52 protein-coding genes (2 of these 52 cut by a window edge) are annotated in these 57,671 nt (G+C 62.8%); 27 read left to right on the top strand and 25 right to left on the bottom strand.

Going from position 1 to position 57,671, the window contains the following annotated elements:
• From JMY28_RS26570 to tssJ, 7 genes are all read left to right on the top strand, one after another.
• On the top strand, positions 1-1,248 hold the 3' portion of the coding sequence (locus tag JMY28_RS26570) for a hypothetical protein (RefSeq protein ID WP_201698874.1). Its footprint begins 1,179 nt before the window's first position; only the last 1,248 of its 2,427 coding nucleotides appear in the window; its start codon lies beyond the left edge, outside the window; its stop codon occupies positions 1,246-1,248.
• A gap of 11 nt (positions 1,249-1,259) precedes the next feature.
• On the top strand, positions 1,260-1,814 hold the full coding sequence (locus tag JMY28_RS26575) for an XAC2610-related protein (protein ID WP_201698875.1): 555 nt from the start codon (positions 1,260-1,262) through the stop codon (positions 1,812-1,814).
• 3 nt (positions 1,815-1,817) lie between these two features.
• A complete protein-coding gene (locus tag JMY28_RS26580; protein ID WP_201698876.1) occupies positions 1,818-2,078 on the top strand; it encodes a PAAR domain-containing protein in 261 nt (86 codons plus the stop codon).
• A complete protein-coding gene (locus tag JMY28_RS26585; protein ID WP_201698877.1) occupies positions 2,078-3,355 on the top strand; it encodes a hypothetical protein in 1,278 nt (425 codons plus the stop codon). The genes JMY28_RS26580 and JMY28_RS26585 overlap by 1 nt, the downstream gene beginning before the upstream one ends.
• A gap of 337 nt (positions 3,356-3,692) precedes the next feature.
• Positions 3,693-6,968, top strand: coding sequence for an ImcF-related family protein (locus JMY28_RS26590; protein ID WP_236597055.1), 3,276 nt, complete (start codon positions 3,693-3,695; stop codon positions 6,966-6,968).
• A gap of 2 nt (positions 6,969-6,970) precedes the next feature.
• On the top strand, positions 6,971-8,830 hold the full coding sequence (tssF, locus tag JMY28_RS26595) for a type VI secretion system baseplate subunit TssF (protein WP_201698879.1): 1,860 nt from the start codon (positions 6,971-6,973) through the stop codon (positions 8,828-8,830).
• Positions 8,830-9,348, top strand: a complete 519-nt coding sequence (gene tssJ, locus JMY28_RS26600) for a type VI secretion system lipoprotein TssJ (protein WP_201698880.1) — start codon at positions 8,830-8,832, stop codon at positions 9,346-9,348. Before tssF ends, tssJ begins: the two co-directional genes overlap by 1 nt.
• Positions 9,349-9,583: 235 nt before the next feature.
• On the opposite strand, the gene JMY28_RS26605 is transcribed toward tssJ, so the two are convergent.
• Entirely contained in the window at positions 9,584-10,525 is a 942-nt protein-coding gene (locus tag JMY28_RS26605; protein WP_201698881.1) for a LysR family transcriptional regulator, read from the bottom strand.
• Positions 10,526-10,655: 130 nt separating this feature from the next.
• Between JMY28_RS26605 and JMY28_RS26610 the strand changes: the two genes are divergently transcribed.
• From JMY28_RS26610 to JMY28_RS26635, 6 genes are all read left to right on the top strand, one after another.
• Positions 10,656-11,945, top strand: coding sequence for an MFS transporter (locus JMY28_RS26610; RefSeq protein ID WP_201698882.1), 1,290 nt, complete (start codon positions 10,656-10,658; stop codon positions 11,943-11,945).
• A gap of 74 nt (positions 11,946-12,019) precedes the next feature.
• The gene (locus JMY28_RS26615) at positions 12,020-13,522 is read left to right on the top strand and encodes a M81 family metallopeptidase (RefSeq protein ID WP_201698883.1); all 1,503 of its coding nucleotides are present in this window, start codon (positions 12,020-12,022) and stop codon (positions 13,520-13,522) included.
• A gap of 208 nt (positions 13,523-13,730) precedes the next feature.
• A complete protein-coding gene (locus tag JMY28_RS26620; protein ID WP_201698884.1) occupies positions 13,731-14,039 on the top strand; it encodes a DUF4148 domain-containing protein in 309 nt (102 codons plus the stop codon).
• 134 nt (positions 14,040-14,173) lie between these two features.
• On the top strand, positions 14,174-14,575 hold the full coding sequence (locus JMY28_RS26625) for a PPC domain-containing DNA-binding protein (RefSeq protein ID WP_201698885.1): 402 nt from the start codon (positions 14,174-14,176) through the stop codon (positions 14,573-14,575).
• A gap of 176 nt (positions 14,576-14,751) precedes the next feature.
• Positions 14,752-15,195 carry a hypothetical protein gene (locus JMY28_RS26630; protein ID WP_201698886.1) on the top strand — a complete coding sequence of 148 codons (444 nt, stop codon included), beginning with the start codon at positions 14,752-14,754 and terminating at the stop codon, positions 15,193-15,195.
• Positions 15,196-15,284: 89 nt separating this feature from the next.
• Complete coding sequence (locus tag JMY28_RS26635) at positions 15,285-17,399, top strand: phosphocholine-specific phospholipase C (protein ID WP_201698887.1); 2,115 nt, start codon at positions 15,285-15,287, stop codon at positions 17,397-17,399.
• An 81-nt stretch (positions 17,400-17,480) separates the two neighbouring features.
• Here JMY28_RS26635 and JMY28_RS26640 read toward each other — a convergent pair whose 3' ends face one another.
• Both JMY28_RS26640 and JMY28_RS26645 read right to left on the bottom strand, forming a co-directional pair.
• The gene (locus tag JMY28_RS26640; protein WP_201698888.1) at positions 17,481-17,750 is read right to left on the bottom strand and encodes a hypothetical protein; all 270 of its coding nucleotides are present in this window, start codon (positions 17,748-17,750) and stop codon (positions 17,481-17,483) included.
• Positions 17,751-17,800: 50 nt separating this feature from the next.
• On the bottom strand, positions 17,801-18,250 hold the full coding sequence (locus JMY28_RS26645) for a Spy/CpxP family protein refolding chaperone (RefSeq protein WP_201698889.1): 450 nt from the start codon (positions 18,248-18,250) through the stop codon (positions 17,801-17,803).
• Positions 18,251-18,430: 180 nt separating this feature from the next.
• On the opposite strand from JMY28_RS26645, the gene JMY28_RS26650 reads away from it, so the two are divergent.
• The gene (locus tag JMY28_RS26650) at positions 18,431-19,804 is read left to right on the top strand and encodes a phospholipase A (RefSeq protein WP_201698890.1); all 1,374 of its coding nucleotides are present in this window, start codon (positions 18,431-18,433) and stop codon (positions 19,802-19,804) included.
• Positions 19,805-19,847: 43 nt separating this feature from the next.
• Here the strand turns inward: JMY28_RS26650 and JMY28_RS26655 are convergent, their stop codons facing one another.
• Entirely contained in the window at positions 19,848-20,225 is a 378-nt protein-coding gene (locus tag JMY28_RS26655) for a VOC family protein (RefSeq protein ID WP_201698891.1), read from the bottom strand.
• Between the two features lie 154 nt (positions 20,226-20,379).
• Here JMY28_RS26655 and JMY28_RS26660 point away from each other — a divergent pair, with 154 nt between their 5' ends.
• Together JMY28_RS26660 and JMY28_RS26665 are read left to right on the top strand one after the other, a co-directional pair.
• On the top strand, positions 20,380-20,640 hold the full coding sequence (locus tag JMY28_RS26660; protein ID WP_201698892.1) for a DUF2934 domain-containing protein: 261 nt from the start codon (positions 20,380-20,382) through the stop codon (positions 20,638-20,640).
• A gap of 581 nt (positions 20,641-21,221) precedes the next feature.
• Positions 21,222-22,010 carry a COG4705 family protein gene (locus JMY28_RS26665; protein ID WP_201698893.1) on the top strand — a complete coding sequence of 263 codons (789 nt, stop codon included), beginning with the start codon at positions 21,222-21,224 and terminating at the stop codon, positions 22,008-22,010.
• A 23-nt stretch (positions 22,011-22,033) separates the two neighbouring features.
• Here JMY28_RS26665 and JMY28_RS26670 read toward each other — a convergent pair whose 3' ends face one another.
• The 4 genes from JMY28_RS26670 to JMY28_RS26685 all read right to left on the bottom strand — a co-directional run bounded on the left by JMY28_RS26670 (position 22,034) and on the right by JMY28_RS26685 (position 26,937).
• Positions 22,034-23,698 (bottom strand): tannase/feruloyl esterase family alpha/beta hydrolase, encoded by a 1,665-nt coding sequence (locus JMY28_RS26670; RefSeq protein ID WP_201698894.1) that lies wholly within the window; start codon positions 23,696-23,698, stop codon positions 22,034-22,036.
• Positions 23,695-24,810 carry an OpgC domain-containing protein gene (locus JMY28_RS26675; RefSeq protein WP_201698895.1) on the bottom strand — a complete coding sequence of 372 codons (1,116 nt, stop codon included), beginning with the start codon at positions 24,808-24,810 and terminating at the stop codon, positions 23,695-23,697. The genes JMY28_RS26670 and JMY28_RS26675 overlap by 4 nt, the downstream gene beginning before the upstream one ends.
• Positions 24,811-25,057: 247 nt before the next feature.
• Complete coding sequence (locus tag JMY28_RS26680) at positions 25,058-25,534, bottom strand: VOC family protein (RefSeq protein ID WP_201698896.1); 477 nt, start codon at positions 25,532-25,534, stop codon at positions 25,058-25,060.
• A 485-nt stretch (positions 25,535-26,019) separates the two neighbouring features.
• On the bottom strand, positions 26,020-26,937 hold the full coding sequence (locus JMY28_RS26685; protein WP_201698897.1) for an AraC family transcriptional regulator: 918 nt from the start codon (positions 26,935-26,937) through the stop codon (positions 26,020-26,022).
• Positions 26,938-27,125: 188 nt separating this feature from the next.
• On the opposite strand from JMY28_RS26685, the gene JMY28_RS26690 reads away from it, so the two are divergent.
• The 4 genes from JMY28_RS26690 to JMY28_RS26705 all read left to right on the top strand — a co-directional run bounded on the left by JMY28_RS26690 (position 27,126) and on the right by JMY28_RS26705 (position 31,249).
• Entirely contained in the window at positions 27,126-28,025 is a 900-nt protein-coding gene (locus JMY28_RS26690) for a DMT family transporter (protein ID WP_201698898.1), read from the top strand.
• A 767-nt stretch (positions 28,026-28,792) separates the two neighbouring features.
• On the top strand, positions 28,793-29,182 hold the full coding sequence (locus JMY28_RS26695; RefSeq protein WP_201698899.1) for a hypothetical protein: 390 nt from the start codon (positions 28,793-28,795) through the stop codon (positions 29,180-29,182).
• Between the two features lie 210 nt (positions 29,183-29,392).
• A complete protein-coding gene (locus tag JMY28_RS26700) occupies positions 29,393-29,896 on the top strand; it encodes a DUF2844 domain-containing protein (protein ID WP_201698900.1) in 504 nt (167 codons plus the stop codon).
• Positions 29,897-29,917: 21 nt separating this feature from the next.
• On the top strand, positions 29,918-31,249 hold the full coding sequence (locus JMY28_RS26705) for a DUF3443 family protein (RefSeq protein ID WP_201698901.1): 1,332 nt from the start codon (positions 29,918-29,920) through the stop codon (positions 31,247-31,249).
• Positions 31,250-31,325: 76 nt separating this feature from the next.
• Here JMY28_RS26705 and JMY28_RS26710 read toward each other — a convergent pair whose 3' ends face one another.
• The gene (locus JMY28_RS26710; RefSeq protein ID WP_201698902.1) at positions 31,326-32,198 is read right to left on the bottom strand and encodes a LysR family transcriptional regulator; all 873 of its coding nucleotides are present in this window, start codon (positions 32,196-32,198) and stop codon (positions 31,326-31,328) included.
• Positions 32,199-32,302: 104 nt separating this feature from the next.
• On the opposite strand from JMY28_RS26710, the gene JMY28_RS26715 reads away from it, so the two are divergent.
• A complete protein-coding gene (locus JMY28_RS26715) occupies positions 32,303-33,376 on the top strand; it encodes an alkene reductase (RefSeq protein ID WP_201698903.1) in 1,074 nt (357 codons plus the stop codon).
• A gap of 76 nt (positions 33,377-33,452) precedes the next feature.
• On the opposite strand, the gene JMY28_RS26720 is transcribed toward JMY28_RS26715, so the two are convergent.
• The 7 genes from JMY28_RS26720 to JMY28_RS26750 form a co-directional block, all read right to left on the bottom strand.
• Complete coding sequence (locus JMY28_RS26720; protein WP_201698904.1) at positions 33,453-34,628, bottom strand: aromatic ring-hydroxylating oxygenase subunit alpha; 1,176 nt, start codon at positions 34,626-34,628, stop codon at positions 33,453-33,455.
• A gap of 9 nt (positions 34,629-34,637) precedes the next feature.
• Complete coding sequence (locus JMY28_RS26725) at positions 34,638-35,411, bottom strand: siderophore ferric iron reductase (RefSeq protein WP_201698905.1); 774 nt, start codon at positions 35,409-35,411, stop codon at positions 34,638-34,640.
• Positions 35,412-35,413: 2 nt separating this feature from the next.
• A complete protein-coding gene (locus tag JMY28_RS26730) occupies positions 35,414-37,306 on the bottom strand; it encodes an IucA/IucC family protein (protein WP_407945542.1) in 1,893 nt (630 codons plus the stop codon).
• A gap of 21 nt (positions 37,307-37,327) precedes the next feature.
• Positions 37,328-37,927: a GNAT family N-acetyltransferase gene (locus JMY28_RS26735; protein ID WP_201698906.1), complete on the bottom strand. Its 600-nt coding sequence runs from the start codon at positions 37,925-37,927 to the stop codon at positions 37,328-37,330.
• Positions 37,917-39,140 carry an MFS transporter gene (locus JMY28_RS26740; protein ID WP_201698907.1) on the bottom strand — a complete coding sequence of 408 codons (1,224 nt, stop codon included), beginning with the start codon at positions 39,138-39,140 and terminating at the stop codon, positions 37,917-37,919. The genes JMY28_RS26735 and JMY28_RS26740 overlap by 11 nt, the downstream gene beginning before the upstream one ends.
• Positions 39,137-40,492 (bottom strand): lysine N(6)-hydroxylase/L-ornithine N(5)-oxygenase family protein, encoded by a 1,356-nt coding sequence (locus tag JMY28_RS26745; RefSeq protein WP_201698908.1) that lies wholly within the window; start codon positions 40,490-40,492, stop codon positions 39,137-39,139. The genes JMY28_RS26740 and JMY28_RS26745 overlap by 4 nt, the downstream gene beginning before the upstream one ends.
• Positions 40,493-40,988: 496 nt before the next feature.
• Positions 40,989-41,456, bottom strand: coding sequence for a YaiI/YqxD family protein (locus tag JMY28_RS26750; RefSeq protein ID WP_201698909.1), 468 nt, complete (start codon positions 41,454-41,456; stop codon positions 40,989-40,991).
• Positions 41,457-41,686: 230 nt separating this feature from the next.
• Here JMY28_RS26750 and JMY28_RS26755 point away from each other — a divergent pair, with 230 nt between their 5' ends.
• The gene (locus tag JMY28_RS26755; RefSeq protein ID WP_201698910.1) at positions 41,687-42,787 is read left to right on the top strand and encodes a GlxA family transcriptional regulator; all 1,101 of its coding nucleotides are present in this window, start codon (positions 41,687-41,689) and stop codon (positions 42,785-42,787) included.
• 50 nt (positions 42,788-42,837) lie between these two features.
• Here JMY28_RS26755 and fghA read toward each other — a convergent pair whose 3' ends face one another.
• From fghA to frmR, 4 genes are read right to left on the bottom strand one after another with little or no spacing between them, the layout of a single operon-like run.
• On the bottom strand, positions 42,838-43,668 hold the full coding sequence (gene fghA, locus JMY28_RS26760) for an S-formylglutathione hydrolase (protein WP_201698911.1): 831 nt from the start codon (positions 43,666-43,668) through the stop codon (positions 42,838-42,840).
• A gap of 6 nt (positions 43,669-43,674) precedes the next feature.
• Entirely contained in the window at positions 43,675-44,250 is a 576-nt protein-coding gene (gene gfa, locus JMY28_RS26765; protein ID WP_201698912.1) for an S-(hydroxymethyl)glutathione synthase, read from the bottom strand.
• Positions 44,251-44,272: 22 nt separating this feature from the next.
• Positions 44,273-45,382, bottom strand: a complete 1,110-nt coding sequence (locus JMY28_RS26770; RefSeq protein WP_201698913.1) for an S-(hydroxymethyl)glutathione dehydrogenase/class III alcohol dehydrogenase — start codon at positions 45,380-45,382, stop codon at positions 44,273-44,275.
• Positions 45,383-45,439: 57 nt separating this feature from the next.
• Complete coding sequence (gene frmR, locus JMY28_RS26775) at positions 45,440-45,712, bottom strand: formaldehyde-responsive transcriptional repressor FrmR (RefSeq protein ID WP_201698914.1); 273 nt, start codon at positions 45,710-45,712, stop codon at positions 45,440-45,442.
• A gap of 265 nt (positions 45,713-45,977) precedes the next feature.
• Here frmR and JMY28_RS26780 point away from each other — a divergent pair, with 265 nt between their 5' ends.
• The 3 genes from JMY28_RS26780 (at position 45,978) to JMY28_RS26790 (ending at position 48,354) form a co-directional block, all read left to right on the top strand.
• Positions 45,978-47,039 (top strand): patatin-like phospholipase family protein, encoded by a 1,062-nt coding sequence (locus JMY28_RS26780; protein WP_201698915.1) that lies wholly within the window; start codon positions 45,978-45,980, stop codon positions 47,037-47,039.
• A 28-nt stretch (positions 47,040-47,067) separates the two neighbouring features.
• A complete protein-coding gene (locus tag JMY28_RS26785; RefSeq protein WP_201698916.1) occupies positions 47,068-47,691 on the top strand; it encodes an HD domain-containing protein in 624 nt (207 codons plus the stop codon).
• 216 nt (positions 47,692-47,907) lie between these two features.
• Entirely contained in the window at positions 47,908-48,354 is a 447-nt protein-coding gene (locus JMY28_RS26790) for a hypothetical protein (protein WP_201698917.1), read from the top strand.
• A gap of 156 nt (positions 48,355-48,510) precedes the next feature.
• On the opposite strand, the gene JMY28_RS26795 is transcribed toward JMY28_RS26790, so the two are convergent.
• Entirely contained in the window at positions 48,511-50,829 is a 2,319-nt protein-coding gene (locus JMY28_RS26795; RefSeq protein ID WP_201698918.1) for a sigma 54-interacting transcriptional regulator, read from the bottom strand.
• Between the two features lie 154 nt (positions 50,830-50,983).
• The gene (locus tag JMY28_RS26800) at positions 50,984-52,027 is read right to left on the bottom strand and encodes an AraC family transcriptional regulator (protein ID WP_328809462.1); all 1,044 of its coding nucleotides are present in this window, start codon (positions 52,025-52,027) and stop codon (positions 50,984-50,986) included.
• 572 nt (positions 52,028-52,599) lie between these two features.
• Here JMY28_RS26800 and JMY28_RS26805 point away from each other — a divergent pair.
• On the top strand, positions 52,600-54,738 hold the full coding sequence (locus JMY28_RS26805; protein ID WP_236597060.1) for a beta-glucosidase family protein: 2,139 nt from the start codon (positions 52,600-52,602) through the stop codon (positions 54,736-54,738).
• 140 nt (positions 54,739-54,878) lie between these two features.
• Here JMY28_RS26805 and JMY28_RS26810 read toward each other — a convergent pair whose 3' ends face one another.
• From JMY28_RS26810 to JMY28_RS26820, 3 genes are read right to left on the bottom strand one after another with little or no spacing between them, the layout of a single operon-like run.
• Complete coding sequence (locus JMY28_RS26810; RefSeq protein WP_201698920.1) at positions 54,879-55,691, bottom strand: shikimate dehydrogenase family protein; 813 nt, start codon at positions 55,689-55,691, stop codon at positions 54,879-54,881.
• A 44-nt stretch (positions 55,692-55,735) separates the two neighbouring features.
• A complete protein-coding gene (locus tag JMY28_RS26815) occupies positions 55,736-56,110 on the bottom strand; it encodes a DUF2255 family protein (protein ID WP_201698921.1) in 375 nt (124 codons plus the stop codon).
• A 57-nt stretch (positions 56,111-56,167) separates the two neighbouring features.
• Entirely contained in the window at positions 56,168-56,995 is an 828-nt protein-coding gene (locus tag JMY28_RS26820) for a carboxymuconolactone decarboxylase family protein (protein ID WP_407945543.1), read from the bottom strand.
• 138 nt (positions 56,996-57,133) lie between these two features.
• On the opposite strand from JMY28_RS26820, the gene JMY28_RS26825 reads away from it, so the two are divergent.
• Positions 57,134-57,671, top strand: partial view of a LysR family transcriptional regulator gene (locus JMY28_RS26825; protein WP_201698922.1) — the 5' portion only. It continues 371 nt past the right edge of the window; the window shows 538 of its 909 coding nt (coding positions 1-538); the start codon lies at positions 57,134-57,136; its stop codon lies off the right edge, out of view.

A 57,671-nucleotide genomic window follows, 5' to 3' on the forward strand; every position in this document is an offset into this window, starting at 1 on the left:
GCGGTCACGAAGCTGTCTGACGCGGATTTCCCGTTCTTTACGGGTTGGCAAAAGGTCGATGAGGACAACACGCCGTTCAATCATGACGGGCTGTGCGGATACGACGAGCTTTGCCGCTTGACTGGCGTAGAGGACCCGCAAGCGACTTCGGGCATGGTGCAGCCGCTCGAATACGACAAGAACAACGACAACAATGCCAACCAGCAGCTTGCCGGCTACATTCAGAGCACCGAGGGCGTGGGCGAAAAGCTCAGGGGGCTGGTATGTCAGGCGCGCAGTGAATGGGACCCGTCCAACAACGGCGACCGCTACAAGGATCTGAACGATCCAGACGGCTTCTTCGGCAAGCAGAAGGATACCAACCCCAATGGGTACACCAACTTCATTGATTTCCTGAGCAAGTTCCAGTTTCTGGACAAGACGCCGCTCGCCGGAAGGAAGCTCCGGTTTTTCCATCCGCTTGCATTTATCCGGCATTTTAGGAGGTGTGGGTGGCTAAGTGCGTCTGAGCTTACGCAGTGTATTCCGCGAAAGATTATTGATCAGACAAAGAATGGAGCGCATCAAACAATATATCCAACTTCTACCCTTGACTGGGGTATTGCGCACGGGCGGGCTGAACGTTTCGAGCGCGAGATTAATATCGCTTTGCGGAAATATTTGATTTCTATTAGTGGGTTGCGCACTGCCTATTTTATGGGGAATGCGATTCAGGAAACTATTTATTTAAGCCGTACTTCTGAGCTTGGTGGGGCGTCAGCGACATATGCTCCGTGGTATGGTCGCGGTGTAATTCAGCTAACTTTCGAAGAAAATTACCAGAGATATGGTGATTTTCGTAAATGGAGCGGCCAGCCATCGGTGTATCGTGATTCGCTTGAGACAGATTTGTCGAGGGCTTGTGATTCGGCCGGATTTTATTGGATTAGTTGTGCCAAACCTATCGCCAAAGTTCATAATATAAATATTGAGGCCGACCGGTTGCCAATTTTCACTGAGACAACATTGACGAATGTATGCTCTAACTATGACTACCACACAAAGTCATGTAAGGCCGCTATTTCGAGTATGCCGTTTAGAGCATGTTCTCAATTTGAAAGGTCGGCGCGTGCGGTGAATACTGGTAACCCGAATAGTACCGGAACGCTAATGGGGTTAATTCCCCGAACAAACGTGTTTATTGCTTCTGTTGCCAAACTGACCGATATTTTGGTTGATTATCCGGGCGCATATTCACAAAAGAAATGATTTGGTGACCTATGAAAATCGGAAAATATGTTGTTGCGATGTTATTCCTGCTTTCAAGTGCTGTGGCATATTCGAAGGATTTGTCAAGCGTTGTTATATCTAATGGTCGCGCATATGTAACAACTCCTATGGGGAAAAAACAGGCGATACTCGCGAGCGGTGCCACTTCCCAATTCGATGCAAAATTTATCGATTTGACCTTCAATGGATACGCTGATCTATTGATACTTAGAGATAGAGGGGCCAACCAAGAATTCTACAACGTATATCTTTATTCGAAGGAAAAGGATGCTTATATCTACGATAAGCAACTTAGTGATGTTCCATGTTTGAAAGTTGATAATAAGAAAAAAGAATTAGTGGGGCAGTGTTTCCATGAAAGTGCCTGTGAAAATTGGGAGGAATATTATTCTGTCTCCCCGGAAGGCCGTATTTCACTTGTCGAGCGTAAGGGAACTTACTGTGATCCAATAAGTGGTCAAGGTTATTCTTATTCCGATCGCTTTCGAAATAGAAAGAAAATTTCGTCGAAAGTTGTTCCTGTTGGTAATCAATCGGGCAACTAGGATATGCAATCTCCTATCCGCAAAGGCGACGAACTCGAACACGGCGGCGAAGTCACAGGCGGCTCGCCGTGGATGAACTTCATGGGCAGGCCGCTTGCCCGCAAGGGCGACGCGGCTCACTGCGCGCAGCACGGTCCGACCGTCATCGACGAGGGTTACGACGGATTCCCCGACCGCGACGGTACGGCGGTCGCCATGCACCATCACCGCTGCGCCTGCGGTTGTCGCGTGATCTCGTCGCTCCAGAACGTCGATATCGCGTAATGCCGGTCGATCTTTCTCCCGCAGGACGCTCCCACGCGTATCCCCGGCGGATGCGTTTCTGGCCATGGGCAGCTACTTGGTTCGTCTGCAACGTGTTCGGCCCGGTAGTCGTCCTGCTTGTGTGGCCGAAGGACGAGCCTGCGAGTGGGGTCAAGTTCTGGAGCTGGATTGTCGGGGCACCGAACGGGCTATTCCTCGTCCTGCTCGGTTTTGCTCGCGCGGTCTACGAGACGCTATGGTATCGCGCGTACTGGTGCAACCATCATCGTGATCGCTGGCTCGCGGACAAAGTCCGGTTCGCTCAACGTCCACTAAAGTTAATCGGCGCGGGCTACTGCCTGCCGCTTGGCGGAAAAAATCTGACCGATGTGCTGGCGCGCAAAAGGTCGATCCTCAAGGTGCAGGCACCACGGCACGGCCCCGGCAAGGTTTTGTGCAACCGCTTTGAAGATAACGACCCACTACTTGCTATCACCTCTAGCGTGAGTGAAGAGGACGGTGAGCAGGATAACTTAGCAATGCTGACGAAGGTTCTTCCCGCTACTCAGATGATTCGTGTCGCAATTGAGCCGCTGGCCGGGAGTATTCAGGCACTGACCCGATACGAAAGGCCATATTGGCCTCAGGTGCGCGTATTGGCCGAGCCTCAGATGTCGGACCTGCGCGTGACCCAGGTTCGCGACGCGTTGCGTCTGGCGGCACTACCACCGCTAGAGATTCAGGTCGTTCCGGCAGTCGATGGGCTGCTGGTGGCCGACGCGTGGCTTGATGCGCACGAATCACGCCCGCTTCTTCTCGTCGCGGCAGCGTGGTACGACGATGGCATTGAGGAGGGTCTGGCGGAGGGTTGCGCCGCGGTGCTGCTTGACGCCGGTTATTTCCGGCTTCCGCCAGAGGTCAACCCTCAAGCTGTATTGCACCGGCCCGTCGCAAGCATTGCTGCCAAACCCGAGTACGGTTTCGCGAATGCCGCAGTTTGGGGCAGAACCGACGCTGCGGCGGTGACAGGCGCCTGGATCACCAGCCCGGTTGCTAATTGCGACAAGGCTCTGGATGCCGCCGGATTTGTGGGTGCAGCAAAAGACGCTGCACAGCGACGCCTCGATCTTCTTGTCGGCGACCTTCGTGCGGCGAACGGCCTGCTTGCGATTGCCGCTGCGGTTGAGTCTCGTGTTGCAGATGGGCCGCAGCTCGTTGTCGATGGCCTTCAATCAGCCATTCTCCATGTCATCCCCGAAGATCAAACGCCTTCAACGCATGACGATACCCAAAAATAACCTGCTGAACATGCAACCTCAAGGTGCCTCCGTCGAAGAAGCCCCGAGTCGGGTTGCAATCTGGGGCCTACCTCTCGCTGTCCTGGTTCTTGCCTTTGCCGCTGTCCTGCTGGTCTGGTTGCAGAGCGAACGTCTTGGCGTTCCAGATGGCACGCCTCGCATGCTGCTTTTAGTCGGCATTCCGGCATCAGGTTTCATTATCGTGATCATGCATCTGGTCGCGATATCGAGCGGTGCCTATGCGGGTGCGGCAAGACTGCTCCGGCATGAAACAGGCGGGAAGGGAGCAACCTCAACGACGACGAAGCCGCTGAAACGCGACGCACGGCTACAACGCATGGCCGAGGAGCTACGCGTTGCGCATGGCTGGTTCTGGCGCGACCGCCTGTGCTGGTTGATGGTGAGCGGCACGGACGAACGTATCGAGCAGGTCGCGCCCGGACTCAAACAGGCGGGCGTCCTGCACGTCGACGAGACCATCCTCGTCCACGCAGCACCGGACGGCATCGAACCGGCGAAGTGGCTCGGCCAGATCCGGAAATTACGCCGCGGCTATCCGGTCGACGGCCTGGTACACGTTACCCGCGCCGGGGATGCCGATACGGAGCTACCGCGTGCGCTCTCAACGCTTGGCACTGCGCTCGGTTGGGCCGCACCCGTTACGTTCCTGCATCCGGTCGAGGCGCACGGCAGTCCGTCGGAACGTTTCGACGCCGTCGGGGCCTTCATGCCCAACGAGACGCGCAGACAGGCGCAGAGCGCCACTGCGAAACTGCCGGCATTGCTCAACGAGGTCGAGTACAGGACGGCGGACGCAGGCGTACACCTCTGCACCCGGAATGACCTTCGGGTGACCTGGCTGATGGAAGTCTCGAAGTACATCGGCGACCATTGCGAACGCATCGGCGAGGGCATGCGGGCGCTGGTGGTATCGAACTGGCTGCGCGCGCCGCTGGCGGGCGTCATGTTCGCGCCGATCTTTCCGGGGCCGTCCGTCGTGCCGGTGCCGGTCGTCGACGGCGGCAGTACACCCGCCCAGCCCGTCGAAGCGCAGCCAGCACAGGGCATGACCGTTACGCGTGTCCAGCCCGCCGCCCTACTGCCGGTATGGCGGGAGATCGCGGCAGGCTCGCCCAACTATCGCGGTCGCCGCACCGGCTTTTACTGGCCCAATGCGCTGGCGGCACTTGGCATTGCCTTTGCGATTGCCTGGACGGTCGCGCTGATGGTATCGGGCCTCGGCAACCACGCGCTCGTTCGGGACGCCGAAACAACTGCCGCCGCTGCGCTGGCGGCCAAACCCGGCACCCCGCAGGCGATGCGTACGCAGCTCGCCCTCCAGCAGCAGATCGAAACGCTCGAATACCGTCAGCACCACGGCGCACCCTGGTTTCTGCGCGCGGGCCTCTCGCGCAATGACGAGTTGCTCGACGCGCTCTGGGAACCGTACACGACCGTCGCCCTACGTAATCTCCTCGAACCCGCCGTAGAGGCGCTGGAGGGGCAGCTCGGGCAGCTTTCGCAGGTCCGCGCCGACGAGCAGCAAAGCCACGACGCGCAGCAGCTTGCCTATGGCCGTCTCAAGGCGTACCTGATGCTCGCTACGCCCGCGCGTACTGACGCGCCGTTCCTCAAGTCGCAACTGCTGGCCGTATGGCCTGCGCCTGCCAATATGCGTCCGGGGGAATGGCTCGATACCTCGCAGCAGCTCGCGGGCTTCTGGTCCGACCACCTCAAGGCGCATCCCGAGTGGCGCATTAGCGCGTCGATGCCGCTCGTCACGCAGATGCGCTCGACGCTCGTCAACCAGATCGGCCTCGCGGCGAGCGACGACGTCCTCTATCAGCGCGTGCTTGACGAGGCACGCGGCAAGTATGCCGACGTATCGCTCGCGACACTGCTCGCCGGAGCCGACTCGCACGGCCTGTTTACGACCACGCAGACCGTACCGGGGATTTTCACGCGCGCGGCCTGGGAAGGCGTGATCGACAAGGCGATCGACGACGCCGCGAAGGACCAGCACGTCGAGGGAGACTGGGTACTGACCGGCGACCAGCCGACCGCACAGGTCAGCTCGACCGTCGTCGAAGGGGCGGTTGGCGCGGCACGCGCCGCGCTCGACGCGAAGCGCGAAACCGACGACCTTCGGGAACGGTTGCGCACGCGTTACTTTACGGACTATACGGCGGCCTGGGCGACCATGCTCAATAGCTTCCGATGGATTCCCGCGACGAGCTTCTCAGGCGTCATCGACCAGCTTACGCGTCTCACCGATGCGCAGACCTCGCCGCTGCTTGCGGTCATGAAGTCGGTGCAGTACCAGGGCGAGGCGGGGCGTCCCTCGCAGGCACTGACCGATACGCTGGTCCGCAAGGCGCAGGGCCTGTTCGGTGGTAGCAACAGCGATCCGGCGCAGACTCCCGTAGTCAATCCGCTCGACCGCTCGTTCGGCCCGCTGCTCGCGCTGATGGGCGATGCGAACCCGGCGGCCAGCAGCAAGGCAGGCGACGGCAAGACGGCGAATGCCGCCGCCTTCAACGGCGTGAGCCTCTCGCGCGTCCTCACGGCGGATACGACCGTGCGCCTGAAGCTCCAGCAGATCCAGTCGAGCCCTGATGCGCAGTCGATGGCGCGCGCGCTTGCGCAGGCGGTCTTTCAGGGCAAGCTCTCCGACCTCACGCAGGCGCGCGACGATGCAGCGCTGACCGCCGCGAGCCTCGGCGCGCAGTGGTCGGGCTTCGGGCAGGCGATGTTCGTGCAACCGCTTGACGTTGCCTGGCAGGCCGTACTCCAGCCCGCCGCCGCGAGCCTGAACGATGCATGGCGTGCCGCCGTCGCCGCGCCCTTCGCGTCGACGTTCGCCTCGCGGTACCCGTTCTCGCCGACGGCGGCGGATGCCTCACTTGCCGATCTTGGCCGGTACGTGAGGCCCGATACGGGACTGATCAACCGCTTCGTCGAGGTTGAGCTTTCCGGCGTGCTCAAGCGCCAGGGCGAGCAGTGGGTGCCGAACGAACTCGCGCCGCAGTCGTTGCAGTTCGATCCGAAGTTCCTCGCCATGTTGCGGCTGATCGGCCCGCTTGGCGCGCGCCTCTATGCGCAGGGCGAGGCAGCGTATCACTTCGAGATCATGCCGCAGCCGACGCCGGACGTAACACGTACGGAACTGACGGTAGACGGGCAGCAGATCGTCTACTTCAACCAGCGGGAGACGTGGACGCCGCTCGTATGGCCGGGCAACGGCCTGAACGGCCACGCGTCGCTGACCTGGCAATCGCTGGATGCGGGAACACGCATCGCGTCCGATGCGACCGGAGACTGGGCGTTCCTGCGCATGCTCGAAAAAGCGCAGATCAAGCCGCTCGACGACTCGCGCTTTGAACTGATCTGGAATGGCGCGGCGGCCAGCGTCGACACGAAGGCCGCTTCGTCTGCGGCCGCTAACGATACAGCTTTGCCATTGCGCTACCTGCTGCGCGCGCAGGCGGGCGCGGGGCCGCTGGATCTGCTCAAGCTGCGCGGCTTCACGATGCCCGAGCGCATCTTCGTAACGGGCCGCGCCGGGGTGATCTCCGGACTGCCCTCCCTGCCACCCCTGCCGCCGGAGATGTAACCATGACCGCACCGTGGAAGAAAAACCCGGTGGAACACGAGAATCCGTTCCTGAAGTATTTCGACGGGGAGATGCGCTATCTGCGCGAGGCCGGAGCCGAGTTTGCCAAAGACTACCCCGACGCCGCGCGCCGCATGGGGACGCTTTACGGCGAACCGGAGGGGCCCGTGCGTGCGGTGTACGAAGGCTTCGCGCTCCTCGTGGCGCGACTGCGCAGCAAGCTCGACGATGGCATGCCGGAGATTACCGACCCGCTGCTTGACAACCTGTACGAGTACGCGGCGCGGGCGATTCCGTCGCTGTCGATCATCGAATGCACGCCCCTGAACCGCACAGTCCAGACCGCGGCGCGGATTCCGGCGGGGGCCGTGGTGCGTTCGGCGCCCGTTGGTCCCGAGGGCGTGCAGTGCCCGTACCGGACGACGCAGCCTGTCGAACTGCTGCCGCTCTCGGTGGAGGATGCACTCGTCGCTGTGCGCGCCGACGGGCGCACGGTGATCCGCCTCACGTTCGGTCTCTGGCTCGGGGAGCAGCGCGAGCGTGTGGACCTCTCGCGCATCCGCCTGTACCTGCACGGCGACCGGCCGGCCGCCGCAGCGCTATACGCGGCGCTCACGCGCCAGGTGTCGGCGATCAACCTGCGTCTGCCGTCGGTACGCGACGGCGCATTGCAGCCGCAGCCCGGGATGCGCTTCGAAGCGTCGGGCTTCGGCCCGTCGACGCGGCTCTGGCCGGTGACGGACGCGAAGCGCAACCAGGAACTCGACCGCGAACAGACGCTGCTGGAATACTTCGCCTTTCCGCAGAAGTTCCACTTTGTCGACCTGTGCGGTTTCGATGCTGCGGTGCTGCCGGCCGGTGAAGCGCAGATGACGTTTGAGATTGAAATCGACGGGCGCATGCCGGGCGATCATTCGGTCAGTCGCAGTAGCTTCCGTCTTTTCTGCACCCCCGTAATCAACCTGTTTGAGGTCGATGCGCTGCCGCTGCGTCCCGCCGACTGGCACGACGGGAAACACCGCATCCGGGTGCAGCCTGGCCTCGCCGGGCATGTCGAGCCGTACGACATAGTCGCTGTGATCGCGGCGGACCCGCAGGACAGTGCGCAGTATGCCTACCAGGCGTTCAGGAGCTTCCGCCATCGCGGCTGGCTTTCGCGCTACGACAGGCCGGAGCGGTACTTCTACACCTCGACGCACTTCGGCGTGACCGGGCGGGAACTGTGGGTTTCGCTCGAGGGCCAGCTCTGGTCGGGCACGCACCGCGACGCGCAGGACGATGAGGACCGCCCCCCGCCGGACCGTTACCTGACGGTGCGCGCGCTCGCGAACAACGGGCGTCTGCCGCGCATGGAACTGGCCGAGGCGACCATTACCGAGACTGTGTCGGGCTTTACCGGCATCGCATCGGTGCGCAATCTGATCGCGCCGACGATGCCACTTTATCCGCCGCGCTATTACCCGGACTATGACTGGCGTTTGCTCGGCCAGTTTACGGCGGGCGGCGCGAACGAGATCAACCGGATCGGGATGGAGGGCGATGGGGCACTGCATGAGGCGCTGGAGCTCTATGACTGGACTCCGGACGACGGGCCAACGCGCCGCATCGAGGCAATCCGGAACGTGCGGCTATCCGCGGAGGACGTCCTTCAGCGCGGCTACATGCACCGCGAGGTCCGCGTACACGTCGACCTCGACCCCGCCGCCTTTGACGGGCCAGGCGACGCCGTACTGTTTGGCGACGTGCTCAACCACTTTATTGGTCGTTACGCGTGTTTCCACCATTCCATGCGGCTGGTGCTGAGCATCGACGGAAAGGAGACCGTCTATCCGCGCATCGACTTCGAGGGAGCGCCTTTCTGATGCGAAATGCGATCGTAAGGGGCGCGCTCGTCGTGGGCCTGGCGCTAGCCCTTCCGGCGTGCGGTGTGTTGCAGTCGGTCAAGGACGGCACGGTGGCGGCGACGCAGGCGGTATTCGTGACGAAGGTGAAGCAGATGAACCTCACCATTGTTGCGCGTGGCGCGCTCAATCAGGACACGCGCGGCGCGTCGCTGCCCGTCGTCCTGCGCATTTACCAGTTGAAGGATGACCGGCCCTTTGCGACAGCGACCTATGCGCAACTGCTTGGCGGTAGCGATACGCTGAAGGCCGTGACGCTCTGGAGCCAGGACGTCACGCTCGGGCCGGGGCAGACGCTGAAGATATTGGAGCCCATCGGTGACGAGGCGAACTACGTGGGCGTGGCGGCGTTCTTTCGCGATACGTCTGATGCCGAGTGGTCGGTGTTGATACCGAAATCGCAGTGGAAAAAGACCGACGCGGTGAAGCTGGTCGCGGCGGACCGCAGTCTTGTACTCGATACGGAACAGAAAAAATGAGGATTCCGTACGTGTATAGAGTGGCTGTCGCGCGGACCGTACTAATGGCCGCGCAGGCTGCCGGTGCCGGCGGCCGACGACGCGCCCTTCGACCGCGAGAGTATTGCGCGTGCGCCGACACAAGGGCTGGCGTCGGCCTGCTCTATAACGTCTGACTGGCGGCGCGTTATCTGGACCGCGCACCGCGGCAGATCGGTACGATCCCGACCGCTTCCAGGCGAACACCGCCTCTGTCTCACGCTTGCGTCGCGTCTTCGCCTTGACGCGTCGCCCGAAACATCGTCATGCGCTGCAAGATCCACTCGAGCAACTCATGCGCGGCCGCGACGAGCGGCCGTCCCGACTTCACGAGCACGCGCGCCTTCGTACCTTGAAAGAGCGCGTGCTCGATCGGCACGGTCACGAGTTCGCCGGCCTCGATCTCGCGCGAGGCGGCGAACTCGCCGATCAGCGTCGCGAAGTTTTCCACGGCGACAAAACGCTTGAGCGCGGTTAGCGAATTCGTGGTGAGCGTCGCGCGGATCTCGACGTTCTCCGCGAACGCCAGCATGTTCGCGAGATGCCCGATGCCGAACGTGCTGGGCATCAACGCGAGCGGCCACGCAAGCAGGTCGTCGATCGTGACGGGCGTGCCGCGCAGCGCTAGCGGATGGTCGCGGCGCACCAGCAGCACGACGGGCTGCGCCGAACTCGCGCGGTATTCGATGCGCTCATGCGGCGGCGGGTTGAACGCAAGGCCGATATGCGCACGGCTTTCGGCAACCTCGCCCAGAACGTCGTCGACGGGCAGCATCGTGAGGCTCACATCGAGCTTCGGATACTGCGCGCAGAACGGCGTGATGACCTCGGCGACGAGCGCATCCACGTAGCCTTCACTCACGGCCAGATCCACGCGGCCTTGCTGAAGCCCGCGCAACGCGTGCAACTGGTCCTCGAACTTCTCCTGCTGCGCGCGATAGCCGCGCCAAAACTCCAGCAGGTGCGCCGCCGCCTCGGTGGGCTTCACGCCGCGGGCCTGGCGCTCGAACAGCTGCGCGCCCAGTTCGTCCTCCAGCAGCTTGATTTGCCGCGTGATGACGGAGGGCGAGGTGTTCAGGCTGTCCGCGGCGCCGCGGATCGTGCCGTGCGTGAGCACCTCGTGGAAATAACGCAGCCGCTGCTGATTGATCTCCCGCATCGCGCCCTCGTTCGCGTAAAGCGACTGTTGCCTGAAAAAGAACGATATGTGAACTTTGTTGCTCTTGCTAACGAAGTATGCCCTGGCCAGGATGGTATTGCGCGCGACGCACACCAACAGGAGACAGGACATGGCCGCCATTCTTCCCCGCGCGAGAAGCCTTGACGCTTCCGCGCTCTACAGCAGGATCAACGCGCGATTGCTGCCGTTTCTGCTGATCTGCTATTTGTTTGCTTACCTCGACCGCGTGAACGTCGGGTTCGCGAAGCTGCAGATGCAGACCGACCTCGGCTTCTCTGATGCCGCCTATGGCGTGGGTGCGGGCATTTTCTTCATCGGCTATGTGCTGTTCGAATTGCCGAGCAACCTGTTGCTGCCGAAAATCGGCGCACGCAAAACCTTCGGGCGGATTCTCGTGCTGTGGGGCATCACGTCGGCGTGCATGCTGTTCGTGCGCAGCGTTCCCGCGTTCTACGCCATGCGCTTTTTGTTAGGCGTGTTCGAAGCCGGTTTTGCGCCGGGCATGATCTTCTATCTTTCGCGCTGGTACGGCCCCTCGCGCATGGCGCGCGCCATTGCGATGGTGTTCCTGGCCGGGCCGATTGGCGGCATTGTCGGTGGCCCGGTTTCGGCGGCCATCATGAGTACGCTGGCGGGGAAGGCGGGGCTCGCGGGCTGGCAATGGATGTTTCTCGTGGAAGGCCTGCCGTGCATCGTGCTCGGCATCGCGACGTTCCTCTATCTGCCCGACCGCCCGGCCGACGCCGCATGGCTGAGCGACGCCGAAAAGCGCCAGCTCGAAGCCGAAGTCGGCGCGCCGGAGGCGCACGCCACCTCGTTCGGCAGCGTGCTGCGCGACCGCAAGGTGTATGTGCTGGCGTTTGCGTACTTCTGCATCATCGCGTCGATTTACGCCATCAGCTTCTGGCTGCCGGCCATTCTCAGAGCGCAAGGCGTGAGCAATCTCATCACGCTGGGCTGGTACACGTCGATCCCGTATGTCGCGGCGGCGGTGGGCATGCTCTATATGGGGCGCCGCTCGGACCGGCTCGGCGAGCGGCGCTTTCACTGCGCGGTACCGGCAGCGGCAGCCGCGCTGCTCTTCGCGCTGTGCGCGGCCACAGGCAATCATCTGGCGCCCACGCTCGCGCTGCTCACGCTCGTGACGATGGCGCTGTGGATGGCCTACACGGTCTTCTGGGCGATTCCGCCCGAGTACATCAAGGGGCCGGCCGCGGCGGGCGGCATTGCGCTCATCAACACGATCGGGCTTTCCGGTGGATTCTGGGGTCCCGCTGCCATCGGCTGGATCAAGACGGCGGCGGGCAGCCTGCAGCCCGCGCTGCTCGCCATGGCGGGCGTGTCGCTCATTGGCGCGCTGCTGATTCTTTCAGTCAGGCTCGTGAGCGCAAAGCACTGAGCGCACGTTGCGCCTTCAAGGCGCGACAGGCAATTCATTTGATAAGTCATCCTATGCAAGTGAGGTAAAGGAAAATGAAGATTCTCATCGCGGGCTTCCAGCACGAAACCAACACGTTCGCCCCGACGAAAGCCAGTTATCAAAGCTTCGTTCAGGGCGAGGGCTTTCCGCCGCTCACGCGCGGCGCCGACGTGCTCTCGCTGCGCGACGTCAACGTGCCCGCTGGCGGCTTCATCCAGGCGGCGCAAGCCGCGGGCCACACGCTCGTGCCGGTCATCTGGGCGGGCGCTAGCGCCTCCGCGCACGTGACCGAAGATGCGTTCGAGCGCATTGCCGGCGAAATCGTCGATGCCGTGCGGCGCGGCGGCTTCGACGCCATCTATCTCGACCTGCACGGCGCGATGGTCACCGAGCATCTGGACGACGGCGAAGGCGCGCTGCTCGCGCGCGTGCGGGCTATCGTGGGTAGCGACATGCCCGTGGTGGTCTCGCTCGATTTGCACGCCAACGTGACCGAGCAGATGTTCACGCACGCCGACGCCATGGTCGCGTATCGCACCTATCCGCACGTCGACATGGCCGAAACGGGTACGCGCGCCGCGCAGATCCTCATGCGCCTCGTAGAAGAGCCCGAGCGCAGGCTCAAGCACTACGTGCGCCGCATTCCGTTCCTGATTCCCGTGAATGGCATGTGCACGCTCGCGGAACCGGCGCGCGGCACGTACGCGCATCTCGCGCAGCTGGAGGACGATTCGGTCGTCTCGCTTTCGTTCGCGCCGGGTTTTCCGGCCTCCGATTTCCCCGAATGCGGCGCGGCCGTGTGGGGTTACGGCTTCGACGAAGCCGCCGTGGTGACGGCGGTGAACGCGCTGGCTTCGGCCATCGTCGAGCAGGAGCGCAACTGGGAGGTGCACTTTCTCGACCCCGATGCCGCCGTGCGCGAAGCCATGCGTCTCGCCGAGCACGCCACGCAACCGGTGATCATCGCCGATACGCAGGACAACCCCGGCGTGGGCGGCGACTCGAACACGATGGGCCTTGTGCGCGCGCTGCTGCGCCAAGGGGCGCGCGACGCGGCAGTAGGCCTGATCTGGGACCCGCAGGCGGCTGCAAAGGCGCACGAAGCGGGCGTGGGCGCGACGATCGAGCTGGCGCTCGCGGGTGGCACGGGCGTGCCCGGCGACGCGCCGCTCGCCGGGCGCTTCGTCGTGGAGCATCTCGCCGATGGGCGCGTGCGCTTCGACGGTCCGATGATGAACGGCATGTGGACCGAGATTGGGCCGGTGGCGTGCCTGCGCATCGACGGCGTGAGGATCGCGGTCAGCTCAGTGAAGATGCAGATATTCGACCGCAATCTGTATCGCGCGGCCGGTATCGACCCGGAGCGCATGAAGATTCTTGTCAACAAGAGTTCAGTCCACTATCGCGCCGATTTCGACGCTATCGCCTGCGCGCATCTCGTGGCGAAGGCGCCTGGCCCCATGGCCGCTGACCCTGCCGATTTGCCGTGGCAGCGCATCGATACGCGCCTGCGTCTGCGCCCGAACGGCGTGTCGCTGAGTGAGATGCGGGAGTAGGGCGGGGTTTTCGTATCGTTGTGTATCCACCGCCGCAATGGACACGGAGGCTTGCAAAAGCGGGGGTTCGGGAAACAAGCGGGATACGTGCGGGGGTTCAAATACACCCATGCCAGTCAGCGACGTCGCAAGGCGGACATCGAAAAGACTGGACGCACGAGCCACGCAATCGTGGTCCGAACCCAATCATTGCTTACAGGTGGACACCATGAAACTCATCAAGTCGCTGATCGTTGCCGCTGTTGTCGCTGTTCCCGTTGTCTCCTTCGCGCAGTCGGCCGAGCCGCTCACGCGCGCTCAGGTCCGCGCCGAACTGGTGCAGCTCGAAAAGGCCGGCTACAACCCGGCTGCCGACTACAACGACTATCCGCAGCACATCGAGGCGGCCGAAGCGAAGGTGAGTGCGCAGGACGGCGCGGTGGCATCGGCGTTCGGCGGCGTGGCGAATGGTTCGTCGGCAGCGGGTGCGCCTGAGCACGCCATTCCCGGCTTTGGTTCGACCTACGCGCATCACTGATGGGTGATTGAAGGGGCGAGTGCAAGGGCGGTCCGCTTCGAGCGGGCCGTTGCACAGGGTGCGACTTGCCTCATTCGTCGTCCCGGCCTAACCTGTGCCGAATGTGACGACCCCGCGACGACCCCGAGCCCAGCATGCAAATCCATCCCGTACGGCTGTCTCCCGGCGACGACCTGCGCGTCGCGGTCGAAGGCTTGCTGAGCCAGCACGCCTCGCATGCGGCGTTCGTCGTCCAGGGCGTCGGCAGCCTGAGCGTCGCGCAGTTGCGATTCGCTGGAGCCGAAACGCCGACTGAATTGCGCGGCGACCTCGAAATACTCACGCTCACGGGCTCCGTGTCGCCCGATGGCGCCCACCTGCACATGTCGGTTTCCGACGCGCAAGGCAGCGTGTTCGGCGGCCACGTCGCGCGCGGCTGCACGGTTCGCACCACGGCCGAACTGCTGCTGGTGCTGCTGCCCGGCCATCGCTTCTCGCGCGAACTCGATGCCTCGACCGGCTACGCGGAACTGCAGATCCGCAACGCGCCGGGCTAATCCGCCTGCGCCGCCATTCGAGCGGCGCCACGCACCGTCACAAAACTTAAAAGCGGCTTCGCTATGCTTCGGCGTTGCCTCGCCGCTGCCTGCGCATGTTCCATGCGTTGCGCGCGAGGCCCCGCTCGGGCCGCTCCTCGAGCCGTTGTTGTGCCTCTATCTGGACGGAGACTTCGATGACGGTCGAATCCGCGCCGGCGCGCTTGCCAATGAAAAGCGCGCCGCGCAAACGTTTGAGCCTGCCCGCTGCATTCGCGACGATGCGTGCCTCCGCCATGCTGCTTGCATGCACCGCCGCGCTTTGTGCGCTTGGCGCTTGCAGTGCACGCGATAGCGACACGCGCGCCGCGCTCACCACGAACGCCACACGCGAACTCGCGCAAGCGCAGCCAGGTGGCCAACCGCCGAGCCCGCCGCTTGCCAACGCATTCACGCTGGCGTCGGATCCGGTCGCATCGACTCTCCCAGATAGTGCAAACAGTGCGGCAAACGTCGACGAGGCATTGCCCGCGAATGCCGTGCGCTCGCCGGCCAGACCGCCCGCCGGCGGGAGCGCGCAAGACGCACAGGCCGCACAGATCGAACCGCTCGTCACACCCGTCATCCACACCGCCGATTGACGTACCCGGCCGCGCGGCGTTGTCGCCTGCCGCCCGTCAAGGCGGCGTGCCGTGCGTGCCTTTCTCAACCTGAAGATGGAAATCACAAGATGACATCGAGAAGCCGCCGTGACTTTCTCCGCACCGCCGCGATGAGCGCCGGTTCGGCCACCGCCCTGACGATGCTGCCGCAGGGCATTCGCAACGCGCTTGCGATTCCCGCGAACAATCGCACGGGGAGCATCCGCGATGTCGAGCACATCGTGATCCTCATGCAGGAGAACCGTTCGTTCGACCATTACTTCGGCACGCTGCGCGGCGTGCGCGGCTTCGGCGACACGCGCACGATCACGCTGCCCAACGGCAAGCCCGTATGGAACCAGCCGCTCGCGGCCGGTGCGGGCGAAGTGCTGCCGTTCCATCCCACGGCGGCCAACCTGGGCCTGCAGTTCCTGCAGGATCTGCCGCACGACTGGCCCACCACGCACGCGGCATGGAACGGCGGCCGCTACGACCAGTGGGTGCCTGCCAAGGGCACGACGACGATGGCGTACCTCACGCGCGACGACATCCCGTTCCACTATCAACTTGCCGACGCCTTCACGATCTGCGACGCGTACCACTGCTCGACGCTGACCTCGACGGACCCGAACCGCTACTACATGTGGACGGGCTGGGTGGGCAACGACGGCAGCGGTGGCGGCCCGGTGGTCGACAACGCGGAAGCCGGCTACGGCTGGTCCACGTATCCCGAGGTGCTGCAAAACGCGGGCATTACGTGGAAGATCTACCAGGACATCGGCGAAGGCCTCGACGCCAAGGGCTCGTGGGGCTGGACGGGCGATAACCCGTACATCGGCAACTACGGCGACAATTCGCTGCTGTACTTCCATCAGTACCAGAACGCGCAGCCCGGCAATCCGCTCTACGACCGCGCTCGCACGGGCACGAACGTGCTCGCCGGCGGCGGCTATTTCGATGTGCTGAAGCAGGACGTGGCGAACAACGCACTGCCGCAGGTCTCGTGGATCGTTGCGCCGGAGGCGTATTCGGAACATCCGAACTGGCCCGCGAACTATGGCGCATGGTACGTCGATCAGGTGCTGCAGATTCTCACGTCGAACCCGGACCTGTGGAGCAAGACCGTGCTGCTCGTGAATTACGACGAGAACGACGGCTTCTTCGATCACCTCGCGCCGCCGTTCCCGCCGGCCTCGAGCGCGAACGGCCTGTCGACCGTCGACACCACCAACGAAATTTTCCCGGGCAGCAGCACGTACGCCGCGGGCCCGTATGGCCTCGGGCCACGCGTGCCGATGCTCGTGGTCTCGCCGTGGTCGCGCGGCGGTTGGGTTTGCTCGGAAACGTTCGACCATACTTCCGTGATCCGCTTCATCGAGAAGCGCTTCGGTCTGCATCACGATCTGCGCGAGCCGAATATCACGCCGTGGCGCCGCACCGTGTGTGGCGACCTCACGTCGGCATTCAACTTCGCCACGCCTAACGCGGCGATTCCCGCGCTGCCTTCCACGGCAGGCTATGCACCGCCCGACAATATCCGTCATCCCAGCTACGTGCCGGTCCCGCCGGTCGTGGGCAGCGTGCCGAAGCAGGAAGCGGGCGTGCGCAACGCGCGCGCGCTGCCGTATGAGTTGTTCGTGCGCTTCGATGCGAATGCCGGGTCGGGCGACGTCGCCGCGCGCTTCGTCAATTCGGGCCGCGCCGGCGCGGTGTTTCTCGTCTACACGGCGGACAGCGCCGATGCGCCGCGCACCTATACGGTCGAAGCCGGCAAGCATCTGCAGGACAAGCTCGCGATTGGCGCCACCGGCGCGTACGACTTCAGCGTGCATGGACCGAACGGCTTTCTGCGCCGTTTCGCGGGCACGCAGGTCAAGTCGGGCTGGTTCGGCGGCAACGCAACGGCGCGTCCCGAAGTGGCCGAGGGCTACGACGTGGCGAACGGCAACCTGCAACTGCGCCTCGAGAACAGGGGCGGCGCGCGTTGCCAGTTCACGATCGTCAACGCGTATGACCCGAGCACGAAGATCCAGCGCATCGTGCCCGGCGGCGACACCGAGCAGCTCTATCTCGACCTGCGCAACGCGCACGGTTGGTACGACCTGACGATCACGGTCGATAGCGATTCGACCTTCGTGCGCCGCATTGCGGGCCACGTCGAAACGGGGCGTCCGAGCTATAGCGATCCCGCGCTCGGCGCCTGATGCAGACTAAGGGGTAAGGCAAGCCACGGCTTTCGCTAGCCGTGGCTTTTTTGTTTGCCGCGTAATCATGTAGGGGCGCCTCTAGCGCCAGCGCGGTGGCGGCGGTCCCCGATGCCGGACGTGTCGCGGACCCGTGAAATGCGGAGGATGGTGCCACGGAGAAAAGCCGTGTCGCGAATACACGACAGGAGGCGGCCACAAGGGCGCGGGAGGCATGAAGAAAACGGGCGGCGGCGCGTAGAACGCCCCCGGAATGCCGATGCCAATGCCCACATTGACGTTCACGTGCGCCTGGGCGGTTTGCATCGCGCACAGCGTCGCCGCGATATAAATGAATGCAAACTTCGACACACGGAGTTTCATCATCGTCGCGAGCGCGCATTGCCGCTGCTCTGGGCTGGTTATTTCGTGTGCGCTTCAGCGGGCCGGAAAGGGGCGTCCGCAAGTTTCTTCTGCGGATCGGGCATGTCCGCGTACAGCGCCGAGAAGGCATCGAGCATCGCCTTGCTGCCTTCGGCATTCGCCTGGGCGATCTCGTTCCACGATTGAAGGTTCTCCACTGCGGTTTGCTGTTGCGCGTTGTCGTGCCGCTGCTGGATCAGGTCGTCGATCGTTTTGGCGTTATTACGCATCACGTCGGCCACTTTCGCCCACTTATCCGCTTCGGCGGGAGTAATCTTCAGTTCGGCATGCAATTGTTTCACGCGGTCGTCGACGGGTTCAGCGTGATGCTGATGCCACGACGCAGTCGGAGCGCTGGCCTGCGCCCAGCATGTAGAAGCGCCGAGCGGGGCTAGTGCAAGCAGGGCAGGTTTCATTGTCAGTCCTCGCGAAAAGCGTTCGCCGATCATTGCCGGCGACCCGGAACGAACCGTTTTGATCTTGGCAGCGCAAGTAAACAATTCAATCTTGGCGGCCTGTCTGTAACAGGGAATAGGGCACGATTCCCGAAAGCACCACGCTTCACTCGTAGAAAAGCATCGGCTGGATTCGCTGCGCGGCGAATCATTCTGGCGATACAAGGAGGCAACGTGGCGAATCGAATTGCATCTTGCAGGGAATCCGTTTCCCGTTCCGAACAGAGCGACCGGCTGCCATGGGGAAGGCTGGCTTGCCTGGCGCTGGCCGCGGCCACGCTCGCGGGCTATGTGCCGGCGAGCCATGCGGCTGTGTCGATCACGCGGCCGCCGCGCGAAGCCAGGTCCGACGAGCCGCTCGTGGTGACGATCGTCTATACCGGCGACGCGCCTTCCGGCACCTCGGTCGACGTGCCCCGCACGTTGAGCATTACGCTCACCAATGGCGAGCAGTTGCCAAGAGCCGTGCTGCTCACACGCGATTCCGGCGCGCCCGAGCACGTGCGGCTCGCGGCCGGCGAATTGAAGGCGGTAAGCTATAGCGCGCCGTGGCCCGAGTGGGCGCGCGGCGCCGTGAGAGTAGACGTGCCGGGCGTGGACGTTTCGCCTTCGATCGTCCTGCTCACGCGCAAGCCGCGCGAAGCCACGGCGAATGCGGCCACGCCGGCACCGGCGCCCGCGCCAGCGGCGGTTGCGCCCGCATCCACTCCGCTCGCCATCGTGCCTGCCGAAGGGCCGATGGCGGGCAACGAGTCGCTCGCCGCGCAAATGCCGCCCTCGACTGTGAAGCCTTCGAATTCGCTCGTGCCCGATTTGACCACCTTCCTCGTGGGCCGCTTTTCGTTCTACCAACCGAATTATTTCGCGGACGGCTTTGCGTCTAACGACTCGGATCTCGCGAAATTCCAGGTCAGCTTCAAATTCCGCTTTGTGTTGCCGGACGATCCGCGCTCGCGAGGTTTCGTCGACAACCTTTATTTCGCGTATACGCAAACCTCCCTGTGGGACATCAACGAGTATTCCGCGCCGTTCCGCGATACGAGCTACATGCCGGCGCTGTTCTATTACCTCGAGGACACCGGTTGGCGGTCGAAATGGTTCACCCGCATGGGGATCGAGGCGGGCTACGAGCACGATTCGAACGGAGAAGACGGACCTGAGTCTCGCGGCCTCGATTATTTTTACGTGAAGCCGATCTGGGACTTCGGCGACATCAATGCGAATCACCTCACCATCGCACCGAAGATCTATGGGTACACGCACATTGCAGGGGAGAACTCGAATATTGCCGACTATCGCGGATACGTCGATTTGCTGATCAAGTACGGCAGCCCGGATGGCTGGCAACTGGCGACCACGCTGAGAAAGGGCACGAAATCGTGGTATGGCAGCGTCGATGCGCAATTCACATACCCGCTTGCCAAGCTGTTCGGCAATGCCTGGGGCGGCTACTTCTGGGTCGGCTATTTCAACGGCTATGGCGAGGATCTTCTCGATTACAACCAGCACCGCTGGGCTGCGCGCATGGGCTTCGCCTTGTCGCGTTGATTGAACGCGCGGATGTTATGAAACGCTTTCGACCGGGCGTCGCTCAAGCAATGGATTGACCCACCACGAACCGATGGCCATCCGGCGTGGCCACGGTGCATTCGCGCATGCCGTACGGACGATCGACTGGGGGCTGCAGGACGATGGCCCCCTTCTGGACGATTTCGTCGTGCAGCGCGTTCACGTCGTCGACTTCCAGATAGCCGAAATAGCTGTGATCGCCCGTGGCCGTTGGGGACAGCGCATCGGGGCAGTGGCCGAGCATGATACGCACGCCGCCCCGCACGACGATGCGCCAGTCGGTCGCGTCGGCCCACTCCACGCGGAAACCGAGCACGTCGCGAAAGTACACGGTATTGCGATCGAGGTCCTGAACGGCAAGAACAAAAGCGAAGGGCCGTAGCGTGTTCGTGTCGCTCATGAGCGATCTTCCTCAACAGGGATTCGATGACAGTGGCGTGAGTATGACGCACGCAGCGGGCACCGTGTTTGCTGGCTGCATAAGCAGCGCGCAAACCACATCCGGGGCTAGCCGGTTGCAACGCTGCTCGCGCGCGCACATCGGAGGAATGACCATGAATGACGAACGGGAAGAGCGCATCCGGCGACGCGCCTATCAGCTTTGGGAGGACGACGGCGCGCCCGAAGGCCGGGCAGACGAATACTGGAGCCGCGCCGAAAAACAGATTGCCGCCGAATACGATGTAGAAGGGGATACGCCGAATATCGCCAGCGATCAGGCCGCCAAGCGCCGGCTTGCCGGTGACCCCCTGCAGGAAAGCGACACCATGCCACCGAACGAGCTGGCGCGGGACAAGCGGCGCGGCGGAGGGTGAAAACACGAATGCGCCGCGCTTCAGGCCATAGCGGCGATCTGTTCACGCATCAATGATGCGCGAACAGATCGTTGCGACCCTCGTGTGACATGAGAACGGCATGGCGCGACGTTTGCGCGCTAGAGACGTTTGAGGTGCCCGAGCTTTCCATTCCATACCCGGAGTCGTCGGCGCGCTGTGTGCCGGTGTGCTGCGGGTTTGCCGGTTGCTGTATCTGCGTGGCCTGTGAGGGGGTTTCGGCATTCTGTGCGAAGGCGGCGGGGGACAGGACAACGCCGAGCGAGACAATAGCGGTAGCAAGTATGAATTTCACGAGACTGACTCCATTCAATAAAAATAGATTCGGATTGCTGAGTAATTGACGAAGCGTGCGAACCGTTTGTGCAACCGCTCAACATTGCGCCGTCCGATCATCACGACGCATGTGCCCAGACTACGCAGCGAACCTTAGAGCTTGCTTATGCGCAAGTCATGGTCCGCGCCTTTCGCGTATTGAGTCGTGGTTAAGGCTTAGTTAAGCAACGGCAGCATATAGTCCACGGCTATATCGTTCCGCCCCTCATGTGGCGCAAGGAGTATTCATGTCGATCACCACGCGAAATTTCATCGACGAAGCGGTCAGCAAAGTCCCCGCCGTAACGCTCGGCTTCTGGATTATCAAGATTGCTTGCACCACGCTCGGCGAAACCGGCGGCGACTGGGTGACGATGTCGCTCAATCTGGGCTATCTGGTCGGCACGCTCATTTTCTGCGCGTGCTTCGTCGTGCTCGTGTCGGCGCAGATTCGGGCACGGCGCTTCTACCCGTGGCTCTATTGGGCGACCATCGTCGCCACGACCACGCTCGGTACGACGCTCGCCGACTTTTGCGACCGTTCGCTCGGTGTGGGCTATCCCGGCGGCGTGTCGATCATTCTGCTGCTGCTCGTGGCCAGTCTCGCGATCTGGTATCGCGTAGAAGGCACGGTTTCGATCGAGAGCGTCGCGACGCCGCGCGTCGAGTGGTTTTACTGGACTACGATCCTGTTTTCGCAAACGCTCGGCACGGCGCTGGGCGACTGGGTGGCGGGCGAGGACCGTGGCGGCCTTGGCGTGGGCTACGAATTCGGCGCCGCGATCTTTGGCGCAAGCCTCGTTATCGTAGGCCTGCTGTGGTTGTGGCCGCGCGTTTCGCGCACGGCGCTCTTCTGGTTCGCGTTCGTGCTCACGCGTCCGTTAGGCGCGACGCTGGGTGACCTGCTCGACAAGCCGGTAGCCGATGGCGGCCTGCACTTCAGCCGGCTGTATGCATCCGTGCTGCTGGTGATCTTTATCGTCGGCTGCATCGTGGTGCTGCCGCAGCGTGCCGCGCGCCGGGCGCATAACGCGTAGCGCGCATCGTCCCGTGTTGCTCGCTATGGCATCACGCACGTGAAATTTGCCGCGAGATTCAGATTGCCACGGCCTAAATAGCGCGGGAACGCCGGGTAGCGGCACAGCGGCCGCGTGCGGCCGTTCGTGGCCTGCGCAATGTCGGTCACGAACAGCGTTTGCGGCGCGCTGCCGTGCGTGACCCAGTCGTCGAGCGCACCGAGCAGATCCACGGATGGAATGAACACGCCATTGCCGTGCTGGTAACCCGGCACCATGTAAAGCCGCATGAAACTGTCCACGCGCTCTTCGCCATAGCGCCCGATCAGCCCCTGAAAATACGCGATCGTCTGGTTCGGGCTGATGACCTCGTCGGCGAGTCCCTGCAAGGTGATCAGCTTGCCGCCTCTCGCTATGTAGCGCGAAACGTCCGGATTCATCGCGCCGATCGTAGTCGACAGCGTGAAAAGCCGCTCCCGGTAGCGGCCGGGATGCATCACGTCGAAGTTCGTCGAATCGAAAGTCGGGTCGTGCGTGATGAAATACTTGAGGTAGGCATCGCCCTGCGCGTACAGGTAGCCATTGGTCACGAAACCCAGTTGAGTCAACCGCTGCGGCGAATGCGCGAGGCCCAGCATGCTCGTGAAGCGCGTACCCTGGAAGACGTTGTAGCCGCGATAGCTGTCCGCGTTCCAGGCTAGCGGATAGGGCAGGCGCAGGCCGTCGCGCAGGCTTTCCAGCGTCGCGATCTGCGGCGGCGCGAGGCAGTCGTCTGCGTCGGCATACTGGCGATCTGGCTGATCCTGGGAGGGGCAACGCAGCGAGTCGATGATCTCCGGCTCTTTCGCGCGGCAGCCCTCCACGTCGCTGATGATGCCGTCCGCCGCACCGTCGAGGGCATCGCACACCTGCATCACGCGTGCGTACACGTGCTCCAGGAGTTGCGGCGAAAGATAGCCACCCGGCGTGCGGTATTCGCGCTGGCCCACCACGACGCCTATCAAGCGCACGCCGGAAAAGTTCAGGGCGGGAGAATTCGCAATCACGCCGTCGTAGTCATCGGGATAGCGCTGGATCACGGTGTAACCTTCGCGGCCACCCGTCGAGCCGCCGGCGAAATACATGTGTTCCGGCGGCCGACCGTAGCCGAGCGTGATCAGTGCGAGCGCAACGTCATGCGCCTTCTTCAAATGCGCGTAACCGAAGTTCATCACGGCTTCTTCAAGCAGTCCGAAGTTTGCCTCCGACGACGTGCCGTTGTGACCGGAGTCGTCGCCGAAGGTCGCATAGCCGCGCGCGAGCGGTGCGCGATCGGGCGAGAAGGGCATCGGGCCGGTTCCCGTCACGACGACGCCGCTGTAGCCGCCACCGCCGAATTGCAGCGCGCGGCCGTTCCAGCGGCTCGGCAGGTTCACTTCGAAGCGGATGTCCGGCGTGCCGGCGCTCTGGGCGCGTATCACGCCGGTCAAGCGGCAGAAGTCGCCGTTGAGATTGCCAGTGGCGGTCGCGGGGATCATCGCGGCGCTCTGCACGAGCGCACCGTTGGTGGGCAAGCCGATGCTCGCGGGCGGCAGCAGCGCGCCGGCAAGGTCGACGCAGTGCAGCGGCAGCGTAGGCGTGTGCTGGGCGAAAGCGTGGCCGCTAACGATGAGCGTGACGACGGCGATCGCTTTGAGGGATTCGAGTGCGCGCTTGCCCCGTCGTATCATCCGCAGCCGGCTCCGTTGACGCTCGCGCGGACCTTCTCCTTCTGGCGGCCGAGCATGCCGCGCCAAGCCTTGGCGAGCAAGAGCGTCGCGCCGATCGCGACGATGTCGCCAGCGAGCGCCGCGCCAAGTGCCGCCGCGCCGTGCAGCGCGTGAGGCGTGGCGGTGTCGACGATCACCGAGATCAGCGTGCCGCCGACGAAACACACAAGCCCCGTGCGGCCAACGGTCACGACGGCGGGCAGGCGCGCGGCGATCTGCGCGATGGTCCCGCGATGAACGAAATACGCCGCCACCATGGCAATGCCGATGAAGTTGACGACGCGCGCGAAGGCGAGATGCTGTTTCATGTCTCCAGGCATGGGTTGAGTCAGAACGAACCATTTAACCGACGCGAACAGCACCACGGCGGCGAACGCGAATCGCACCAGCCAGCGCGCGGTTTCCGAAGTCTTGAAACCGGGCGAAACCGGGTGCAGCCGGCAGAGCATGCCGAATACGAACATCAACTGCCACGCAAACGGGTCGAATGGCCAGTTCGCGAACGTGCTCGCGCCGATGAGCGCAGCGAGCAGCGGCGCGAAGGCCCAGAGCAGCAAACTGCAGATGAGCGTAGAGAGCGGCGCGTGGCGGGCAAAGGGCACCACCGCGGGCACGCACAGCGCAAATATGACATACATCGGCAGCACGCTCGACAGATAGGGCTGGCGTGCGAGCACCACGACGTGGAAGGTCTCGCACACGGGATGCGTGGCGAACGACGCCCAGCCGCTCAGATCGGCGGCGGTAGGGTTCAGGTGCAAGAGCGCGAGTATCGCGCCCGAGACCAGCGTGAGCAGGGCGGTCAGCAGATAGGCGCGGTAGATTTCCCAACTGCGCCGCAGGAACCGCCTTTGCGCAGCGCTCGCGCCACGGTGCGCGCGCACGGCCAGCCACGCCGCAGCCGACGCATAGCCGCCGAGAAACACGAACACCTCGGCGGAGTCGCACAGCGCGTAAGCGTGCAACATCACATGCGACAAGGCGCTGCCCGGAATGTGATCGAGCACGATCACGATCAGCACGACGCCGCGGAAAAAATCGACCTCGATCGAACGTCCCTGGCGAGACTCCATGGTGCCCTCGCAAGCATCGCGAAAGGCGCCGCTCAGGCCGACGCCAGCCGCTCGATGAATGGCAGGGCGGCGAGTCACGAACTGCGCCGCCGCCCATGTGCGTACGAGAGCATCACGCAGGTATCGTTCCCTGCTCGCGGCATGGTTAGCGGTTTATGCGCCTGAAATGACGCGCACGCCATGTCGCCGCCATCTGCGTGCCAGCTATGTTGCGACTGCCTGGCAACCGTGGTGTACGACGTGCCGCTTACTTCGCTGCGACGGCGCGCTCGATCGCGGCGATGTCGATCTTGCGCATTTGCATCATCGCGTCCATCGCGCGCTTGCCCGCTTCGCGATCGGCGCCGAAGACGCATTCGAGCAGACGCTTTGGCGTGATCTGCCACGAAAACCCCCAGCGGTCCTTGCACCAGCCGCAGTCCGACTCCTCGCCGCCGTTGCTAACGATGGCGTTCCAGTAGCGGTCGGTCTCTTCCTGACTGTGGGTCTCAACCATGAAGCTCACGGCTTGATTCGCCTTGAAGTTGGGGCCACCGTTCAGGCCTGCGAAGCGGCGGCCGAGCACCGTGAATTCGACCAGCAGTTCCGCCCCCGCGCCGATACCCGGTATGGGGGAAACATGGGCCGCCACGACATGGCTGTCCGGAAACGTTGCGGCGTAGAACTCCGCCGCTTCGCGCGCGCGCCCTTCATCGAACCACAGGCAAGTCACAAGCTCCGTCATCACAATCTCCTTCGGGGAATGCGCCTGCTTGCTGGCGCGTACCGCCCATTGTGACAAAGCCTCTGCGATGCGTGGGATTTTTGCTAGCTGAGCATGACGTTTAGTCAATGCATTGCTGGATGGCGAGTGACGTGGCAGCGTGCGAATCCGTTTTGCCGTGTTCCGAATGTGATTCGGACTGCGATGCAAGGCACAGCGCGAGATTGGCGCGGGTGCTGCTCGGGGCGAACATGAGCGCAAGCAGTAGTGCCATCACGGCCGCGACGAGAATAGCGCCGCCGCGCAAGATCGAGGGCAGAGCGGTCGAAAAGGGAAAAATGGCGCTAAAACGCGAAGTATGTTCGACGAGGGTTCGGAACACGGCGGCCTCTTTTCGGTGAACGTCGGGGGCATGACGTCACGATAGGGAGGCCCTGCAGCAGCGACAAGACCCAGCGGCGCATCAAAACATGGAGCCACGCACGGCGGGATCGAGGAGCATAAGACTACTTCAGGAATGCTTGACGATATGCGTTCGGCGCGGCGTCGAACGCTTCGCGAAAGCGATGGCTGAAGTGGCTCGCGTTCGCGTACCCGCACTCTGCTGCAATCTGCGCGAGTGGCAGGGCGGTCGCGCGCAACAGGAGGCGGGCGCGCTCGAGTCGCTGAGCCGCAATCCATGCATGCGGCGGCTGCCCGAACGAAGCGCGGAACATGCGCGCGAGATGGTATTCGGAAAGGCACGCCACATCGGCCAGGGCGCCGAGCGTCAGTGCCTCGCCCAGGTGGGCGTCGATATAGTCGCGCAGGCGTCGCCGCGTCGCCACCGCGAGTCCGCCCTTGAGGGCCGCGCCCGGGCGTCGTACGCCCTGGCTGCGCAGCAGCAGGCTCAGCACGTCGTGCGCCGTTTCGTTGCTGCGCAGGAGCCCCTCTGGATCGGCCCAGTTCTCGTTGGCCAGCGCCTGGCAGAGCACGGCAATCCGGTCGTCTTCGAAATACGTGCGGTCGGCCAGCGTGAGTTCGCGCGGTTCCCGGTCGAGTTCGCGCACCGCGCGCTGCGTGAAGTGCTCGGGCAGGAAATACAGGTGCATGAAATGCATGTGGCCACGCACCCACCAGCGCGATTCATGGTCGCCGGGAAGCGCGCAGAGCCGGCTTGGCGCGCCATAAACGCCGGGCAATTTCTGCCGCTCCGTGCGGTAGCCGCCGTCGAGATAGCACGACAGCGTGTGATGGCCCGGCCGATCGTAGACAGTCTCGGCCTCGCGCGTTTCGCGCGTCCAGACGGCGGCAGCAAACTGGTCGCCGAGCCAGGCAAAGCGCTCCAGCGTCGCATTGGCTGCGCTCAGCGTGCGGCACACCGACTGCAGCCCAAACGGCGTGTCGGCGGGCGCGGGCGCGGGAAGCGACACCTGGGCGTTCATGGTCGGGGCGGCGGGCTGCAAAGCGAGGTTTCAAAGGGGGTTTTCAAGATGGCGTTTGAAAGTATACTCGCGCACCCCGCTGTTTACCGGCCGCGCCCGGGCCCAAACAAGAAATGCGCAATCCTGGACAAGTCTGCGCCGCTCCTGTGCGCCATAGTTGGGGCATCGACTCGAGGTCCTTTCCGGCAATGAACCTTTTACTTTACGTGCTGACCGTGCTGATCTGGGGCACCACCTGGATCGCTATCAAGTGGCAGCTTGGCGTCGTGCCCGCGCCCGTTTCGATCGCCTGGCGTTTCGGGCTCGCGGCGCTTCTGGTGTTCGCGCTGCTGGCCGTGATGCGCCGCCCCATATGGCCGCCGCGCGCGGCGTGGCGCTATCTCGTCGCCCAGGGGCTGGCGCTGTTCTGCCTCAATTTCCTGTGCTTTTACTATGCCGAGAGCATCGTGCCGAGCGGGCTTGTCGCCGTGGTGTTCTCGACCTCGCCGCTCCTGAATTCGATCAACGGGCGCATCTTCATGGGCCGGCCATTGCAACCCATGGTCGTGGGCGGGGCCGTATTGGGTTTGATCGGAATCGTTTGCCTTTTCCTGCAGCAGATGGCCGGCCATATCGGCGATCAAACCGCGTGGCTCGGCCTCGCAGTGGCGTTTCTCGGCACGCTGTGTTTCTCCACGGGCAATTTACTGTCCAGCCGCATGCAGTCGATGGGGCTCAATCCGCTCGTCACGAATGGCTGGGCCATGCTGATCGGCACTGCGGTGCTCGTCGCCGGCAGCGCCGTGGCCGGATTGCAGTTCAGGCTCGACATGGATGCGCGCTACCTCGGCGCGCTGGCCTGGCTCGTCGTGGCAGGTTCGGTGATCGGGTTCACGGCCTACCTGACGCTGGTTGGCAGGATCGGGCCCGAGCGCGCTGCGTATTGCACAGTCTTGTTCCCGATCGTGGCGCTGGCGGTTTCGACGGTCTACGAGGGGTATCGGTGGTCTTTGCTTGCCGTTGTGGGCCTTTTGCTGGTCGTATCGGGCAACCTGGTTGCGTTCGACCTGACGAAGCGCCTGTTCGCGCGGCGCGCACCGGCGTCGTGAGCGGGCTTCAGCGGGCCAGGCTGGCCCTCAGGGCGTTGGCGTAGGGCCGATACAGCCAGGCTGCGCGTCCGTCGAATCGGTTTCAAGCAGTACGAAGCGTCTGGCGTGCATGATGAGTGGCGCAGGTAGCGCGGCCCCACATTTGATCAGTGCGTGAAGGGCGCATGGCAATCGCCTCCATTCGAACCCCTTGCGCCTGAGTGTCACAGTCGCCTCGGAGCGCCTGTTGGCCGTTTATGTGTTGCGCATCATTCGCGGCTAGCCCGGGCGGCCGCCTCGATTGTGACGAGCTGCGCACAGCCGCATGTGGGGCGGCACACCGAGCCTTCGCGTGGCTGATTCAATTGAATATCAAATGCCTTCGTTTTGATTACGAAAGAGGCGGCCGGTATAAATTCATCGTTTGCACTAAAGATTCGTCTGAAGGTTGCCGATACCCTCGGATGAGCAGATAAATATGAATGCAAACACGCGGCGTGCCAGCCGCTCCGGGGTTACCGCGTACGCCCGCGCCTGCGGGGATTGAAACCAATGCAAGATGGCCTGTCTACGCGTGCAGCACACGCCTGCGCGCGCTGTTCACCCTCCTCGCGAGCGCGCTCCCCACACCGCTGTTCAGTTTCGCCGCCGCAATCAAGCCCGATGGCACGGCCACGACTTCAGCGGGCGGATAAGCGTATGGCATTGCAGACACTGCGAAATCCGTCCGGCGCGTCGCCTCATTTGCGCCGGGGACAGGGACAAGACAAAGACGGGAGAGGCCAGTAATGAAGGTTCACGTTAGTGCGCTCACGCTGCTGCGCTGGTTGGCGCAACGCGAAAGTGCGTCGGTCAGCGAAATTACTGCGTCGGGCTTGATGAGTTCGCGCGAAGCCTCCGATGTCGTTCGCTACGCCATGCGCAACGGCGCCGCCGAACGCGTCAACACGGGCGCGAGTGCGCGAGGATCCGCGCGCTACCGATCGACCGGCGTGCCTTTGCCGGAACCGCGGATGGCGCCGGCCGGTGCGTCGTTTGACGGCTTGTTGAGTGCGTGGGGAATCGCCCAGCAGCCCCCCGAGCTTCCCGCGGTGCGTACGCGCGTTTATCAGATCGAGGATAACGGCCAGGATAGGCGAGGTGAAAATCGCCTCGGAAAATTAAAGCTCAATGATTGAAGGCAATTGCGAGCCATTGAGAAAATAGACGAATAGAGAATTGATACACCGTGCCGCGGACCGTCTGTGCCGCGGGGCGTTCCGGTTCGTATTCCGGACGCCTGGCGTCAAGTGATGGTTCGATTTTCGCCGTTGATTATCGCAAGGATAGCAACGGCAACCCTGCGCCGATGTGCGCGATAAAGCCAACCAAGAAAGAGTTCTCTCCTGATGTCGAAACCGATCCTGCACGTCGCGCTTTATGCGACGTTGAGTTGCGCCGCGCTGGGCGCGGCGGCACCAGCCTCGGCTGAACTCGGCGGCATGCCCACGCCTGCGCCGGCGTCAGCTGTCTCCAGTTCTGTCAATGCGGCCGTCGTCCATGCTCAATCGGGCGTCGCCGGTACCACGAGCGCCGCTTCGTACACGGTGACGCAAACGACTTTCGGCACCGGCACCGTCGTGCGTGAGTTCGCCTCGGCGGCCGGAACGGTATTCGGCATCGCCTGGAGTGGGCCGATCATGCCGAATCTCCCCGTTCTGCTCGGCACCTACTTCACGCAATATGACAGCGCCCGCGTCGCGCAGCGCACGGCAAACCCTGGCCGTGGTCCGCTGAGTGTCGAGCTTCCCGGTCTTGTCGTGCATTCCGGCGGCCACATGGGAGCGTTCTCCGGGCAGGCCTATCTGCCCCAATCGTTGCCGACTGGCGTGAGCGCCACCGACATTCAATAACGAACGAGAACAAGGCGAACCATGTTGAGTATCAATGGAAAACTGGCCCGGATGCTGGCTGCATTTGGTTTGGCGGCGGCCGTCGCTCTCGTCGCGGGGTGCGGCGGTGGCGGATCGGGCAGTTCCTCGGCGAGCACGAGCGGGAGCGGCGCAAGCGCCGGCAGTACTTCCAACAGCCCGGTTAGCGCGGGACTGACTGCCGGTGCCGCGGTATCGAGCTTGCCCGCGGCGCTCGCGAGCAACCAGGTTGCTGTGGCCGTAGCGGCGGGCTACAAGAACGTTCCGAACATTCCGACGGTCAGCGTCACGGTTTGCGCCCACGGCACGAACATTTGCCAAACAATCAACAACGTTCAAGTCGATACGGGGTCATCGGGGTTGCGGCTCACGCTCGATGCGCTGAACAGCGACATGCAGACCGCATTGCCGGTCGAGACAGCGAACGGCAAATCCGTTGCCGAGTGCTTCGGTTTTGAAGACGGCAACGCCTGGGGCTCCGTCCGCACGGCGGATGTGACGATCGGCAGTGAAACGGCTTTGAGCGTGCCCATCCACGTCACGGGTGACCTGCCGCAAACGGCAGCGGGCGGTACCAACGACAGCTGTGCAGTCGGCACGCTCAACGACACGTCGTCGTCAATCGCCGCGCATGGCATTCTCGGTATCGGCACCGCGAAATTCGACTGCGGCAATGGCTGCGCGACCACGCCGAACGGCGTCTATTACGGATGCACGGGATCGGGGAGTTCGACAAGCTGCACGGACCTGGGGGTAGCGGAAGGGCAGCAAGTGACGAATCCGGTCCGGATGTTCACGACCGACAACAATGGCGCGATCTTGAACATGCCGGCCGTGACGTCGTCGGGTTCGACGAGCGCGACCGGGTTCCTGACGTTCGGCATCGGCACGGAATCGAACAACACGTTGCCGACTTCCGGCATTCAGAAGCTCATCACCGACCACTATGGCAACGTGCAAAGTGCATCGCTGAGCGGTACGAGCGTGACGAGCGCATTCTTCGATACCGGCTCGAACGGGCTGTTCTTCCTCGACAGCGCGCTGCCGTCGTGCATCGGTGCGCCCGGCTTTTACTGCTCCACACCGAGTGTCTCGCGGACACCTTCCGTCACAGGGTTCAACGGCACCAACGTATCGATTGGGCTGAGTATCGGCAACGCGGTGAGTCTGATCGAAGACGGTGGCTTCGCGTACGCGAACATCGGCGGGTCCATGTCCGGGATCAGCTTCGATTTCGGCATGCCGTTCTTCTATGGCCGCACGGTGTACGTCAATTACGATCCGAACACCGACGGCAATTCAGGCGTCGCGACATCGGCCTACGTTGCCTTCTAAACCGTAGTGCCGTATCCGCGAGCGGCCACAACGCCGCTCGCGGATGCCCCAGCGGTCATACATCCTTGGCTGCGCACTAACGCGCAAGCCGCTCCCGAAGAAACTCAATAAAGCGCTGCGTCTTCGCCGGCAGCAGACGCGTTTCCGTGATGGCGTAGACCGGCGTGGGCGTGCCATGCCACTGCGGCAAAATCCGGCGCAACGTTCCACCGGCCACCTCGTCGGCGACGACTTCTTCCGGCAACAGCACGATGCCCATATCGAGGGTTGCGAGGCGGCGGATCATGCCGACGCTGTTGAGCGTGAACCGTCCACCCACCGCAACCGTGCTCGTGCGCTTGGCGTCGTGCAAGGTCCATGTGTTGGCCTTTAGGATTCCCAGGCATTCGTGCTGCTCCAGGTCGGCCGGTTTGCCTGGTTCGCCCGCGCGCTTCAGATAGCCCGGCGAGGCATACAGGTTAGGCGTGAGCGACGCCAGCGGACGCGCAATGAGTTGCGAGCTTTCGGACTCCCCCATGCGAATCGCCACGTCGAACGGGTCGCTCACCAGATCGACACGCCGCGGATTCAGCTCGAAATCGAAGGAGATGGCGGGGTACAGACCGGCGAATTCGGCGATCAAGGGCGCGAGGTAGGTGACGGCGAAATCGACCGGGAACGAGGCCCGCAGCACGCCGCTGGGCTGCGCGACCATGTCGCCTAGCTGCTCGTGCGCGAGACGGGCTTCGTCGACAATGCGCTTGCAGCGCTCGAAGTAGATCTGGCCCGCTTCGGTCAACTCGATCTTGCGCGTCGTGCGGTGCAGCAGGCGCAGGCCGATTGCTTTTTCCAGGCCGCTGATGCGGCGCGAGATGGTGGAATTCGGCATACCCATCGCGTCTGCGGCACTGCGAAACCCCTTGGCTTTGACGACCTCCACGAACAAGGCCATGTCGTTCAGTAGCTCCACCTTGACTGCTCCATCAATGGATCAATGATATCCAAATTACCATATTTATCCCAACCGTGAAGCAGGCGATGATGCTCCCATCCAAACCAGTCGAGGTGATCATCATGAGCAAGCTTTTCGATTCCGTGCGCGTTGGGCGTTACACGCTGTCAAACCGTCTGGTCATGGCGCCCATGACGCGTTCGCGCGCACAGGCCGACGGCACGCCCGGAGAACTGGCCGCCGAGTATTACGCTCAGCGCGCGAGCGTTGGATTGATCGTCACCGAAGGCACGCAGCCTTCGGAAGATGGGCAGGGCTATCTCACCACTCCGGGCATTTATAGCGACGCCCATGTTGCCGGGTGGAAAAAGGTCACGTCGGCTGTCCATGCGAGAGGCGGCCATCTCTTCATTCAGCTGATGCACGCCGGCCGCATGTCGCATCCCGACAATACGCGGCATCATCGCGTGGGCGTTGCGCCTTCCGCCATCGCGCCGGGCACGGCCATGTTCACGGCCAGCGGCATGCAGGATATTCCTGTGCCGCGCGCCCTGACCACCGAGGAAATCCGCCAGACCGTCCAGGATTTCCGCACTGCGGCTCGCCGGGCAGTCGATGCCGGCGCCGACGGTGTCGAAATCCACGGTGCGAATGCCTATCTGGTTCAGCAGTTCTTCGCGCCGAGCGCCAACACGCGCACTGATGTATACGGTGGCTCGCTTGAAAATCGAGCCCGTTTTGCGCTTGAAGTCGCAGCTGCCATTGCCGGGGAAATCGGCGCGGACCGCACGGCCATCCGGCTCTCGCCTGGCACGACCCTGTGGGGTATCGATGAAGGCGCGCAAGGCCCCGATCTTTACCGCTACCTGGTTGCCGAACTCGACAAGCTGGGCCTCGCCTGGCTGCACATTGCGCATCAGGGCAACGAGGCGCTGATGACCGACATTCGCAAGCTGTGGAAGGGCGCGTTGATTGTGAACCGAGCTGGTCGCCCGCGCGAACAGATCGGCGCCGATGTGGCCACGGGCCTCGCCGATCTGGAGTCCTACGGTCAGATGGTGCTGGCGAATCCGGATTTCGTCACCCGCCTGCAGCGCAACGCGGCGATGAACGCGGCGGATCGCAACGGCTTTTTTGGGGGCGCCGCGCAAGGCTATACGGATTACCCCAGCTTGAGCGAAGTGGCTAGCGCCTGATGGGGCGAGCAAGGCGGCAAGCGTTTCATTCGCCGTGCCGACGCGAAACCGCGTGCTTTGCGCGGTTTCGCATGGCTCAGCCGAGCGGTCCCGCGAGGGCGCGCCGGTACCACGCATGGAAATGCCGCATGCCGTCTTCAAGCGGCGACTGATACGGCCCGGCGTCGCTGATGCCGCGCCGGTTCAGCCGCAGGCGTCCCGCGTCCATGCGCTCGGCGATCTCGTCGTCCTCGATCATCGTTTCCAGATACGCGGCGCGCTGCGCCTCGATGAATTCGCGCTCGAATGCCGCTATCTCCTCGGGATAATAGAACTCCACCACGTTGAGCGTTTCCTGCGGACTCTTCGGATAGAGCGTCGAGATCACGAGCACGTGCGGATATAGCTCGATCATCTGAGTGGGGAAATACGCGAGCCAGATGGCGCCGAACTCGGGCGCCGCGCCGCCGCGATACTCGAGCAGCTTGTCGTGCCATGCGCGATAGATTTCCGAACCCGGTTGCGCAAGCGCGGCATGCACGCCCACGCGCTGCATGCTGTACGTATGGGCGAATTCCCAGTCGAGCGTTTCGCACGTCACGAAGCGCCCGAGCCCGGGGTGGAATGGCGCGACGTGATAATCCTCCAGATAGACTTCGATAAAGGTCTTCCAGTTGTACCGGCAGGTATGCGTTTCGACGTGATCGAGCACGTAGCCGGAGAAGTCGAACTCGGGGCGCGCGAACACTTGCGCCATGTCGCGCGCTGGCTCGCGTGGACCTTCATAGAGCAGCCCGCGACAATTTCGGAGTTCGAAGCGTTCGAGATTGCGGCAGGGTTTGCGCTCGAACTCGGGCGCGCCGATCAGTTCGCCGCCCGGGGCGTAGGTCCAGCGATGCAAGGGACACACGATGTTGCCGCCGCTCGCGGCAAGATTGCCTTGAGCGGGTGCGCCGCTGTTTGCCGCCACGTCGCCAGCCATGCCGCCCAGCATGAGCGCCTGCCGATGGCGGCACACGTTCGAAAGCAACTGCACGCCGTGTTCGCCGCGCACCAGCACGCGGCCGCCTTCGTCCTGCGGCAGGTGCCGCCAGTCGCCGTGCTCGGGCACCGACTGTTCGTGGCCCACATATAGCGCCGAATGCGCGAAGATACGCGCCATCTCGCGCTCGAACAGCCCCTCGTCGAAATAGGCGCTCGCGGGCAACTGTCCGTTTGCCTCCTCCGTATCGGGCGGCAGTGCGAGATGCGCGAGGTCACTGATATCGTTCATCGATCGGTTTCATCCTGTTTCGTGTTGCGCGTTCAGGCGCACGATGCGTTCATGCTTTTCGAGCCGCGGGCAGGTACTGCAGAGTTCGCCGTCGCGGCGGCGGTAGTGGTAGCAGCAGGTGCGGCGCTCGAGCGCGAGCACGCTCGAGCCGTCCGTGCGCGAAAACGGAAAATAGCCTGAGTGGCCTTCCAGACCGAGCGCCGCGAGCCAGTGCCGCCCATGCCCCTCGACCTGCGCGTCGCTCCATTCGGGCCGCGCCTTGCGCGCCGCAAGGAGCGCGGCGAGCACCACGTCGGCCTGCGTGCCGCGCGCCGATGCCGGGTTCAGACGGATCACCGGCATCAGTTCGTCGTGCATCTGTTCGCAGCACGAGACGATTTCGCGTGCGGCGTGAGCGATCAACGCGCGCGTGTCGCCTTGCGCCGGATCGTGATCGCGTATGTGGACCTCACGGGTCCAGCCCTCGGCAATGGGCTGCGCAATGTCACGCAGTGACAACGACACGCTCGAAGCATGCACTCCGATCACGCTCAAATAGAGCGGTTGCCAGATCAAAATGCCCCAGCAGCGCGACGACCAGTAGGGGCGGCCCGCCTCGGGGTAGGTGCGCGACCAGTAGCCAAGCATCGCTTCGAGAGTGGCGCGATTGCACTCGCCGCCGCCCGGCGCTGGGCGCGTATGCACGATTGCCTGTGCAGGGCGCGCTGCCACCACGCCCCGCAACCCCGGCACGAGCCTCGCGGCGAGACGCAGCATGTCGTCGAGCGCACGGTTCGCCGCCATGCTTACGCTGCGACCGCTTCTGCGCTCATGCCATTGGCGTGCGTGGTGCCTTGCAGCGCACCGCGCCTGCCCGCGAGCGGATTGCGCAGATTGCCCGCCATCTTCAGATTCCCCGCGGGATCGGCGAGATTGACCATCTGCAGATTGTTGCCCAGTTGCAGACGGTTCAGGCACGAGTGCAGGAACTCGGGCGCGAAGAGGTCGTATTCGGCGTATTTGCCTGCCAGTTGCGGATGCGCTTGCTGATAGCGCGTGACGCAGCGCGCCACCGTGTTCCAGAACACGTCTTCCGTGCAGCAACCGTGCTCGACGAGTACCTGATTCATATAGCGGAAAAAGCCGTCGAACACGTCGATGAAGATCGCGAGCAGCTTGACGCGCTCGGGCACGTCCACGGCGAGGCGCTTGACGTCTTCGGGAAGCTGCGCGTCCTTGTTGAGGATTGCTGATTCTTCGGCGATATCCTTCATGATCGCGCGCACGGGCACATGGTTTTCGAGCACGAGGATAAGATTCTCGCCGTGCGGCATGAACACGAGATCGTGCGCGTAGAAGCAATGAACGAGCGGTGCGAGATACGCCTCCATGTAGCGCTCGAGCCACGCCTCTTTCGTGAGCCCTGAAGCCTCGATCAGCGCGGGCAGCAGCGCCTTGCCGTGGCGGTCCGTATGCAGCAGCGCGGCCATGCTCATGAGCCGCTGGCCTTGTCCCGCGAGGTTGAGCGGATTCTCGCGCCAGAGGGCCGAAAACATCTTCTTGTAGGGGCTATCCACCTGTACGGCAGCTTCGTAATAGCGATTGCGAAAGCCGATGGACGCCACTTCACGCAGGATAGTGAATCCTTTGTCCTGCAGATACGGATCGCTCGCTACCAGGCCCTTGATGTAGTCGTTGATGGCGGGCGTCCCCGACATGTAGTACGGCGAGAGTCCGCGCATGAAGCCCATGTTGAGAATCGAGAGTGAGGTTTTCACATAACGTCTCGAACGATCCGAGAGATTGAAGAACGTGCGGATCGACTGCTGGGCCAGATAACGGTCGTCGCCGAAACCCAGGCAAATGATGCGATGGGTCGCGACATAGCTCGCAAACGCGATCGAAAGTTTGTTGAACCACTGCCACGGGTGCGCCGGCATTAGCCGATAGTCGGCGAAGTCCACGCCGCGCGCCTCGACCGTCAAGCGAAAGCGCGCGATGGTCTCCGCGCCCAGCTCTTCTTCCATGAGCCGTTCGTAGTCGAGGTCGGCGGCGCTGTGGAACGCGGCGTTCTCCTTGTGCACGGCGAGCCAGACCACCTGGATGGGCGAACCTGCCTCGGGAGCGAACGCGCGATAGTCGCCCGCGTCGAAGCCGAGCCTGCCATTGTTGGCGACAAAGCCGGGATGACCCTCGCTCATCGCGGTTTCAATCGCCTGGAAGTCGGCGTTCAGGAGTTCGGGTGTGTTCGGGCCATCCTTCACGGCTTTGTAGGCCGCCCCATACAGCGTACTGCTGATTTCATCGAGGTAAATGGGCAGCATTTCCTCCTTGATGCCAAGCCGCGCTTTCACGTCGAGAATGAAGGCGAGCGCGTCGAGCGGTTGCGGCGCGCCGTCCTGTGAACACACGATCGTTTCGGCGCGAATGCTCCAGTGGCGCAGCGCGAGCAGGCGCGCATCGAACGTGTAGACGCGCGTGCCGTCGTCGGATTCGAGCGCATAGCGGGCATCGTGCTCGCCGGGGGCGTCGCCCACGCGCTGCGGCTCGACGATCAACTCGTGCGCGTATTCGGCAATGGCTTTGCGCACCAGCATGCGGTTCGCTCGCTGCCAGACTTCGGGGGTGAGGTGGGCGGCGGCCTCGTGGGGCGTGAGGAGAACATGTTGCATGGAAGCCTGAGTTGCGACGTGATTCATGATGCGATGTCCTTATGTAACTTAGTTATCCTGCATAACGGACGCGCAAAAAGCAGCTCGCGTGCAGAACGCGAGCGAGGCGGATTTCTCGCGGAACGCGACGTCCTTCGTGTAGACGAAGCCCATCGCGCGGTTCAGGGCGTGTATGCGTGTGTTGCGCGCATCAGGCTCGACGACGACGCGTTGGGCGCCAAGACGCTCGAACAGGAACGCCATGAGCGTTTCGAACACGTGGCGCGTATAACCGGATCTGCGCATGGCAGCGGGCCCGACGAACAGGTGCATGCCGAGGTCGCCTGCGCGCACGTCGTAGTGCTCGCCGATCTCTTCGTGGGCCGGGTCGTAACTTTCGAACAGGAAAGCGGGTACGCCATTCTGCTCCCCGAGCCAGGCGCGTGCGTGCCCCGAGTCCTCGATAGCCTGATAGAACGCGGCTACGTCCGCCACGCTCTTGTCGCGCATGTTCCAGAATGCCGCGCGTTCCTCGATGAACCAGCGGTGCAGCGTGGGCGCGTCGCGTTGCGCATCGAGCGGGCGGATATGAAAGACCTCGGGTGTCGCGATGCGTGCGGCGGGGACATGACGCAACGCGACTTCATCGGCAGCGATTTCAGTTCGCACGGGCGGTGACTCCTGTTTCGGCAATCGGGTTGGAACGGGCGGCGCCCGGTGCGCGTGGCCGGGCGAGCAGCCAGACGCTCGCGATCGCCGTGAAAACGAGGCCTGCGGAGGCCACGAAGAAGGGCGCGCGCAAACCGGCTTCGTCGACAATGGCGCCGGCCGCGAATGAGGCGAGCAGCACGCCAAGGTTCTGGAAGAAGTTGATGAAGCTGTAATCGGCGGCATAGGAGGCGGGCGTGCTCAATGCGAACATCGTCACGTCGAGCTTCACGACGATCTGGAACAACGCCCACCCGAACATCACGCGACCCATGACGATCCACAGCGGGGCCTCCACGCCTTGAAGCAGCGTGCCGGCGGTGCACAACAGCAGGTTCGCGAGCATGTGGTCGGGCACGCGCTTGCCCTGCTCGCTGAGCTGCTTGTTCAGGCGCAGCGCCACCAGCGCGACTATGCCGGGAATGGCGAACACGAGACCCGGAACCAGTTCGCCGGGTGCGTGGGTGACCGCTTGCCAGTACGACGCCATGAACGGCCGGATGAGATAGACGCAGAAGTCGAAGGCGAGCATGAGCAGGGCGAGGCGCAGGATCGGCATGCGCGCACGCAGGCTCGGTTTCGCCAGTGCTTCTTCATCGCCGCCTGCAAACCGGCAGCGTCGCGCAATGCCATGCGTGCGGATCAGCGAAAGGCAGATCGCCATCTGCACGAAGTCGCCGGCGGCCATCGCGAAGATGCAGTGATGCGCGTCCCAGAACTGCATGACGAAGCCGCCCGCCACCGCGCCGGCGATCGCGCCGAAGTGCACGACCACCGAAAGCACGCCGATGGTATACGCGTGCGATTCCTTCGCTTCGAGCCGCATCATGTACGGGTACATCAGCAGATAACTGCTTTTGCACATGAACATCGCGAGCGAGAGCACCCAGAAGAGCGCCACCGTCGGCGCGAAATAGCTGGCCAACGAAAGCACGCCCGCGGCGCACTGTGTGTAGACGAGCAGATGCATGGCGTCGAGCCGCTTCGCAATGCGCGCCCAGAGCGGCAGTGTGAGCATCACGACGATCGAGATGAACGCCACGTAAGCGCCTGCATGCACGGGACTCGTCACGCCATAGCGCGCCGCGAAGAACTGCGGGTAGAACGGAATCAGAATCGCGTCGCTGATGACGGCGAAGGTCATCATCAGGATGATCGTGCTGCGCAGCTTCATTGCGCCTCCTGCGGCGTTTTCACGAACGCTTCCGTGTCGGGCACCGAGAAGTCCTGCAGCGCGATACGCCGCTCGATCTTGTAGTGTTCGACGCCGGTCAGCTCGCGCAGGATGCAGGAGTTGCGATAGCAGCTCATGCCAAGGTCGGGGTTGGTCAGGCCGTGGCTGTAGAGCCCCGCGTTTTGCACGAAGATCTCATGCCCGCTCACGTCGATCGCATAGTTGCGCGAGAGCCGGTAACGCCCCTTGTCGTCCCAGCGGATGCGAGCGCGAACGCCGTCGATGAAGCCGGGCACGTTCTGCCCATAACCCGTCGCGAAGATCGCTCCGTCGGTGACATGGGTGTATTGCACACCCTCGTCGCGCTGCACGAAACGCAGGTGAAAGCGGTCGTCGATACGGTCGTGATGACAGGCGCTCAACTCGGAATTGGTGATGAGGCGCGCGTTATTGCTGCCGCGGCTGCGCCGGTCGTCGAGCAGGTCGTAAATCTGGTTGATGAGCGAAGCGTTGACGCCCTTGTAGAGACTGTCCTGCTTGGCGATGATGTTTTCGCGCACGCCGTCCGGCAGGTTGTAGAAGTAGTCGATGTAGTCGGGCGAGATCATTTCCAGTGTGAGCTTGGTGTTCTCCATCTGGAAGAAGCGTGGCGAGCGCGTGATCCACGTGAGCGTGTAGTCGTGCTCGTCGCTCTCTTTGAGCAGGTCGTAGAAAACCTCGGCGGCGCTCTGACCGCTGCCGATCACGGCGATCGAGCGCTTTTGCTGCAGTTCGGCTTTGCGCGCGACGTAATGCGCGCTATGGATGCAACGCTCGCGCAACTCGCCGCAGCACGGCGGCAACTGCGGGACGGAACCCACACCGATCACGAGGCGCGAGGCGCGATGCGTGAACGGCTGGCCGGTGCGCACGTGACGCCCGCACACGACGTAGTGGCCTTGTTGCGCGTCGTATTGAACGTGCTCCACATTCGAGCCGAACGCGATGCTCGAAAGCTGGCTGATGGCCCATTTGCAGTAGCGGTTATATTCGGCGCGGCTCAGATAAAAGCGCTCGCGAATGTAATACGCATAGAGCTTGCCTTCCTGCTTGCAGTAATTGAGGAAGCTGAACTTGCTCTTGGGGTCCGCGAGACTCACGAGGTCGGCGAGAAACGGGTTTTGCAGCGTGGTGTCGTCGATCAGCATGCCCGGGTGCCAGTCGAAATCCTCGTTGCGTTCGAGGAACAGGCCGCGCAGATCGCGGATCGGGTCGGCCAGGCAGGCGAGGCTCAGGTTGAACGGCCCGAGGCCGATCGCCACGAAGTCGAGCACGGGCGAGGGCGGACCCGGCTTGATGTTAGTTGTACTCATGATTGAACTTTCACCTGGTGCAGAAAGGACCATGTCGGGTTACCTCATCGAAGTACGAAGACGGCGAGAAGACTCACGAGGCGCAACCGCGCGACCGTTTGCGCGAGCGGCTGGCGTTCGATGAGAATGAGAGTGATTCGCGTTTGTGGATCATAGGAAAGTCGCTGCCTAATGGCAAGAGCGAAACGCACGTCTATTAGGATGCCAAACTATCGTGCCTGCCCAATACGCATCAAGGCTTGCATGTGCGATTGGCGGCAAAGTCCGGCTGCATCGGGGCGCGCGCGGGATCGGCTACGGTCTGGAAATAGCGGGGTTCGCAGTCGTGGCGCCCCATTTTTGGCGTCAAATCATCTGACAAAAGACCCTCTGCGCGGCAGGGGTTAGATGCGCGCGTGGGACATTTCGGCTCTAATCGCGCGCGATTCGCGTGTGTGGGCACAGGCTTTTGGGAATCGTGACGCGACGATCCCAAACGTCCGCGTGCTCTACGCTATCACTCAGGTTTGCGCGGCGGCGGACTATGTCGCGCCAGGAACCGATCGAGCTGGCCGGCGAACGCTTTGCTGTCACGCGCGCTGAACGGCGCCGGACCGCCCGTTTCGATGCCCGCATTGCGCAGTTGATCCATTACGTCGCGCATTGTCAGCCGTTCCTGAATATTTTCGCGCGTGAACCAGTTGCCGCGTGGATCGAGCGCCTGCGCGCTTTTATCGAGCACGGCGGCGGCAAGCGGTATGTCGGCAGTGATCACGAGGTCGCCCGGCTCGACCAGTTCGACAATGCGGGCATCGGCCACGTCGAATCCAGCCGGCACCTGAATCGACTTGATGAAGGGCGACGGCGGTGTGCGTAGATATTGGTTTGCAACCAGCGTCACCTGGACCTCGGCGCGCCGCGCGGCCCGAAACAGCATGTCCTTGATGACGGCGGGGCAGGCGTCAGCGTCGACCAGCACTTGCATGTGGGTATTCCCGGCACAGTAAAGCGCGATCATATCGCACTGCAGGCGATGCGCCGCGCATTGCCCGACGTTTCCTGTTGCTCCGTGCGGCACTGCGTTTTCCTTGCATTTGCCTGCACTGGTGCCAACAATGAGTTCGCAATGGAGCCGGATGTCCTCGACCCGACATTGCGAAGACGGGGCTTTCGACCGTATCGATTGTATGAAATGTATTCGCACAGGCGGTCCCCATGGTTCACCACACGATTGACGGCGAAGCCACGACCGCGAGGCGGCTGCGTTTCGGGATCGTGCTATTGCCCAACTTCACGTTGACTGCTTTTTCCGGCTTCGTCGACCTGCTCAGGCTCGCAAGCGATGAAGGCGACATGAGCCGCCCGGTGCGGTGCTCATGGACCATCGTCGGGGAGAATCTCGTTCCGGTTCGGGCGAGTTGCGGAATCCAGATCACACCGTGGACAACTTTCGATGAGGCGCAGGCGTTCGACTATGTGGTGATCGTCGGCGGGCTGTTGCACTCGGGGCCACCTGCCAGCGACGCGACACTCGCCTTCATTCGCGCGATGGCCGAAACACCGGCCACGCTCGTCGGACTTTGCACAGGTGCATTCGCACTCGCAAGGGCCGGCGTGATGAACGGATATCGAATCTGCGTGAGCTGGTTCCACTACTGGGATTTCGTGGAGCGTTTCCCGCAAGTCGATGAGCGTGACCTCGTTGCTGACCGGCTCTTTGTGATCGACCGAAGGCGCATTACGTGTTCCGGCGGCCGTGCGTCGATCGACGTTGCCGCGGCTATTCTGTTGCGCCATGTCGAGGCCACCATCGTGCGCAAGGCGCTGCGTATTCTGCTCGTGGACGATGCGCAAAAAGGCAATGCGCCGCAACCGCATCCTCCAGGCCTCGAGCCCGCCACGCATCCCAAGGTCAGGCGCGCGATTCTGCTGATGGAGCAACACGTTGGCGAGCCGCTGAGTTTGCCGGATCTGGCGGATCGGCTCGATGTTTCGGTTCGCCAACTCGAACGCCTTTTCACGACGGAAACCGGTAAATCTCCGGGCGCGTTTGCGCGGCAGATTCGCATACGCATGGCATCGTGGCTGTTGACGAGTTCGGACCGCACAGTGGCGGATATTGCGTCGTCATGCGGTTTTTCCGACGCCTCGCATCTCGGCCGCGAGTTCCGCAAGGAGTTTGGAGCGTCGCCCAACGAATATCGCGCGACGCGGCTGCCGAATACTCATGAGGCGCTACTGGGCACGCCGGAGCCGGGAGCGAGGTTGCCTGATGAATATGTCGAGGCGCCAGTCCGGCAACTGGGTACGCCGTAACGAGCGCGAAGTGCGGCTCTGAATGCCGCACTTCGGGCGCCGGGCGCGCTTCAAGCCAACGCTTTGGCGTGAAAGGCCATATGTTCGCCGATAAAGCTGGCGATGAAGTAATAGCTGTGGTCGTAGCCTTCGCGAACGGCGAGATGCAGCGGATGTCCTGCCTTTTCGCAGGCCGCCTGCAGCAGTTCCGGCCGTAACTGCGTGTTCAGGAATTCGTCGCCGCCGCCTTGCTCCACGAGTAGCGGCAACTTTTCGGTCGCGTTGCCGACCAGTTCCACGGCGTCATACTGTTTCCACGTTTCGCGGTCATCGCCAAGGTAGGCGGCAAGTGCCTTTTCTCCCCACGGCACCTGGCCTGGCGCCACGATCGGCGAGAACGCGGATACGCTGCGATAACGGCCCGGATTGCGCAGCGCAACGATCAGCGCGCCGTGCCCGCCCATCGAGTGCCCGCTGATCGAGCGCGCGTCGCTCGCGGCAAACTCGGCCTCGACAACGGCCGGCAATTCGGAGACCACGTAGTCGTACATTCGGAAGTGCTTCGCCCACGGTTCGCGCGTAGCGTTCACGTAGAAGCCCGCGCCCTGGCCGAGATCGTAGTCGGGCGAATCGGGCACTTCGCTGCCGCGCGGACTGGTGTCCGGCGCGACGACGATTATCCCGTGCTCAGCCGCGTAGCGTTGCACGCCTGCCTTGGTGATGAAGTTCTGCTCGGTGCAGGTCAGGCCCGAAAGCCAGTACAACACAGGGCATTTCTGCCCGCGCAACGCGGCCTCGGGCAGATAGACGCCAAACTTCATCTCACCACCAACAGTGGAAGAGGCGTGCTTCCAGACCTCCTGGCTGCCGCCGTGGCTGACGTGTTTTTCAATGCGCTCCATAAGCAGTCATGCCTCCCGGTAAGTGCCTTTGGCCTTCGCGGCCTGGGCGGAGAGAAGATCCATGAGCGCGGGGCTCAGGCAGTCGTACGGCTCAAGGCCCTTGTCACGCAGCGTTTGGCGCACGTCGGCCATGGCCGAAGGCGGCGTGCCGTTCTCGATGATCGAGGAGACGAAGGCCGCGAAGCCGGGGCCGTCCCAGCCCGCATCTTTCGAAAGCTCCGTGTGAATGAAGTCGAGGCCGTAGAACGCGTGGTCCTTCTTCTCGATGCGGCCATACAGGTGCGTGCCGCAGGCGGTGCAGGCGTGGCGCAGGATCGTGGCCTTGTCGTCCACGACCTTCAGCTTTTCCCCGTGCGCCGTGACTGTGACCTTGTCGCGCGGCACGACACCCACCACAGAAAACAGCGCGCCTGCGGGCTTCCAGCACTGGGTGCATCCGCAGGCGTGGTTGAACAAGACCTGCGAGTCGATGCGCACTTCGACCGGATCTTGCGCGCACTGGCAGCGCAGCGTGCCGCCCGCGAAGTTCTCGGCGCCTTTCTGGATACCGTGATCAACGGTGGGGTGAATGGCTGAGGCCATGGTCTCTCTCCTTCCTTGCGTGTCAGTAATGAACGACGGTCCGGATCGATTTGCCCTCGTGCATCAAGTCGAAAGCTTCATTGATGCCCGATAGCGGCTTCGTGTGGGTGACGAACGGCGCGAGCTGGATCTTGCCCTCCATCGCGTCGTCGACCATGCCCGGCAACTGCGAGCGGCCCTTCACGCCGCCGAATGCCGTGCCCAGCCAGCGGCGGCCAGTCACGAGCTGGAACGGCCGCGTGGAGATTTCCTGACCCGCGCCGGCCACGCCGATGACGACCGACTGGCCCCAGCCCCGGTGCGCGCACTCGAGCGCCGCACGCATGACGTTGACGTTGCCGATACATTCGAAGCTGTGATCCACGCCCCAGCCCGTCATGTCGACGATCACCTGCTGAATGGGTTTTTCGTGGTCCTTGGGGTTCACGCAGTCGGTGGCGCCAAAGGCGCGCGCCAGATCGAATTTGCCCGGATTGGTGTCGACGGCGATGATGCGTCCGGCCTTGGCGAGCTTCGCGCCCTGGATAACCGCAAGTCCGATGCCGCCGAGACCGAATACGGCGACGGTATCGCCTTCCTGCACCTTGGCGGTGTTCTTCACCGCGCCCAGACCCGTGGTCACGCCGCAGCCAAGCAGGCACACCTGCTCGGGATTGGCTTGCGGGTTGATCTTCGCGAGCGACACTTCGGCCACCACGGTGTACTCGCTGAACGTGGAGCAGCCCATGTAGTGGTACAGGGGCTGGCCGTTGTAGCTGAAGCGCGACGTGCCGTCGGGCATCACGCCCTTGCCCTGGGTCGCGCGCACGGACACGCACAAATTGGTTTTGCCGCTCTTGCAGAAGAGACACTCGCCGCATTCGGCAGTGTAGAGGGGGATCACGTGATCGCCGGGCTTCACGCTGGTCACGCCTTCGCCCACTTCCACGACGATCCCGGCGCCCTCGTGGCCAAGCACGACGGGGAAGAGGCCTTCGGGGTCGTCGCCCGAGAGCGTGAAGGCGTCGGTGTGACAAACGCCGGTATGCGTGATCTTCACCAGCACCTCGCCCTTGCGGGGCGGTTCGACGTCGATCTCGACGATCTCGAGGGGCTTGCCCGGCGCAAACGCTACTGCAGCACGCGATTTCATAGTAGTCCTGTAAAAAAAGGGGTTCGGCCAGATCGGGGCGGGAAATCCCGCGGTGAGCTAGCGTAAATAGGTTCGAACGAGGGTCACGACATCATCGATCGTTCCTGGAGATTCCGCTGATCCCGCAAGGTGGGTGAACTCTTCGCGCAAATGGCTTTCGAGCACACCAGCCATCACGCCGTTGATCGCGCCGCGAATCGCCGCCAGTTGCTGGAGCACCGGCGCGCAGTCGGCGCCTTCCTCCAGCGCGCGCTCGAGCGCGTCCAACTGGCCGCGAACCTTGCGCATGCGCGTGAGTACGCGCTTCTTTTCTTCGGGGGAATGAGGCATGACAGCATCGATATTGGGGATACTGCGGGGCAGTATAGGTGAATACTGCAGGGGAGTATACGTTTGCGACGATTTGGCTAATGCAATGCCGGGTGAATATCGGGCTGTTCCCGCAGGGCATGCGGCGCATAATGGGCCCATGCTGGTCCCTGGCCGCGATGCGGTTGTATGCGCTGCACAAACTGCGGATTCGAGAATATCAACGAGCGATGCGTGAACGATCGATGACGTAGCTGGATGCGCGTACCGCCCGAGGAGGCGACTCATGGCGACGAAGCGAACAAGAAGCCAGAAAACCGACCACGACCCCGCGGCGCCCAGGCAGATCGCGCTGGCGTTGCAGGGCGGCGGGATGCACGGCGCGTTCACATGGGGCGTGCTCGACCGCCTGCTCGAAGACGAACGGTTCGCGATAGAAGGCGTGAGCGCGACCAGCGCCGGCGCAATGAACGCGGCGGTGCTCGCGTACGGGTTAATGAACGGAGGCGTGGGCGGCGCGCGCGAGGCGCTTTATCACTTCTGGCATGCGGTCGCCGAGTCGGCCGAGCGCAATAACCCGCTGCGCTGGATGCCGTGGCTCAAGGGCTCGCACAGCTTTGGGCTCGATCATTCGCCGCTCTATGCGGTTGCCGACATCATGCTGCGCGTGTTCTCGCCTTACCAGTTCAATCCGGGCAACGTGAACCCGCTGCGCCAGGTGCTCGAAAGCCAGGTCGATTTTGCGGCGCTGCGCAAGGCGTGCCCCATTCTGCTGTACCTGTGCGCAACCAACGTGGAGACGGGCAAGATACGCCTCTTCACGGGTGAGGATATCTGCGCGGACGCCGTGCTCGCCTCCGCATGCGTGCCGACCCTGTTCCATGCCGTCACGATCGCGGGCGAGCACTACTGGGATGGCGGCTATATGGGCAACCCGGCCATTTATCCGCTGATCTATCACTGCAAGACGCGTGACGTGGTGATCGTCCACATCAATCCGCTCGTGCGACCAGGCGTCCCGGTCACGGCGGCGGACATTCTGAACCGCATCAGCGAGATCAGTTTCAACTCGTCGCTCATGCGCGAAATGCGCGCCATTGCCTTCGTCACGGAGTTGATCCAGCAAGGCAAACTCGCTCGGGACGAGATGAAGGAAATGCTGATCCATTCGATCCGCTCCGACGCCGCCATGTGCGCGCTCAGCGCATCGAGCAAGTACAACGCGGATTGGGATTTCCTGTGTGAACTGCGCGACAACGGCCGAAAGGAAGCCGATGCCTGGCTCACGCAGCATTATGCGGATATCGGTCAGCGCTCGAGCATCGACATTCGCGAGGAATTTCTCTGAGCATCGCGCAGTGCGCAAAGGAGCAGGGGTGAACCGCACGCAGGGGCGCTTCGTCGAGTTATGGTCGCGCAGCGGGGGAGCGAATGCAGAGGCCGTCTACGCCGATCTCGCGCGTCACTATGGCGAACCGGGGCGGCACTATCACACGTTGCACCACGTGCGCCGCTGCCTGCGCGATTTCGATCTGGCGCGCGAGGCCATTGTGCATGGCGATCTCGTGGAGCTTGCGCTGTGGTGCCACGACGTGATCTATGTTCCGGGTGCGAGGGATAACGAACAGCGCAGTGCGGACTGGTTGCGGCGCTGCGCAGGCGATCGTATTGCGACATGCGAGCGCATTTGCGAAGCGATTCTCGCGACCCGGCACACCGGCGTTCCGGATGAACTCGATGCGCGCTTCGTCTGCGACATCGATCTCGCATCACTCGGCGCGCCGCGCCGCCAGTTTCGTGAAAACGGCGTGCGCCTGAGAGCCGAGCGCCCGGACCTCGACGACCGTGCGTACGCCATGCACGAGCTCAAGATTCTGCAAGGCCTGCTCGCGCGGCCGCGCATCTACCTGACCGATTACTTTCATTCATATTGCGAGGCGGCGGCACGCGGCAATCTCGCGTGGCGAGTCGCGCAGCCGATGCCAGGCGCAGCGACATGAGACCAGGTATGCCGCCAGGCAGAAGAGGAGTAACTACCTGAGTTCGTTGTCGGCTGGAAGTCCCGGCTGACGATTTCTCTTGCTCGACGACGCCAGGGCCGAACGTCTCGAAGGTTACGTCGCCACCGGATTGACACTATCGGAAGGTGCGCAGGCTTCCTTTGGGCCCGCGCACTGACGCCTTCGTGATTCCGTGTCGCGCGCTCAAACGCCTACGTGCTGGCGGTCGTCCTTGAGCCGATCCAGCAAATGCCGAAGTCGTCGGGCCTGGGCGGGCATGATCTCGGGCGTGGACGCAACTCGCTGAACCCGGTCGAGCCAATAGCGGCGGCCGAACACGGCGATGTTGTCATCGACGGCGACGGCGATTTCGAGGTGCGTAATGGCGCCATCGAGGTTTTTCGCCGTATAAGGATTGTGTCCCTGAGCCCCGTTTTTAGCGTCCTGGCGTGTCGTCACGCGCTTCGCATTTTGATTGGTGGACTGTGGACGCCCGAATGTTTCTTGTTCAATTGCAATTATCATTATTTTGCCTTGCCGTCGAATATCTCTGCCGTGCGCGCGCGAATTGCGTTTAGCCTTTTGCGATTTGCTTCGCGACCCCGTCGCGATTTCGGTCCGCGCGTGTTGCCCTTCTTTCCGGTCCGGAATACGGGAAAGTGAGCAACGACCGTGCCAGCGTCGCGCGGCCCCGTGAGGACGGGCTCCGGCAGCGCGTGAGAGGGCGGTGCAGGACGATTTCGTCCGGAGAGATGGCCGGAAGTGGACGATTTCGTCCAATTCCCGGCGTGGCTGATCGGCGTGACTTATCTGCGTGACTCAGCGGCCTGCGGCGGGTCCCTGGCCGCTCGGTCCGCTAGAAGCTTCTTGGCGCAGTTCGGCCAGCAACGCGATAGCGCCCGCAATGCGGCTGGTGGAATCGGCCGTCTGCTCGCGCAATCCGCGAGCGAGCGTATCGATTGCTTCGGCGTGGCGACCGGTGGAGCGCAAGAGGTCCGCGAGGTAGCGCGCGGCATCCACGCGCGCGGGCACCGAACCGAACGCGAGCGCCGTTGAAAGGGCGGTGCGCAATCCCTGCTCGGCAGACGTCAGATCGCCGAGCGCCCACTGCGCCCGCGCGCGCGTGACCAGCAGTTCGCCAAGATGGGCGCGCTCCTGGCGCGCGAGGGTTTCGTCGACCGCGGCGGCCAGCATCGCTTCGCATTGCTCCGCGCGGCCGGATCGCAGCAGCAGTTCGCCGTGCTGCCACATCTTGAAGGAATGGAACAGCGCGCCGCCGTTGCAGACCATGTGGTTGTCGTAACCGTCGAGCATGACGGCTTCGGCTTCCTCGTTCAGGCCTTGCGCGCTGAGATGGGCGCCGCGGAATATCTGGCCCATGCCGCGATAGAAAGCGAAGCCGTTGGCGATCGATACCGATTCGAGCTCGCTCGCGAGTGGCCCGCGTCGCGACGGATCGCCGAAAAGACACGCCAGCCACGCGGCGCCCTGCAGATTGAGGACGTGCGCCAAAGCGTGCGTACCCGGCTCGCCTGCGCGCAGGATCAGCATTTCCATCGCGCGTCGGGCCTGCCCGAACTCGCCGATCTGGTAGGCGGCCAGCCCCTCGAAGGTCAACGCGAGGCTCGCCAGATCGATTCCCTGCGAGCCCGTTCGCACATCGTCTCGCGTCACGCCGAGCAGATTGCCTCGGGCGAGGCAGGCGAGTGCTTCTTCGCTGTCGCCTAGCCAGTAGAGGGTGTTGGTCATCGCGACATGCGCTTCGTCGCGCGACACACGGTCCCCGCTGTTCTGGGCGCGCTGCAGCATCTCCTGCGCGCTCGCGCGCGCCTGCTTGAGCTGGAGCGTCGTCAACTGGGTGGTCCAGACGCCGAACTGGATCGCCGCGATCTCGCCAGGCTCGCAGATCCCTTCGCCGATCTCCAGCGCCGCCGCGTAGCAAGCCGTCGCTTCTGCGTACAGCCAGCCGTGCACGCTGCGCAGGCTCATGCCCAGCAGCCGGTAGGCGTCGAACTGGGCGCGTCGCGCAGTGGCCTCATCACGGCTTGTCTGCAGCACGTCGAGGCAACGCCGCAAATGAGGAATGGCGTCGGCGAAGCGCGATGCTTCGATCAGCGCGCTCGCCTGTTCGAGATTCTTGTGCGCTTCGCGATGGTGTTCCTCGCGCGACTTCAGGCGGCGTTCGAGCGTCTTGCGCCCGACACCGAGCAAGCTGGCGGCGGCGCTCTTGTTCCCTGCAGTGCGTTCCAGCGCGCGATCGATGAGGAGGTCTTCGGCGGCGGCGAGTTTGTCGCGCCCCTCGAGTTGCAGCAGCATGTCAGCGAGCGCTGCGCGCGACACCGATCCGGCCGTTTCGCTGAGGAGAAACGGCTCTAGCGTGTCTTCATCGATCAGCGGCTTTTCGGCGAGCACGCTCAACTGGCTGATCAGGTTGCGCAATTGCCGGATATGGCCCGGCCAGGCATGCCGGCCGAGCCGCCGTAGCGCGGCCGGCGAAAACTCGATGCGGCGCTCTTGTTGCGAGACGAAATGGGCGACGAGCGCAGGAATGTCCTCGACGCGCTGGTCGAGTCCGGGTACGGCCAGCACGAACACCGCGAGGCGGTAAAACAGGTCCTCGCGAAATAGCCCCTGGTGCGCCAGCTCGCGCAGATCCCGGTGAGTCGAGGCGACCACGCGCCCCTCGAAACGCAGGCTCGAGGAGCCGCCGACCGGGCGGAACGTCCGCGTTTCGAGTGCGCGCAGGAGCTTGGGCTGCAGCGCGAGCGGTAACTCGCCGATCTCGTCGAGCAGCAGCGTGCCTTTGCCGACCTGCTGCAAGAGCCCTGAGCGAGTCTCGCCGGCGCCGGTGAACGCGCCTTTGACGTGCCCGAACAGTTCGGCTTCGACGAGATGCTCGGGAATCGCACCGCAGTTGACGTCGACGAAGGGTTGATCGTGGCGCGAGCTGCGCGTGTGCACGCGGCGCGCGACCAGTTCCTTGCCCGACCCGGTTGGCCCGATGATGAGCAAGGCGTGATCGGTGGGCGCGACGCGATCGATCATCCTGACCAGTTGACGAAACGCCGGCGCCTCGCCAATGAACGCGTCGTAGCTGGCTTTTTCTCCGGAAAGGGGAACGAAGGGGAAAGTACTCATTGCCTCGTGGGCTCCCGATAAACGCGTGGCATTTTATTGTGATTGTCCCGGAGAGTACGATCGGTGACGGCGCATCGATCACGCGCGTCTACCCGCCCTCCGGCTATCAATTCGAGCGCGGACCGCGCAAGCACAGTGTGTCCAAAGACCTCAACTAGAACCTGCAGTTTTCGAGCTTGTAGCGCGAAGGGGACGTGCCGCTGTTCTCGAGAAAGAAACGCGAGAACGCGGAAGGAGAAGAAAAGCCGAGCAGATCGCTCACCGCGGCAACCGAATAATCGGCCAGCGGCAGCAAGCGCCTTGCTTCCTCGAGCCGCGCATGGGACAGGATCGCCTGGAAGTTCGTCCCTTCACCCTGCAAGCGCCGGTGCAGGGTCGAACGTGAAATGCCAAGCCGGCCGCAGACCTCCTCCATGGGGTTCGAAAATGGCAGGCCAGCATGCGCCTCGCGAATCATCTTCGTCACGAATTCTTCGATCCTCGAAGAAAAGGAATGGCCGAGAAGAAAGCGTCTGATATCGGCATCGGCCTGCCCGCAGAGAATATTTTCGGTGATCTCGTTGTACTTTCGATACGGCATGTCCGCCCACCCGGTTTTCATCAGCATGCGGTTGCGGTTTTGCCTGAATTTCACCGTCGCGCCGCAAAGGTGCGATAGCTGTGAGACGGGCGCAAATGCATCTCCAGTCAGCTCGATTTGAGTGGGATACGGCTCATCGTCGTTGTACTGTTCGGCTAGGCGGATGAGCAGCAGAAAATTATAGAAGGCGCTCGACGAACTTCTACCCGCCCCGTCCAGAACGTATTCGAATTCGAATGTCTGGCCAGCGCGCTTGACCTTCACGGTATCGACATTTCCGATCAGGACCCGATAGCGAAGGAACTGGTCAAAGGCCTTCGTGAGCGTCGGGCTATTCGTGACGATGGCCAATAACGTGCTAATGGGCGCGCGAAAGGAATAGCTGGAGAAAATTTCGAGCCGCTCCGAAGCCTGGTAGCCAGGCTCCAGCAGATTGAGCATCGCAATGTGCTTGTGCGCGGGTATGCGCCCGTCCGGATGGGCGAGTTCGGCCTCCGTTATTCCGGTGAGGCGCGTGAAATCGTGCGGCGACATGCCGTGTTCAACTGCGGATTTGAGCGAAAGTTGGGCAAGGACGTTTGAAACGGTCTTTTGATCGGTCGTCATGGGAGACACCATGGAACGGGGAAACGTCGCCTCGGCTAACCGCTTGTAGCAGGTGACTTTAGCATCCTTGTTTCAAACCTCAAATGGCCCGATGCGCGCGAATATCGAATCGGCATGATTCGATGTGCATGTGATCTGAGCTTGCGCGACGAAACCGTAATCTGCTCGCAAGGTAACGGCGAAATGGCAGATGACGCAGGGTTAAGGCAAACCCTGATGTTGCGACGTAAGGTTAAGTTCCGCGACGGCACGATAAGCGCAAACGTTTCTCTGGGTGATATCGTCACCTCGCTACGTAGGGTAATTCAACACAAAAGAAGAAGAAAAATGTAGTCCGATTACGGCCCCGCAATCCTGCGGGTCATCGCTCATGCAATCGGCAAAACAGGAGAGACACTGTGAGGATTGCGAAACAAATAGCGGTTGCGGTCGCCGGCGCATTGTGTGCCGGCTCCGTGGCGTACGCGGATCAAGCTGCCACCAGCAACACATGGGGCTCGAGCCCATTTTCGATTGTGTCGCAGTTCTTTTCCCAGGCTTCCGCTGCGGCACAGCCGTCCGCTGACTGGAAGGAGAAGGGCGATATCGCCGACCGGCGCGCGGCAGTGCTGGTATCGCAGTTGACGCTCGACGAAAAGATCCAGTTAGTGCATGGAACGGGTATTCCCACCGTCGGTCTGGGTGGCCCGTTTCCTTCGTGGGTGCAGGGCGCCGGTTACATCCCCGGCGTCAGCCGTCTGGGCATCCCCCCGTTGGCCACCGCGGACTCGGCCGGTGGCGTGAATGTGCAGAACGCGCATACCACGGCCCTTCCCGCACCGATTGGGCTTGCCTCGAGCTGGAACGTGGCGCTTGCGGGTGCCTACGGGACGCGTATCGCACGTGAGCTTCGTGTGCTCGGCTATGCGGAAGGACTGGGTGGCGGTGTCAATCTTGCACGTGAACCGCGCGATGGCCGCACGTTCGAGTACATGGGCGAAGATCCCGTCCTGACCGGCACGATGAGCGCCGCGCGCACCATGGGAACGCAGTCGCAGAACGTGATCGCAACGGTCAAGCACTACGCGATGAACGACCAGGAAACGAACCGGATGACGAGCAATTCCGTGGTCGATGAAAGGACGATGCGGGAAACGGAGTTGCTCGCATTCGAGATTGCCGTGCGCGAGGGGCATCCTGGCAACGTAATGTGCTCGTACAACCTGGTCAACGGCGTGTACGCCTGCCAGAATCCGGAACTCCTCACGACCATCCTGAAGAACGAGTGGGGATTCAAGGGCAAAGTTCAGTCGGACTGGACGGCCAACCATAGCACCGTTGCGTCCGCGATGGCAGGTCTCGATGAAGAGCAGCCAGGCGATCTCGGCGCGGCAGGGGCGGGCTTTGGCATCCAGTCTTATTTCAGCAGCGCGCTCAAGGCCGCGGTCCAGGCCGGTAGCGTCCCGGTTTCGCGTCTGAACGACATGGTCTTTCGCAAGCTTCGCACCATGATCGCGCTTGGCATCCTGGACAATCCGCCAACCCCCGGCGGCTCGGTCGACCAGACGGCAGGCAATCGCGATGCCCTGGCCGTAGCGCACGAGTCAATAGTTCTGCTGAAGAATGGCTCGGCATCTGGCAGCAATCAGCCGGTTCTTCCGCTCGCTGCTGGCGGTCTGCATTCGATCGTCGTAATTGGAGGGCATGCCGATGTCGGCGTGCTATCCGGAGGCGGGTCGGGAGGCGTGCCCGCGGCGGACGGCAATGCGGTGTCGGGATGCCAGTCCGGCAATCCGCTGCTTTCGACGTGTGCGACCTGGTACAAGTCCTCGCCGTACACCGCCATCAAGGCCAAGGCGCCCCAGGCCACGGTGACGTTCTTCGACGGCACGAACGCCGCGGCAGCAGCGAGCGCAGCCGCCAGCGCCGATGTGGCGATTGTGTTCGCCACGCAGTGGGAAAGCGAGGGCACGGACCTGGCGAACTTGTCCTTGCCGGACAACAAGGCGGACCCGAGCAATCAGCTTTATGACCAGAATGCGCTGATCAACGCGGTGGCCGCGAAGGCCAAGCGGATCATCGTCGTGCTGGAGAACGGGAGTCCCGTCACGATGCCGTGGCTCGCCAGCGTTCACGGCGTAGTGGAAGCGTGGTATCCGGGTGTGCAAGGCGGGCAGGCGATCGCGGACATTCTGTTCGGCGACGTGAATCCGTCCGCCAAGCTGCCGATCACGTTCCCGCGACAGGAAGCCGATCTGCCGCAGCCGACGATCGACCCCAACAATCTCAACGTCGTCTATAGCGAAGGACTCCTGATGGGATACCGCTGGTACGATGCGAAAAACATCGATCCCTTGTTCCCCTTCGGCTACGGCCTCTCCTATACGACGTACTCGTACTCGGGGCTCAGGACGCGTACCGATCATGGCGGCAACGTGATCGCCACTTTCACCGTTGCCAACACGGGCTCGCGTGCCGGGGCCGAAGTTGCCCAGGTGTATGCGACACTGCCGCCGGGGTTGGGCGAGCCGCCGCAGCGCCTCGTGGGCTGGGCGAAGGTCGCTTTGCGGGCTGGGCAGTCGCAACAGGTGAATGTCGTCATCCCGGCGCGGCGCCTCGCGACATGGAATGTCACGACACACTCGTGGCAGGTGCATGGCGGAAGCTACGAGATCCGGGCCGCGTCGTCGTCACGTGACACGAATGCGTTGTCCGAACGCGTGAGCGTCGGGGATATGCACTAAGGTGCGGGCGGCCTGGGCAGAGCACGTGCCCAGGCCTTCTGCACACTTCGGACGCGCCGATGCGTTCGGCCCATTTTTACCGTTCCCGTGCAAGGATGAGTCGATTACTGCCCGCATCGCAGTCCAGAGTCGGCAAGCGGTCAAACGCTGGGGCAGGCTTTCTGGTTAAGGAAAAAATCAAGCATCATTTCTTGCACGGCTTCGACCATCTGGACGCCGTTCGCGGTCTTGCAGCCCACTGACTGGGCCGCGCTCAGAAGCGGCGTCACACCATGCCCGGCAATCACATCGCCAACGAACATCGACGAATCGAGCAGGTCGCCCGAGACTGGAAGCGGGTCGTCATCGGCGAGACCCATGGGCGTCGCGTTGAACACCAAAGTGCATCCCTTCGGATCAGCTGGCCCAACGCGCACACGCCCCCGGCCGAGATCGGCAATGAGTTCACCGAGGCGGGTCGAACGTGTTACGTCTGCGTCGTGGATGATGAGTTCGCGTACACCGGCTTCGAGCAAAGCGATCGCGATTGCGCTGCCAGCTGCCCCGGCGCCGATCAGCAATGCGCGACCGTCTTGCACGCATGCACCGTGATCGATCTGCGCTTTCACAAACGCGAGGCCGTCGAGCATATCGCCATGCCATCTACCGTCCGCGTTGCGACGCATGACACTCACGCCACCGAGCAATCTTGCAGTATCCGAGTGGGTCGTGCAGTAACTGAATGCCGGGAATTTATGCGGCATGGTGACAAGCAGCCCGTCAACGTTTCCAGTGAGTGTCAGGGCGTGCATGACCGCGGCCAGGTCGTCTTTGGCTACCTGCATAGGGAGGCACAAGGCGTTTTGGCCACGTGCTTCGAAGCCATCGGTCAAACGCTGCGGCGATTTTACGAATGTGATCGGGTCGCCGATGATGGGGAACAGCCGCGTCGCACCATCCAGTTTTTCAAACATCTGATTTATCTCGCGCTGAATCCATAGAGAAACGCCTCCGGGACTCACGCATTGGGAGAGACTTTGACTGTCGCGGAGCGCGCCTGTCCGCGCTTCATTGACTCGAGATAAGGGCTGGAGCGGTACTTGGCACTGTAAGCGCCGTCTATGCGATCGTTGACCGGACCCACGACGGGCTCAAAGCTCACGTCCCTCGTCGTTCCGGCGGCGCTGATCCTTCCGCGCCGTTGCCGCAACGCCGCCTGATACCAGCGGGACGCCTGTCCGTTGTACGCGCGCACGTAAAGGTCACCGTCGACCGCAACCGACCAGATCCATGTTGGCGTTCCATAAGTGACACCATCGTCACGTAGCGGCGAAATGTGCAGATCGTCGCTAATGGCAATCGCACGGAGTTCATCCTCAGACCACGATGTCATCTTGTTCCCTCTTCACGATATCAATCGACCCTCTGCGGCATGGCGCGGGGAAGTGGATTAACCGGGCCGCTTTTCAAGCACATCCTTGACGACTGGAAGTGCCGTAAACACATTTGGCCAGCCCGCATAAAACGCCAGTTGCGTCATCACTTCCCCGGCTTGTGCTCCGGTCAGTCCGTTATCCATTGCACGGTTCAGGTGGTAGGTCAGTTGCGCGACCTGTCCAGTGGCGACCAATGCGCTGACCGTGACGAGACTACGGTCGCGGGGCGCAAGACCTGGTCGCAGCCACAGGTCGTTGAATAATGCGTCCCGGGTGAATTGAACGACCCCGGGCGAGACGGCGCCGAAATTTTGCTGTACTGCGCTTTCGCGCTGGGCTTCCGCCACCTCGTTGACAGGCAGAAGTTCAACCGCCGCAGGCGGGAGTTGCGTCACCGTAATCCCACGTCTCTCGAAAACGGCGTTCGTTTCTTTCACGGCCGCGGTCGCATTGGCCCACCCGGAGTAGAACGCGAGATGTGTGACGATTTCCGAAATCTCGCTGGGCTTGAGGCCGCTGTCGAGTGCGAGTTCGAGATAGAACGGCAACTCCGTGCTCTGATTGCGCGCAATCAATACTGACAGCGTGACGATGCAGCGATCCCGTGCGCAGAGCTGCGGACGTTTCCACAGGTTGCCCAGCACCACTTCGTTCGTATAGCGCTCAAGGGCGGGTGAAACGGTGTTCATTCCGGCGAGCAGGTTGACGGAGGACGCGTGATTCAGACTTTCCATACCAGTTTTCCTTTCGAACTGCGAGCAGGCTGCGGGACCGAGCGCAGGCGACATCATCGCCGCAGCGAATATCCTCATCGGCAGTCGCCTTGTGTCGATCGACGACATAAGCGCACGCTGCTTTGACATCTGATCGCAGCATGGCGACGGGATGGTCAGGCGATGCGCCGCGTCTGAAATCTAACGTACCCCCTCATCATCGACTAGGCGCTAAAATCGGCAAACACCTATGAAACGAGTTCATCAATGCGCCGCGAAAGCTACAACGACCTGCTTGCACTGATTGCCGTCGCGCGCGAGCGCAGCTTCACGCGCGCGGCCGCTCAACTTGGCGTATCGCAATCGGCCTTGAGCCACACCATTCGCGCACTCGAAACCCGGCTCGGCATGCGACTGCTGACCCGAACCACGCGCAGTGTCGCGCCAACGGAGGCGGGCGAACGCCTCATTCGGGTCATCACACCCCGTTTTGAGGAGATCGATTCCGAACTGGCGGCCGTGACGGAGTTTCGGGACAAACCTGCCGGCACGATCCGCATCACTGCGACCGATTACGCGACCGAGACGGTCCTGTGGCCCAGGTTATCGCCGGTGTTGCATGCCTGGCCCGATCTCAAGGTGGAGATCATCACTGACTATGGTCTCTCAGACATCGTGGCCGATCGGTACGACATCGGTGTTCGCCACGGCGATCAGGTAGCGAAGGACATGATCGCGGTCCGCCTCGCGCCCGAAATGCGCATGGCAATCGTCGGTGCGCCGCAGTACCTGAAAACGCGTGCGA

The organism is Paraburkholderia hiiakae (assembly GCF_904848665.1).
In the GTDB taxonomy this organism is placed as follows: domain Bacteria; phylum Pseudomonadota; class Gammaproteobacteria; order Burkholderiales; family Burkholderiaceae; genus Paraburkholderia; species Paraburkholderia hiiakae.

Coding starts and splice junctions, on each gene's coding strand:
- gfa (WP_201698912.1), bottom strand. CDS start 44,250: ATGGCCTCAGCCATTCACCCCACCGTTGATCACGGTATCCAGAAAGGC.
- JMY28_RS26585 (WP_201698877.1), top strand. CDS start 2,078: ATGCCGGTCGATCTTTCTCCCGCAGGACGCTCCCACGCGTATCCCCGG.
- JMY28_RS26720 (WP_201698904.1), bottom strand. CDS start 34,628: ATGAACGATATCAGTGACCTCGCGCATCTCGCACTGCCGCCCGATACG.
- JMY28_RS26705 (WP_201698901.1), top strand. CDS start 29,918: ATGTTGAGTATCAATGGAAAACTGGCCCGGATGCTGGCTGCATTTGGT.
- tssJ (WP_201698880.1), top strand. CDS start 8,830: ATGCGAAATGCGATCGTAAGGGGCGCGCTCGTCGTGGGCCTGGCGCTA.
- JMY28_RS26630 (WP_201698886.1), top strand. CDS start 14,752: ATGACGGTCGAATCCGCGCCGGCGCGCTTGCCAATGAAAAGCGCGCCG.
- JMY28_RS26575 (WP_201698875.1), top strand. CDS start 1,260: ATGAAAATCGGAAAATATGTTGTTGCGATGTTATTCCTGCTTTCAAGT.
- JMY28_RS26740 (WP_201698907.1), bottom strand. CDS start 39,140: ATGAAGCTGCGCAGCACGATCATCCTGATGATGACCTTCGCCGTCATC.
- JMY28_RS26635 (WP_201698887.1), top strand. CDS start 15,285: ATGACATCGAGAAGCCGCCGTGACTTTCTCCGCACCGCCGCGATGAGC.
- JMY28_RS26770 (WP_201698913.1), bottom strand. CDS start 45,382: ATGAAATCGCGTGCTGCAGTAGCGTTTGCGCCGGGCAAGCCCCTCGAG.
- JMY28_RS26625 (WP_201698885.1), top strand. CDS start 14,174: ATGCAAATCCATCCCGTACGGCTGTCTCCCGGCGACGACCTGCGCGTC.
- JMY28_RS26745 (WP_201698908.1), bottom strand. CDS start 40,492: ATGAGTACAACTAACATCAAGCCGGGTCCGCCCTCGCCCGTGCTCGAC.
- JMY28_RS26725 (WP_201698905.1), bottom strand. CDS start 35,411: ATGGCGGCGAACCGTGCGCTCGACGACATGCTGCGTCTCGCCGCGAGG.
- JMY28_RS26645 (WP_201698889.1), bottom strand. CDS start 18,250: ATGATCGGCGAACGCTTTTCGCGAGGACTGACAATGAAACCTGCCCTG.
- JMY28_RS26795 (WP_201698918.1), bottom strand. CDS start 50,829: ATGAGTACTTTCCCCTTCGTTCCCCTTTCCGGAGAAAAAGCCAGCTAC.
- JMY28_RS26750 (WP_201698909.1), bottom strand. CDS start 41,456: ATGCAAGTGCTGGTCGACGCTGACGCCTGCCCCGCCGTCATCAAGGAC.
- JMY28_RS26610 (WP_201698882.1), top strand. CDS start 10,656: ATGGCCGCCATTCTTCCCCGCGCGAGAAGCCTTGACGCTTCCGCGCTC.
- JMY28_RS26615 (WP_201698883.1), top strand. CDS start 12,020: ATGAAGATTCTCATCGCGGGCTTCCAGCACGAAACCAACACGTTCGCC.
- JMY28_RS26700 (WP_201698900.1), top strand. CDS start 29,393: ATGTCGAAACCGATCCTGCACGTCGCGCTTTATGCGACGTTGAGTTGC.
- JMY28_RS26800 (WP_328809462.1), bottom strand. CDS start 52,027: ATGGTGTCTCCCATGACGACCGATCAAAAGACCGTTTCAAACGTCCTT.
- frmR (WP_201698914.1), bottom strand. CDS start 45,712: ATGCCTCATTCCCCCGAAGAAAAGAAGCGCGTACTCACGCGCATGCGC.
- JMY28_RS26655 (WP_201698891.1), bottom strand. CDS start 20,225: ATGAGCGACACGAACACGCTACGGCCCTTCGCTTTTGTTCTTGCCGTT.
- JMY28_RS26730 (WP_407945542.1), bottom strand. CDS start 37,306: ATGAATCACGTCGCAACTCAGGCTTCCATGCAACATGTTCTCCTCACG.
- JMY28_RS26695 (WP_201698899.1), top strand. CDS start 28,793: ATGAAGGTTCACGTTAGTGCGCTCACGCTGCTGCGCTGGTTGGCGCAA.
- JMY28_RS26685 (WP_201698897.1), bottom strand. CDS start 26,937: ATGAACGCCCAGGTGTCGCTTCCCGCGCCCGCGCCCGCCGACACGCCG.
- JMY28_RS26810 (WP_201698920.1), bottom strand. CDS start 55,691: ATGTTTGAAAAACTGGATGGTGCGACGCGGCTGTTCCCCATCATCGGC.
- JMY28_RS26820 (WP_407945543.1), bottom strand. CDS start 56,995: ATGTCGTCGATCGACACAAGGCGACTGCCGATGAGGATATTCGCTGCG.
- tssF (WP_201698879.1), top strand. CDS start 6,971: ATGACCGCACCGTGGAAGAAAAACCCGGTGGAACACGAGAATCCGTTC.
- JMY28_RS26755 (WP_201698910.1), top strand. CDS start 41,687: ATGGTTCACCACACGATTGACGGCGAAGCCACGACCGCGAGGCGGCTG.
- JMY28_RS26690 (WP_201698898.1), top strand. CDS start 27,126: ATGAACCTTTTACTTTACGTGCTGACCGTGCTGATCTGGGGCACCACC.
- JMY28_RS26675 (WP_201698895.1), bottom strand. CDS start 24,810: ATGGAGTCTCGCCAGGGACGTTCGATCGAGGTCGATTTTTTCCGCGGC.
- JMY28_RS26680 (WP_201698896.1), bottom strand. CDS start 25,534: ATGACGGAGCTTGTGACTTGCCTGTGGTTCGATGAAGGGCGCGCGCGC.
- JMY28_RS26620 (WP_201698884.1), top strand. CDS start 13,731: ATGAAACTCATCAAGTCGCTGATCGTTGCCGCTGTTGTCGCTGTTCCC.
- JMY28_RS26670 (WP_201698894.1), bottom strand. CDS start 23,698: ATGATACGACGGGGCAAGCGCGCACTCGAATCCCTCAAAGCGATCGCC.
- JMY28_RS26660 (WP_201698892.1), top strand. CDS start 20,380: ATGAATGACGAACGGGAAGAGCGCATCCGGCGACGCGCCTATCAGCTT.
- fghA (WP_201698911.1), bottom strand. CDS start 43,668: ATGGAGCGCATTGAAAAACACGTCAGCCACGGCGGCAGCCAGGAGGTC.
- JMY28_RS26665 (WP_201698893.1), top strand. CDS start 21,222: ATGTCGATCACCACGCGAAATTTCATCGACGAAGCGGTCAGCAAAGTC.
- JMY28_RS26590 (WP_236597055.1), top strand. CDS start 3,693: ATGGCCGAGGAGCTACGCGTTGCGCATGGCTGGTTCTGGCGCGACCGC.
- JMY28_RS26780 (WP_201698915.1), top strand. CDS start 45,978: ATGGCGACGAAGCGAACAAGAAGCCAGAAAACCGACCACGACCCCGCG.
- JMY28_RS26605 (WP_201698881.1), bottom strand. CDS start 10,525: ATGCGGGAGATCAATCAGCAGCGGCTGCGTTATTTCCACGAGGTGCTC.
- JMY28_RS26715 (WP_201698903.1), top strand. CDS start 32,303: ATGAGCAAGCTTTTCGATTCCGTGCGCGTTGGGCGTTACACGCTGTCA.
- JMY28_RS26815 (WP_201698921.1), bottom strand. CDS start 56,110: ATGACATCGTGGTCTGAGGATGAACTCCGTGCGATTGCCATTAGCGAC.
- JMY28_RS26580 (WP_201698876.1), top strand. CDS start 1,818: ATGCAATCTCCTATCCGCAAAGGCGACGAACTCGAACACGGCGGCGAA.